The sequence below is a fragment of the Sunxiuqinia indica genome (genome assembly GCF_009847015.1).
Taxonomy (GTDB): domain Bacteria; phylum Bacteroidota; class Bacteroidia; order Bacteroidales; family Prolixibacteraceae; genus Sunxiuqinia; species Sunxiuqinia indica.
The window spans coordinates 1-57671 of the sequence record NZ_WVEM01000017.1 but is presented as its reverse complement, the minus strand read 5'-3'; the positions used below and the strand labels follow the sequence as shown (position 1 = coordinate 57671).

Sequence of the window (57671 nt, the reverse complement as noted above, 5' to 3'; positions counted from 1 at the left end):
TTTTTTAAATCGCGTGAGCCGTTGCTCCATCATTGGAATTTCCCTCGGGACAAGATGCCATAAAACACCATGTAAAAATCCACGACCTACACCTGTTTCAATCGCTTTTGGAGCTAACCACTTACTGTCATCATAACTTAGTTTTTGCCATCCCCATGGGTATAAATCAGCTGCAATCGAATCACAGGGGCCGGCAACAAAAAAATGCCTTACCATTTTATTTGTTACTGGATTGGGCTTGTAGGCTTTATTGTGGGTAACACGCCAATTAGTACCTCCGGTATTTAGTTTTTCACCTAAATATCCTGCTCCTTGCAGAATAAAAGCTGTGCGGTTTGAAAACTGCGATACTGGTCGAAATTCACCTAAATTGAAAACTTCAGCAGCGATAATATTTTCGCCCTTTTTTAGAAATGGAGTGATATTGACTGTTTCATATTTCCAATATTGCAGACTGCTTTTTGCAGGTCCTTTTGCGACTTCTACTTCGTTAACATACAACCGATAACGATTATCTGCCGACACGTAAATAACTGATGAATCACAAACCTCATTTAGATAAAATTTTCTCCTAAAATTGAATACAGAATATTCAAAACCGGAAGCTGTTGGATGAGTGATCCAGGCTGACTGCCACATGTGTCGCTGATTATTCCAATCCGTATTTACCTCCACTGGTCTCTCCTGTGGCTTTCCCGTTAAAGGAAATATGACAATAAGTAGTATGAGTAGTATTCGCGTCTGTTTCACCTTTTATATACGTTATTGTTTTTGCCTTACTTTAATCTTTTTATTGAGGTTTGATTTAATTTTCGAAATGATACAACTCAAGCGGCTGCGATTCAGGAATAAAATCCCATCCTTTATCACCATTTCTCCTTAAGGTTTCCCAACGAAGTATATAAGTGCCATATTCATCTGAAGTGTCTTCAAGAATATTCACGGTAGCCAAATCACTATCCCACCTCAAATTGGTTAAACTGTCCGGGTAGTTTTGTTTGAATTCAATTTGCTTGATCACTTTCAAATTGGCTTCATCAATCACAAATCTCTGTTGTCCAACAGTATCCACGTAGTATTTTTGAGTAAGCTGATCTCCTTCAAGTTTAACCTTCGACAAGCCAACACGTGCAATGATGGAACCCCAGCCGCCAAAATCCCAACGCCAGTCCCAATCAGTCGCCTGGTAAATTTTCCATTTCCCGTTTTCACTTCTTGCGTTGTAAATTTGAATGTTTCCGTTCTCATCATATTTGTGATAGGAAGCAATCACCCGATTTTGGGAGTCAAAACCAATTCTGATATTGCCATTCAACATCCCATTTTGAGCTGGCACGGGATCAACAATATCACAATTAGCCAGCGTAATTGGAATCGCCTGTGTAGAGCCGTCACTTTTTTCCCAGTGAATCAGATCTTTACTCCTCGCATAACTTAAATTGGTGTTCGTGTTGGCATCCGGATTCTCCCGCCAAACCCAAAGCATATGAAAATATCCATCAGGCCCCAACTGTGGTCCTTCTATGTATGCATTTGTTTTACCTTCTCCATTAATGAGTGGCTCCTCAACTAATCGGCTCCACTTTTTACTTTCAGCTTGGTACCGGTTATAAATCTGGCTTCCTTTTCCACTGCTCCCGGTCCGATAATTGAAAATTAAATCGCCATTATGATCTTTGAAAAACCGTGGGTATGTTACTGCATGTTCTTCGTTTCCAATTAAACTTTCTTTTTTAACCAAACTGGTTACGTCATACGGTTTTTCAGCTTGAAAATAAATGAGTGGTACCACATGCATGTTCCCTGAAACGTGCAAACAGCCTTCCTCATCCAGCACCATGGTGATGTAATTGTGCGCATCCCACTCGACTTGAGTATCCAACCTCTTTTTTATCCAGGTATTTTCTCCCAACTTACGTTGGGCAACTGTCATATACTTAGCGCTGTCGTAATAGGCAATAAATTGATGTGGTGGAACCGTTAAAATATCATAATTTGCGGCACAACCTGACCATATTTGGTCAACAACAAGTTTGTCAAATTCCTTCTTTGTTTCAGTCACATTTGATTGACATCCCATTATCAGTCCCATCACAAGGATGATAAAAAGGGAAGCAGCAGTCTTAAAATTCATCGAAATTCTCATGTTTAGTATTAATTGGTTTGAATGATAAATCCAGCTGTTTCAGCTAGCTGTGTGTCGTCTACCTCAAAAATGATTGATCCATTTTCCCATTTCCAATCCGAACAGGGTTCAATTCCATCAACGCTTAATTTTTGTACAGACGATGGTTTACGGGAAAGTTGAATAGAAAAACTACCTGCATCAAAAGGTACAACAGCAAGTTTTGATGAGTTAAAGATGCTTTCATCTGTTTGAGAAATAACAGCCCAGCGTCCCTGCCATTCAATAGATTTAAGAGTTTCAATACTTTCGTCTTTGGAGCCATTCAAAATCAATGTTGTAAGCACTTTCTCCTCTTCTATTAAATCTTCTCGTCCCCAACATTTTATTTCGGGTGGATTTGTTAAATCTCCTACATGGCTATTCAACCATACTGGCTCCCATTGAACATTCTTTCTATACCAGGTGTAAACTGCCAATCTACGATTCAAATATTTTTTAGGAACTGAACTTCCGTCATCTAAGTGCGTACCCAAAACTGCCCCGGGAATACCCAAAATAATTGAGTTTAGAATCACATTATCATCTTTGTGCCAATCATACCCGGACGACCCGCTAACAACTACTTGCTTATTCGAAAGCAGTGAAGCCCAGATACTCCATTGATCATGCCCCTCTTTTACCGCATGCCATAAATCCCCTTGATCATCCAAGGAAACCATTTCGACCACCGAAAGGAAAAGCGGATTGATGCCATAATACATGATTGTCACATCGGGATCGACGCTTTTAGCTGCATTAACGATTAGTTTAAACAGCTCGAAACTATATCTTTCGCCCCTAATCGCCGGATTTCTGGGAACCCCCATATTCGGTGACGGCATTCCGTACCCAAAATCCAATTTGATTATTTTGGGTTTTACATTTTCCATTGTCCAAATAGTACGTTCCCGAAGAAACTTACGAGAACGCTCTGAACTAACATCAATGCAGTAAAACCCGTCACCAAAAGGATCAAAACTCCAGCTGGATTTACAAGGTATTCCATCTTTATTGACGATCAAATCTGCTGAAGTCAATCCGGCTTTTGCCGTATCAGTAATCCAGCCTAAAGTCTCCCACACACCCCGATGCATCTGATTGTCATCGACATACTGAAAATCCTCATAGAAATTTGGGAACCGCTCAAAACTTGGCCTGCCCAAACCTTGTGATTCCTCCCATGGATCATCAACTATGAAAAGTTCGGCTCCAACTTTTTTAGCAAAATCAACCATCGGACGAATAGGATATTCTTTGTTTTTCCAATTTCCCCATGTGTTCCAGATCGATTTTGAATGAACTTCTGAGATTGGCTCTTTCGGTGGAAATGAATTAAAATAATCGCGAAAAGCCAACCAGGAGTTTTCGCCAAAAGTGATGCGCAACGGTTGCTCCCATACTCTTTCCTGTTCTCCGGCTCCCCATAAATCTTCCCTGTAAACATATTTGACATAACCATGTATATTTCTAAGTTGAAGCAACATAGCTGCATTAGGGATTGATCCGGCACCAAAAGCAGTCCAACCGTTGTCATTTCCCATGGCAAAGCCTAAAACAGGTCTTGGGAAAGCTGCTCCATAAAGCGTTCCCATTGATGGCCCATAATTTCCCAAAGCAATCGTGGTTTGACCAAAGTCCCACATCCGGAAGTAACTTTGAGCCGTTCCTTCTTTAGCTCCTGGCACACAGAATCCGGCAGCACTCCAGTCGCCTCGGAAGCCTATTTCATCGGCGTCCAGAAAAGCTTTTCCTTCCTCAGAAACCATGGAAGTACCAAAATACAAATCGATGATATTGGGGATGCTATTGGTCCATTTTAAAGAAAGCTTTTCAATACCGACACCCCAATCTTGCTTGCTCACAATCATTTCTCCGGTGGCAAACTCACCAAAATTCAATGCTAAAATTGTTTGGTCATTCTCAGTTGAAATTCCATTTTCGCTGACTTCGGCTTTAATGTACTGCCTATTTTTCTGTTCATCTTCGATCAAAAACGCAGGCAACACGCTGCCACTCCAAATTTGTTGTCCGGTTGTCTGCAAAACAGTTTTTGCCTGGTCATTTTCTAGATCCCACTGAAAATTGAAATTCCCGGATGCGTGTTTCCAGCTTGTTTTTTCATCAACCATTGAGAAAGAGCCGATGGATGAACATATCAGTATTAATAAAATTGATAGTTTAAGCTTTATCATAAGTTTTTTAGTTTTATAGGGTCTGTTCGTTTCTTAATTTTTCTTGACCTGTACTTTTATTTTACCCCAATGAACCGACCTGTACATCGGCATGTGGGTTTTTGTTTCGTAATGCCCTAAAAATTCAATTTCATGACCATCCGGACAGTCATCAGCAATGCGAACCACCGAGCTAAAAGTGAAACCATCCGGCCAAATACCCGGAAGCATCTCATCCACCAATGTCTCATCTTCGGCTACCAGGTATGGATCTTCAGAAAATAAACGCAAGCGACAACTATCTTTATAAAGCAGAATACGCTCTGATGGGTTAACAACTCCATCTCCATTTCCGATACCGTATGCAGAATCAACTTTGTTTTTTAAATAATCACTTTGCAGGTTTGTGAACGAGACAGGAATGCCATCATCAACCTTAATATTCTCAAATGGAGCAACGTCAAACCAAACCGGTACGACGATATCATCTTCAAACTTAAGGCTATCGTTATGAATCGTTAGATTTAACTTCACCCAAGCTGGTGATCCGTCAGTGGGTGGTATTTTATTGCACTGTATTTCAAAGGGTGGAATCCGTTGAAGCTTTTCACCATTGCAAACAGAAAATGTTACAGAAGGCTGACTGATTAATACAGACGAATCAGAACATGAAACTTCAACTTTAATCTCACCAAAAGGAAGACTATCCCCTTTTCTGTTCAATAATTCAACGAATAACTGTTGCTTTTCACCGGGTATCAGAAAATGTTTGCCATCAGAAAAATGATAATCCGAAACTACAAGGTCTGGTCTGTTGTCTTTTGTTAAAATTCCCACCTCGCAACCGTTTCCAGACAAATCAAACTGCAAACTTCCGGCTTGGTTAGTTCGTATATTCCTGATTTCGGTTTTATCTTCTTTCGGATAGACAATTTGTACTTTATAAAGTGAATCCGGAACATATTTTGGTGTTGTTGTAAGGCTGATTTGTATATCTTTAATTGGAGGGCCTTTAGGTAACCACTGTTTTGAATAAAGACCAAAACCATCCTGATCAACATTTTCCAGGACAATAAAGCCTGGCTCTGATTTATTACTTTTCACTGAATAATCCCAGGTATCAAAGTCCTTTGATAAATCATAGTGCGTCCATCGGTCATTCAGAGCCGGGGGATTTTTAAACTGCTCAACGACAAAATTAATGGTAGATTCGAACACTTTGGTTTCGCCGGGAATATCAACCTGATGATCGCCTTCCAACTTTCGGTACTCATAATTTCCTAGATTCTCCCACAAAGCCCCATTGTGAACCGCGTCATTCAAACCCACCATTGGACAATTAGTCCGATTTATAAAAAGTAACCCCACATCAGCCAAATTGTCGAACGTGTATTTTACGGGATAGTGCGTATGATTTTCGGGAAGCCCAACAAAAAAGCCCGGGCTGCCAACAATATTTACAGCCGCTGAAACCATTTCAGGATACTTGCCGGCAATATAGAAAGACATAAATCCGCCCATGCTAAAGCCAATGATCCCCCTATTGTTTCGATTTTTAACTGTTCTGTAGTTGGAATCGATATGCTGAACAAGCTCGGGAAAGTAATCTGACATTTGGATATCATATTTCACATCATGGTGGTCGCCAATATTATAAGGGCGCTTTTCTTCATCATCCATTTTACCATCCCACATTACCATGATTAACTGATACTTATCAACTAGTTTCTCTATGTTCTCATAATCCAAATGGGCACTTGGATCTTCAAAATGACGACCTCCCCACCCGTGGAAGAAGTAGATTACCGAATACTCGCGATTTGATTTATAGTAATTAGCTGGCAGGTATATCCGATAATGTCTTTCATTGTGAAACACCTCACTATAATGAATTCTGTCCTGGGTTAATGAACCAGGACTTGAACAAGAAACGAACAACCAGACGACCGGCAATAAAAAAAAAACCTCGTTTAGAAATATTTTCATAAGATTACCCACCCAAAAACAAGAAATTAATGCGTAAACTTTCGACCTTTTACCAATTAAGAGAGTCAAAATTTAAAATCGGGACACATTAAATCAATTTTTAGAGTATTTTTTACTCTTATTTATTCATTCGTTTCCCCACAGGTCTTTCATATTCCCTTTGTTCTTTCGCCATTCTTGCCTCCACCTGAAAATTTCGTTCACTCCTATTTCCGGCAGTGGCTGTCTATCTTCTTTGGATACTGCTTGTGGTATTGATGAAGCTTTTTCCTGATACCAGTATGCAACACTCGCCAAATCAAGAGTTAGCCCATTTGCATGTCCATGTTCAATGCTAAATTTCAACGATTTTTCAAAATAAACAGGATCAGCGATATGAAAGCGGTAAACATGAGTTCGGCCTAACCATCCAACTTTTTCATTTACTCTGGCCGCCCCAAAATAGGGATGACTATACTTTTCATTGGGACTCCATGAGGTATTAAAATAATCCTCAGTCCCAGTTCCGTGTAATGTTGGTTTTTTATCACCATCGATATAAAACATGTCATCGCCCTCACCATACCACATTGGAGAAGGATTGATTACGTAGTAATTGACTCCAACAAACTGTCCTTTTCCTTGGATATCGGCAATTAAATAATTTTCATCTTCACAATCGTTTACACCATATTCCCGAGGATAATTCCACTCACTTTCACCATTATCAGGAGCAAGTGTTAACTTTTTGTTGTACCATGCATGAAACCGGCCTAATCCTTCAGGTAGTTTACCGTATTCCTGATAATCTATGTAATAGTAAAAAGCATGTATGGTCTTGCCACTTTGGTTCTCAATTTCAATCCTGGCACCTTTTTCAAAGGGCATTGCAAAATAACTCACCAATGCATTTCCATCTCGGGCAGCAGCGGCTAAAGGTAAAGTAGAAAAGTTGTAGCTTTCATTCCATCCCTGACCAAAAAACGGGCCGATAGGTGACTCAACGCTTGGGTACTCATTTCCGTCCCAATACATGCGAAGGATTATATCATTTCGGGTAATGTCAGGATTTAGTGGTGCGATAGTAATCCAGATATGATTAATAACGCCTGATCCTTTTACATCAAATAATGTAGCCTTCTTCCCATCTTCAATATTTGTCAGACGGTCATCGTTTTTGCCTGAAATATCATAGCTACTCACTCGTTTACTCTTTATACCATCTCTTATTTTCGCAATCCCCATAAGCTCACTCCCAAGATCTTGCGCTGACAACACACTACTAAACAGTAGGAATATAATAAATAGTCTGAATTTCATTGATCTGAATTTATGTATTGTTACTCCATTAATCGGGCATTTGGAAGTCAAGATTCTATTCTATAATCTTTAGACTCCTAATCTCTCAAAAGTTGTTTTTTAATAAGAGTATCTGTTTTAAAAAATGGGACAGGTTATTTTTATTAATTTGAGTAAGCTGATCCCAACTAATATGGGATCAGCTTCTTACAAATAACAATAGAAACCCTACTACTAAAGTTTCTTTTTTATATTTAAGGATATTGCGTTCCGTTAGCCAGATTCGGATTCAGTAGTATTTCACTGTATGGAATTGGAGCATGATAAATACTTTTATTGACGGTTCCCTTCGGTTGCAAATCCAATGGATCTTTAAGTGCTGCCATTTCTTCCACTTTTTCTGTGCGAATCAGATCAAACCAACGAGAATATTCTCCAGCTAGTTCCCACCCACGTTCTTCAATAACTGCATCTCTAAAATCAATCTTTCCTAAACCTGGAGTCAAATCGTCTAACCCGGCGCGAAACCGAATTTGGTTTATAGCATTGTAAGCTGCTGTATTCGGAGAACCATCGGCCATTGTCTGAGCTTCAGCATAAATTAACATCACTTCAGCTAATCTTAAGTGACAGATATCACGACCTGTCATAAATGGATGCATAAAACTTGGCAAGTATCTGATCGCTCCATCACGATACTTTGCCATATACGGATGTTTTGAAGAACTCTGATCAAAGGTAATCGTTGGATTTCCCTCTGCATCTTCAAATTGCGTATGGAATGTTGCATCTTTGCGCGGACCATCAGGGAAACGATTATAAAATCCTAATTCGAAAAACAAATCATCCCAACCATTTTCCTCACTTGGCATTGTTGTGTAACCCACGATGGAAGTTAGCTGCGGATTACCTGCAATTCCTGTATACTGAATAGACCATATAAATTCACTATTCTTTTCATTTTCCATTGTCCAAAGGTCAGCAAAGTTCTCCATCAACGTATATGGACCGTTATCGATCACGTCCTTTGCTTCAGCTGCTGCCAATGCATATTTTGATTCATCTTTTAAAGGCCAGCCTCCCATGGTTAAATATACCAATGAAAGATACGATTTTGCAGTCCAGGAAGTTGGTTTTCCCGGTTCGGTCCATGAAACAGGCAGGTTCGATTTTGCAAATTGCAAATCCTCAACAATTAATTCATAGATTGAAGAAACAGGTGAAAGTTCAATTTCCAAATCAGTTACAGTTGAAGTAACCAAGGGGAGGTCACCATAAACACGAGTTATCCAGAAATAGGCAAACGCCCTTAAAAAACGTGCTTGTGCCACAGATTGAGTGATAAATTCCTCTCTACCTTCGACCTTATCATAATTTTCCAACACATTATTTGCAGCGTAAATAATATCGTATGGATTTCTCCATGCCGATCCGATCAAAGCCGGGTTGATGTTCGTTGGATTAAAAGTGTCAAATTCGCGAAAATCCTGCTTATTTCCACCCGGAAGAGTCGTTAAATCATCAGCTCCCATTAAAGGAACCCACATTCTGGTTGACCCATATCCACCCCAAGGGTCCTGAATCAATGGTCTATATGCGGCAGTAACTGCAGCAGTCAAATCCGACTCGGTTTTGAAAAAAGAATCATTCACCAATGATCCAAGAGGCTGCTCTTCCGAGTCTTGGCATGAAAAGGTTCCTAATACCAAAAACAGGAAGAATAATGATTTGTATCTTTTATAATTGAATTTCATAAGAATCATTTTTTATTTAAACATTCATTCTAATTAAAAACCAACTTTTACACCAAAAGTAAATGTCCGTGTTGAAGGATAAGTACCATTATCGATACCTTGAGCAGTATCAGACCAGGTTGGAGTAGAGGTTAATTCAGGATCAATTCCAGAATAGTTGGTAATCACAAACAGGTTCTGAGCACTTACATATATCCTTGCATTGCCTAATTTATTATAAAGAACACTTTTGGGAAATGTATAACCCAGTGTCACATTATTCAACCGAATAAAGCTTCCGTCTTCAACAAACAAGGATGATTGTGCGTATGTCGTGTTACTTGCGCTAAAACCAGCAACATTTGTATCAGTATTGTTAGGAGTCCATCGATCCAAAATATCGACAGAGGTGGGGTTTGCTACATCAGTACCCATACCAATCATTAACCAACGAGTCTGGTTCCATACATCATTACCTTGTACTCCGTTAACGTATATTGACAAATCAAAGTCGCCATATTGAAGAGAAGTGTTCCATCCCCAAATAAAATCAGGTTGAGCAGAACCAATGTTGGTCATATCTTCACCATCATAGCTCTTATTGTTGTTTTTGTCCCAATACTTGGAATCACCAGAAACTAAGCCATATTCGGCCGCTTGAGCTGCCTCATTTTCTTGCCAAAGCCCATCAAATCGATATCCGCGGAACTGTCCCAAAGGTTCACCAACTTTAAGAATAAATGGAGGAGCCGCGTAGGAATTTGCAGTATAACCACCATCTGTAAAGATCTCTTCATCGTCTCCCAAATCAAGGATTTTATTTCTATTCATACTGAAGTTAAAACTAGTGTTCAGCTTTAGCTTTGATTTATCAACAAGTACTCCTGACAATAAAAATTCAAAACCTTTATTCTCTAAAGAACCCACATTCTGTGTAATTTTTCCACCACCACTATAATCCGGAATATTCACATCCAAAAGTAGGTCAGTGGTCTTTTTATAATAATAATCAACATTCCCAGATAGCTTTCCATTGAACAAACCGAAGTCAAATCCAACATTGGTTTGAGCGGTAGTTTCCCATTTCAAATCAGGATTCGCAGCAACTCCCGGACCAATACCAATTTTTTGATTTGTTGATCCATCATAGGAATAGTTTTGTCCCAGGGCTAACAAGCTCAACGTTTTATATGGTCCTATCGCCTGACTACCGGTGACACCGTAACTCGCTCTGAACTTCAAATTCTGAATCGCTGAAATTTCTTGGATGAAAGGCTCATTAGACATTCTCCAGGCAAAAGCTCCTGAAGGGAAATAACCGAATTTATTATCGCCGTAAAATTTAGAGGAACCATCAGCCCTAAAAGTGGCCGTGAATAAATATTTTTGATCATAGGTATAATTCAACCTGCCAAGAAATGATTCTATTGACCAGTTTTCATAACCCGAGCTTACTTTTGCGGTACTTCCCAGTTGTGTACTATTGTATCCTAATGATATGGTCGGAAAACCTGTAGCCCATGATCCGTTTACCCTTGCAATACTAATTTGTTGTTCATGAATAGCAGAAACATTAAAACTGTGTTTGTCAGCAAAAACTTTGCTGTAATTAATCATATTTGTGTTCTGCAAATTCCATGTAAACCCGTTATTGTACCCGGCTTCTGTATTTGACTTTGGAGTTCCCGGACCGGCTGTCTTTAAAAAAGGATTATTATAGATATACCCTTTTGCTCCACCACCTATAGAAATGGTTAATCCATCTAAAATTTCATAATTTAACTGGAGGTTTGCCAATGTTTTAAATTGCCTGCTGTCATACAGTACTTCTTTGGCCGCAAAAATTGGATTACTGGCAATAGGGCCATAAGAGGGAGACTGAGTGTAATCGTTCTCAGCTTCGTCCCATATCGGAATATTTGGCGCAAATATCAAAGCTGCTCCAGATGCATTTCCCCTACCATTGTGGTTGTAGTTATTTCTAAATTCTTCATAAGTAGAATACATTGTAAAAGCCAGATCAAAGTTATTTCTCAACTGTGAATTAATATTCGTCCGTAAGCCATATCTTTTATAAAAGGAATTCAGAACAATACCTTTTTGATCTGCAACTGTACCAGACAAATAATATTGTGTTTTTTCTGTTCCACCATTAAACGACAACTGATAATTCTGAGTAGCCCCGTTCCTGAACAACTCATTTTGCCAGTCAGTACCTCCATTCGCAGCAACCTCCGCAATATCACCGGGTGTAAATTGTACCCCTTGTCCCAATGCACTGAGTCGTGCATTTACGGTCTCCATATATTCAACAGGCCCGAGCAAATCATAAGTTTTACTAATTTGATCAACACTGTAAAATGCGTCAAATTCGATTTTCGCATCGCCTATTTTAGCTGATTTGGTTGTGATGAGTACAACACCATTTGCACCACGTGATCCATATATTGCAGTAGATGATGCATCTTTCAAGATATTGATTGACTCAATTTCGCTTGGATTTAATGAAACAATGTCTGCTCCAATAAAGCCATCAATTACATACAAAGGACTGTTACTTCCATTGATTGAGTTTGCACCACGGATACGTATTTTCATTCCTGAACCAGGTGCACCATTTGGCTTTTGTACCTGAACACCCGAAGCCTGACCGCTTAATGCATCTTCAACCCTGATTACTGGCTTGCGTTCTAAACTTTCAGCAGAAACAACAGAGACAGAACCCGTTAAGTCACTCTTTTTTGTAACTCCATACCCAATAGCAACTACTTCTTCCAAACCAATAGCATCTTCTTCCAGAACCACATCGATCACTGATTTACCCTCAACATTGATATTCTGGTTTTTCATACCCACAAATGAAAATGTTAAAGTCGCATCCGCAGGAATATTAGCTAGGTTATATACCCCATCAAAATCAGTAATTGTACCATTTGTAGTGCCGTTAACAACAACGGTCACCCCTGGTAACGGTTCTCCGTTCGCGCCAATTACTTTACCTCTTACAGGTCCTTGCTGTGAGCTTTTGTAATTGACCGAATTTACATCCGGAGACAAGAGAATCATCTTGTTTTCAAATATCTTATAAGTTATACCTTGATTTTTAAAAATTTTATCAAGAACAGTTTCAACGTTTTTCCCCGAAACACTGATATTAACTTTCCTCTGAACATCAATCTGCTCATTCTGGTAGAAAAACCGGAAGTCACTCTGCCCTTCAATCTCTTTCAAGACATCGACAACCTCTTTATTATCAAACTCAAAAAAAAATTTTGTTGATTGAGAGTAAACTGTTGCAGAAACTTGCAACAAGCAAGTCAAGATTATCAACATTGTTAGTTTCATCTTCAATAATAGTTTTTGCCATGCCCGAACACCGGGCCGGCTGGCATTTGCATTTTTTTTCATAAATTTGAATGATTTTAAGTTATTTATATGGTGTTACAGCACCGTATTATTTAAATTCAGCTGCCGGTATAATGTTACAGCATTTGCCGGCTTTTGATTGCGTATTTTTCACTCTGCTCTCTGAACCCTCCTTTCCTTATTGCTTATAGATTTTTATCTTCTGATTCTTTATTTCGTAATGAACTGGAAGCGTGTGCTCAAGTATTTCAAGTATTTCCAAAATCGTCTCATCTTTGATTGTTCCGCTGTAGTGATAGGTAAGGATTTCCTTATCAACGACCTCTATATCTACACCATATCTCCTTTCCAGCAAAACAATTAATTCATCGAGACGCATCTTTACAAATTCCAGCTTACTATCTTTCCATGATGTGTATAGCGAGGTATTTACTTTTTTAATTTTGAACGATGCATTTTCCCGGTTCAGAACTAATTGCTCTCCTGGTTTCAAGGTGATCTCCTTTTCAATTTCATATTGCTTATTCCCTGAAATCAGTACTGAGCCCTTTTCCAATGTGGTAGTGACTTCGCTTTCGGTTTCGTATGCTTTCACGTTGAATTCGGTTCCCAACACTTGAACATCATAGTACTCGGTATGGACAATAAAAGCCTTATTGTCCATGTGTTTTACCTTAAACCAAGCTTCTCCCTGCAAGAATACCTCCCTGACTTTACGTCCACCCACTGTGTAACGGATTTCAGATCCGGCATTTAGAAAAACCACGGTACTATCGTCGAGCAGAGTTTTCGAGATTGATCCCATCGGAGCAGAAGTAGTGATTAACGCTCCACCGCTTTCGAAAGGACTTTGGAGAAGTATACTGCCCAAGAAAATTCCGACGACCAGCACCGCAGCCATCCTCAGCGCTACTCTCCAGTCAACAGTTCTAAAGTGCACTTTTCGCACACTATCTTTTTTAACCGTCTGCTGAAATCTGGCCCATTCTTTTTCGGTTTCGGCAAACTCTGAATAACGGCCGATGGAACTTTCCCACAAATCCTTAACTCGGGCATAGTAGCGTGTATTCTCTTCCGAGCTACCAATCCATTGCTGCAACTTCTTCAGCTCATCTTGTTCCAATTCTCCATCAAGATACCCGATAATTTTTGACTTGATCGACTTTTTCGAATTCATAATACTGGTTTTCAAAAGCTATGACACTTAAAAATCAAAAGACCCTACCACTAGGGAATATTTTTTATAAAATATTGAAAATGAAACACAGAATAATTCCTGTATACTCGGCTAGTTCAGTTCGTAGAGTTTTGAGTGCTCTCGATATATATTTTTCGACCATTTTTACAGAAATATCCATCTCAAGCGCAATTTTATTACTTTTCAGATGCTGCTTTCGACTCATCACAAAAACCTGTTGTCATTTAACGGGCAAACTCTGAATAATTTGATCATTTTTTTATTCAAGTTCTAATTCCAACAGGCTGAACAGTTGATCTCCCATACTGATGTATGCACTTTTCTGCAATGCTTGCATTTCAGCAATTAAGATATCCCTTACTGAACTTTTAACACCGATATGTCTTTTTATGATTTAGGGCTCGGTTTTTAACCATCTGAAAAAGATAGGACTTAGGAGAAACATTGATCGTAAGCAAGTCCGCCTTTTCCCAAAGCGTTAAAAAAAAGCGTCCTAAACGATATCCTGAGCAACTTCCAGATCATAAGTAAATTTATTAGCAAACAAAACCGACCTTCCGTGATATTAAAAAAATATCATTTCATAAGCCTTCAAATCCTTACTTTTCAAACCCGTTAGCAAATTACTCTTATCCTCGAACATGAATTAACAATTATATTAGGTACTTCTCATTAAGAAAAATTACAAAAAATGGGCTACGGCTAAATAAGCAAAATAAAGGAGTTTTAGCAAATCAAGTTTTACAGCCCTCATCAGATATAGTCTGCAAATCTGTAAAAGTGACGGGAAAAACGGTCAAACTGACCACCCTCGCCAGTTTAAACTGACCACCCCGTGCCGGAGCAAAGTAACCACCTGCGCCGGACTAAAGTGACCACCCATCAAAAGAGAACGATTTTACTTCTGTCGAAGCCATAATTTCATACTGATTTAAACAAATTAATATGAAAACATGGCTAATAAATTAATCAACATGAGTAAAGTAAGAAAAGTCATTCAGTTGCACCACCAGGGAAAAGCAAAACAATTTATCAGTAGGTACCTGGGCCTGTCACGTAACACCGTCAAGAAGTACATCGCTCTATACAAGGTGTAATTCCCTGGAATAGCAACCATAGCTAGCCACAACACCTGTTTTTTTTGCATACCCGGAAGAGCGGGACCCCCTTATTTTATTAGCCCCGCGGCAGGTTTGACCCCTCCATCGGCAGTTTGACTGCTCCACGGAAGAATTTGAGTGGTCCCTGAGCAGTTTGAACCGTCTACAAAACAAATTGACCCATAAATTTCACGAATTGCCAATCTCAGATGCGCTTTGCCCTGACTTACGCTCCCATTCCTGCGCATGCGGGAGAGCTCATGCAAGCTTGTAAGCTGTGCTAAGGCGAATGCTTACAGCAAACTTCAATATAGTGTCGTTGCAAACGACAAACAGCGAACCCCTCGTTTCCGCTTCACTCAAACAAGGGGCAGGCCGAGTTTTTATTGTATCCTAAGCTTAAAGCTCCTCATCAATATCAAAATTAATTGCATTTGCATATTCTGATAAATCAATTGCAGCTACTGTTCCGATTGATTGTTGTAAATAACGAGTCAGCTGGAGAAAGAATGTAACTAGTGAATTGTATTTAAAACTAAATTCAACAGAATTTAAAGATCTATTCGCATAGTAGTCCCAAAGTTTTTGATTGTTATCGAGCAAGTCTAATGCTTCCGTTGAAGTATCAGTTGATTTATAGTCCACAGTGAAACTTTTATGGTTTACGGCACAACCGATTTCTAATGATTTTAAACCTTTGAGGGACTTAATATGCTTTTCAATTGTTGAATCTTCAGTTGTTGTTTCAAGGGCTAAAATACCACCTAAAATTTGAGTTAAACTTCTAGGTGGATGCTTACGCCCCCTATCTATAATACTAGCAGAAGTTCTTTCAAGCTTTCTTACACTTTCAACTTTATCACCTGCATAAAGAATATATTTTTTGCTTAATTCTGGTTTTACCTCAAAAACAGCATAGACACCTTCTGCTGGTATGTATTTTACACCATTTTGATTAAATACAAACGGTGTATAGGTTTGATCATAAATAACTAGATCTATTTGATCACTTGTCTGACTTTTGGAATCAATTACTATTGCTTTGTCAACACAGTACCTACTTGGTAGGTATTTTCGAAGCCATACAATCCAAATATCTTCAAATGAATCACCTTTTGTTCCTGGATGCTGTATTGACTCGCGATTAGTTTCCATTTGACTAACCATTTGTTTTTGAAGTCCCTTAAATAAAACCTTTAAGTTTATTTCGCTACTCATATTTTTTAAGCTTGTTTTGTTCGAAAAAATAAATGTCCTTTACGAAGGATGTTTTAGTAACGCTTGAGATCATCAATATTGGATTAGGATTGTTAATTTTCAAATCCTTACTAATTTCCTTCATTGCGTTTAAATCGGTTAGGCTTGGACTTGTGCTACCATTTGGGTGAGAATGCCATTCACCTATATAATTGATTTTTCCATTAGTCTCTTCATGTAATTTTGATAGTCTTTCATTTAACGTACCGGGGTGTCTTATAAAAACGGTTTTTCCATTTTTATAACTATCAGGAATTAACACATCAGTAATTATGATATTTTTATCTGATCTGTATCCTATAAAAACACCTCCAAATTCATTTGGGAAGTAATAATGTAATAACTCTTTAATTGTCAAAATAGCTTTTTTAGAAATATGCAATGAACCTTCAGAACTATCGCAATTATAAAATTCAAACTCATCAATATTTATCGATAAGGAGTCTATAAAAGAAGGTTTGATAACAAAAGTTTCATTTTTTTCTCCTTTTAGGAATTTATCATTGACTACTTTAAGCCCCAAATTGAGCAATGCATTAATGTCATTGAAATTCGCTTCAAAAGTTGGATAACCGCAACCAGTTCCCTCATAAAATGAAGGAGGATCATTTTCTATTAAATCAAAGATAGTTTTAGCTTGCTGGGTTAAGTTTTTGCCTGAAATTGAAACAAAAGATTTAGCATGGTTTGTAATTGCAAAACTAAAAACGTGACCTTTGAAATCAATTTTGTCAATAATATAAGTCACTTCTGGATCGGTTGAGCAATCAAAAATTATATCAATATTTTCATTAAAAACACTCTTAACTTTTTCGATATCAAAACTGTTTAATTTGACAGATATTGAATTAATACTAACAAAAGGAGATATGGAGAGTAGGTTCTTTGATAAACTATTAGTTTTATAATAGATCATGTCTCTCAGGTCGTAATTAGCTCTACATAAATTACCACCTTTGATGGTGTCAAAATCCTCCAATACTAAATTTCTTGCCCCACTTCTAACAAGCACTTCGGCTAAAGAACTACCCAGAGCACCACAACCGATAATTAATATTCTTGAGTTTGTAATTTTTTCAACTAACTTTCCTCTTCCGAAAAATCTATCATAATCTAGGTTCTCAGTGCTACCCCAGTTGACTCGTTTATTATTTAATTGACTTACAAATCTTTTTCCTGAGCTGGTCTGCTGCTTTTTAGGTATCTTAGAATATTCAATAGGAATATTATTTTTTTGAATTCTTATTAAGTCCCAGTGTTCTTCATAAGATTCTTTGTTTGGTATCTTATAACCAAGAATGAGAAATAGGCTGTTTTCATAGTAAAAATTCCTGCCAAATTCATTTTTTAGCCCATTTAATAAAAAATCTACAAACTCCGGTTTAAAATAAGCCTCTAACTCATGCCACTGTTCAATTCCTTTTCTTCCAAGGGCTTCTTTATTTAAAGGTTCATCTTCAATGAAGTAAAAGAAACCTTTTTTACAAGTTTTACTTTTGAGTATCTGTATAAATGAATCTGACCACTTGTCATTATCGTGATCATCAAATCCAAGCCGAAAGAGTTTTTTTACAGGAAACTTCTTTTCACCTATCTTTTCGTCAGAAAATATCGAGTACGAAAATACACCATGTTCATGTTTTTTAAAGTTAGTTTTCGTGTTTGTAAAATATAACTTGTCAATACAATTTTGTTCCGCTTGGTGAATTAAGTACGCATAGTTTTCATCCTCTTTTCTCAAAACATAATAATCTCTAATCCACTGTTTCAAGCAAAGCAATTCATAACTAAATTTCCGCTCAAGCTCATCATCTTTGTCTGGATGAAAACAAACTGAACCATCTAAATTTATATGATTCAATCCAATAAGATTTTTATTCTTGAAAATAATCGAAATATTGTCTGAGTTTGGGTGAGTCAAAGGGTAAGATAAAGGGATCTTTATTTCAAACTGTAAAGCCTGATCCAAATAGAGAACTTTAATTTTACCAACATAGTAATTGTCTAACTTATTTAGTTTTTCAACTATATTTATACTACCATCCTTTTCAATCAAGGAATGGAATTTATTAATTATATTATACTCCTTATTCAATTTCTCCAAACTTACTAGTGCTTAATACAGATGCAGTGCTTGCTGATTCAGAACTTTCATCTTCATCATCATAGTCTTCATTTATTGGGAAATAGTCCTTTATTTTATCGGAATCTTCATCTATTTCCTTGATAGTCTTTTTCATGTCTTTTTTTGTTTCCGATTTGGCAGTTTCACTCATAGAGTCGGAAACAATATTACTCGAATTAGCGGGATCAACTAAATCATTTTCAGTAATATTATCAATAATGTGATTCATTACCATTTTTATTTTTGCCCACAATCCAGCCGGTATTTCTTCTGCGTTATCGAAAGCTTCTTTGGTGTATAACTCCATCATAAACGATTTGATTAGTTTACCACCATTTTTATTTTTCCGCTCTGTTTTCCACACTTTCAGTAGCTTGGCAACTTTTCTTTCATGAGTTCTTCCAGATCCGCTCAATAAATCAATATGGGTCTTAATGTTAGTTTTAATTCGAGTTTTATTATTGTCTGTTTCTTTTTTCGATCTATTAGGTGGGTATATATACAAACTTAAATCTGTAGAAGTGTTGTTGTAATCATTATGATTCGGTCTTTCTCTTCCCGGTACAACATCCATATCAAATTCATCACCTTCAATATCAAACTTTAATCCAATGGATACTTTTTGTCTTCTAACATCATCTTTCGTGATATCATCGTCTTCTTCAGTATATTCATTTCTCAAGTATTTATACACATCCTCAAACATATCCTTCAGGTTATCATATCCTTTCTCATCTTCACTTGTCTTCTTTTTAAATGGGATGCAACAATCAATATCAAATTTTGTGTTTATAGCTGTGTTTTTAGCATAGGATCCAGAATCTAAACAATTAGATGCTTTTGAATCAGAAAACTTTTCGTTCAATGCATTTTTAACAGCATTCTTCTTTGCAATAAATTTGTCAAGTTTTTCAACTCTATTAATGTCATGCGTTTCAAGTGACTTTTGTAAATGTCTGTTCCTATCTGTAGCCATAATTTTGATTGTTTGTTTATGTTTCAAATTCTTTATTCGATTTAATTTTAGCATCTACTTATTTGAATTTCGCGGCTATTTTAAGCTTGCACATTATTTCCTCCTGCTATATTACATTTTTTTATTTACTGAGCTTTCGTAATTCAAATTCTGGATTAATTACAATTTCTCTGGAACAGAATACTACGCCCTTTGTGTGAAAATCATGAGCATGTTTCTCGTCGAGACCAATTATCCATTCAAATAAATATGTATCCTTTTTGTGTAGTATTATCTGCTTCTGCATGATTGAATTAGTCTGTGGTTCCAATATATATTTACCAGAGAATAGTTTTTCTTGGATATCAATATTTTCTGTCTCCAATGCACCATTCGACACTGATTTTTTCTTTATTTTTTTCCCGTTAAGATGAGAGTCATTGCTATTTAGATAAATAGCAAAAGAACCTTTGTTACTCCAAATTGCTTCAAAAGATACTACTACTTGTAATTCATTTATTTCTATCAATTTAAAATTTAGAATCCCATCAATTGCTGGCATTTCTTTTTTCTTACGAATCTTTTCAAGGTATCCCCATTTCCATAAAGCCCATATTCCACCAGTAATTAATGCAAAAACCGTAATAAAGTCTGTAATTACACTAATCAGATTAGCAAGACCATTATAGTTACTCATTTGTCAATTACTTTTTACGTTTTTCATATGTCTGATTTTTCCGGCATTGTACATAACATTTGTGCAAATTGCCAAGTACATATTCCTACCCCCAATCACAATATAACCTCCTAATGAAAATCTATATGAAGGGGGCGCTTACTTGTCAGAATTTTAGTAATTTACCTATTGTTCAAATAAATTATTGTTAAAAGTAAAAATATTTACTATTAACGACAAGTTTGCTAGAGGTTATAATGCACGGTAAAATATGGAATTCACTATTGGCCTATTTCTGGGAGTACAGTTAATACAACCAAAGGGTTAGGTAACTTTTTAGAAATCTAATATCCGTAGCTCAAAGCAATAAAGAGTCCCAATAGCTTTAATCTTTGCTTATTTTAATTTCAAAATAAAAAAGATCTTTGGGTTGCACTCCTAATCCTTTCGCCAATTCTAATACTGTGGACAATTGAATATTTCTTTCTCCTTTTTCAATTTTGCTAATATCGCTATAATCTAAATTGCAATTTTGAGCTAATTGCCTAAAACTAAGTTTTTTATCCATTCTAAGATGTTTCAAACGCTCTCCGAAAAGGTATAGAAATTCATTTTTATCATCACCAATCACCATAATAGAAGTAGTTAAATGGCAATTTGAGAATAATGATGAAAAATATTGTGGGGATAATAACCCACAATTAAAAAAATTTATTACATTTGAAAAGATTATATTTTAAAGATGTAATTTTGCGAACCTTCTACAGGCAAAAATATTAGAAGCATTCGCTTAGAGTCTCGAACTGAAAACTGGTAATTTTAAGTACACGAGATGATAAGTAAAAAGGCTCACGACCTAGGCGTGGGCTCTCTTATCTGTGTACAAGGTATACCAGTGCCTCAGTTCGGATAAGTTGAGTCCGCGCCCTTTTTTATGGCCTGTCCTTAACTTACCGGTTTTGGCATAAGGTTATACTACCTACCCCATCACACGAGACTCCAACTAGTTTTTAACCCCAGAAAACGAATGTGCTATGGCTCATTTTAAACGCTTTCTATTTCCCCGACATGCCCCCTAAACAGAAGGGCAGCATCAAGAACTCCCATATGTAGTCCTTCAAGGTTTATTCAACCCTTGAGGGCTTTGGTAAACACACCATCTATTTACGAACAAAAATCTTAAAAGTATGAAACCTATTTTCTGCTTCATGGAATTGCTATGCCCTTTTCGAAAATTAAAAATCAACCAAACGAACAATGAAAAAAACAATTAAAACCTATTTAAGTATATCCCTTGTGGCACTGTTATTCCTTCCTGCCACCTTCTGTGGCTTTTGCGCCGCTGTACCAGTTCAAGTCACTGGGCCGGCAACCTCCACGCCCTTAAAAGTTGGTGATCCCGTTCCCGATATCCTGCTGACGGATATCGTCAACTACCCGAAAGGAACAGCCCGCTTTTCCGACTTTGAAGGCCAATTGCTGATCCTGGATTTCTGGGCCACCTGGTGCCATCCGTGTGTTGAAGCCATCCCCAAGTTTGAAAAGCTGCAACGCCAGTTTGGCGACCAGCTGCAGGTACTGATGGTGACCTCGCAACCCCAGGCGGCTATTGCCCGGTACTTTTCGGACCGGGATATCACGCTGCCGTCGGTGACCGCCGATACCACACTGGCCAAACTGTTTCCTCATAAATATGTCCCCCACGAGGTCTGGATTAAAGACGGGAAAGTATTTGCCATTACCGATGACGCGGAAGTAACCGCCGAAAACATCAGAACCCTGCTCTCGGCCAGCGAGACCTCTCTTACCGAAAAGAAAAGCAATTTTGATTACGACCTGACCAAACCTTTGCTGATTGATGGTAACGGCGGACAGTCAAAAGATTTGCAATACCACTCGGTAATTACCGGCTACCTGGACGGTATCGGTGGCGGAGGAGTATATACCGACAGCCTGGATCGTTACAAGATCAGGGCGTTAAACGGCACCATCCTGCAATTGTACCAGGGAGCAGTGCGATACCTGGGGAACACCACCCTGGCTCACCCCAACCGATGTATTTCAGCGTTCGACAAGCAGGAAGTCCTGCCCCCTCCAAACGTATCGGCCTATTTGCCAACTGCCCGCGACAAGTATTATTGCTACGAGTTAATTATTCCCTCCGCTTTAAAAGCACAGGCCGGTGAGCTCATGCTGGAAGATTTAAACCGTTTCTTTGGTGGCATCCATCACCTGCGCGGAACCATTGAAAAGCGAAAGGTAAAGTGCTGGGTGTTGAAACGACATGGCACACAGGAGAAACTGGCTTCGAAAAGCCCCACCTCTAAAATTACAACCGACGATTCGGGTCGGCTGGTTTATCGGAAGCAGCCTTTTCAGAATTTTTACAAGGCAGTAGCCAGCCTGTACAAGAACGAAGCCTGTCCGGTGATTGACCGAACCGGCATTACCTCCGACATCGACATCAGCTTTCCAACGAACGAGAAGGACATTCTCCGGTTTAAGGAATACCTGATCCAATATGGACTAAATCTGGAGCAGGAGCTCTGCGAAATTGATATGCTGGTGATTAAACAATTCAAATAAACGACTCAAAACTCACACCCTCATGATGCAAAAAAAGTTACGCTATTTATTCATGCTGGCAATCGGTATTGGGATCACAACCCAATCGTTCGCCCAGCTAAAACAAGTAAGGGGAACTGTTTTATCAAGCGATGGAAACGCAATTCCCGGAGTTTTTATAACCACGACCGATTTAAAATATTCGGCCATAACCGATAGTCTGGGTGGCTTTCAATTAGTCCTGCCATCTACTGAATCCTTCCTTCGGGTTTCTCATATTGGGTATTCCCGAAAGACTGTTTATATTCCGGAAAATGAAAGCCCTCTGACGATTTACCTTGAGCAGGAAGTGGTTTCCATTGGCGAAGTAGTTGTTTCAACCGGTTACCAAAGCTTGTCGAAAGATAAAACCCTGGGTTCCTACACCCTTATTGACAATCAACTGGTAAACCGGACTGTAAGTACTGACATCTTAAGCAGGCTGGAAAATATCTCCGGCGGCCTCCTGTTCGACCACCGGTTTAACGGCTCCCCATCCCTTAGCATCCGGGGGCAAAGCACTATTCAATCGGAAGCCAGCCCGCTGATTATTGTCGACAACTTCCCTTACGAAGGGGATATCAACAACATTAACCCCAATGACATTGAGAATATCACGATCCTGAAAGATGCCGCTGCCGCCTCAATCTGGGGTGTGCGGGCCGGCAACGGGGTGATTGTGATTACCACCAAAAAAGGCCGGCTGGAACAGCCCCTTACCATTCAGCTAAACGCCAGTGTAAGCATTGGCCGAAAACCGGATCTATATTACAACAAACAATTTCTGAATGCATCCGATTTTATTGATGTGGAACAAAGCCTGTTTAAACAGGATTATTACACCTGGATGGAGGACTATTCGGCCCACCCGGCTATGTCACCGGTAGTACAACTGTTAATTGCCCAACGAGATGGATTAGTCAGTTCCGAAGAGGCTGAAAAACAACTAAACAATTACCGCAAACAGGATGTACGCAGGGATTTCAGCAAATACCTGTACCAAAACAGTGTTAACAGGCAGTATTCATTTTCCATGAAAGGAGGCAGTAAAACGGTTAGCTATTATTTAAGCAGCGGAGCCGACCAGAACGAGAATAACCTGGTACGTAACGGGCTCGACCGGATTACCCTAAACTCGATGCTGAGCTATCACCCGGCAAGTTCGTTCGAAATTTCTGCCGGTATTATTTATACCCACAGCAAACAGTCTCAGAACAATGGTGGAAGCAGCACGATAACCAGTGGAGGTGGAAAAGGGATTTATCCCTATGCCCGCCTTGCCGATGACAATGGAAAACCACTGGCTATTGTCCGGGATTTTAACACCGACTTTGTTAACCAGGCACCCGCTAACGGTTTGCTGGACTGGTCGTATGTTCCGTTGGAGGATTTGCAGTATAAAGATTACAACATCAACACCGATGATATCCGGATCAACACTGCCCTGAAATACCACTTTACTTCCTGGCTTACAATGGAAGGCGGTACCAGTATGAACATCAAACATACCCGCAATCATCAGCGCCAGGAATTGTATGCAACCCGTAACCTGATCAACCAGTATGCCTACACCGATACTGACGGCACCTTAAACTTCCCCATCCCCCGGGGAGCTATACTGGATAACAATTACCTCACGCTGGCCTCCCATTCTGCCCGGGGACAACTCAACGTTAACAGGAACTGGAACGATATTCACCAGTTAAACGTACTGGCCGGAACAGAAGTCAGGCAAGCGCAGACAACAGGCCTTTCAAACCGGGTATATGGCTATAACGATGACTTATTAACTTCTTCGCGTGTGGATTATACAAGCAGTTACCTGCTTAATCCTTATGGCTACACCGAAACGATTCCCGACGGAGCCTCCCTGACTGACCGGACTGATCGGAATGTGTCGTACTATGGAAATGCGTCGTATAGTTACCAAAGCCGTTATATGCTTACGGCAAGTGCCCGCAAAGACAAATCCAATTTATTTGGTGTAGATGCCAACAACAAGGGTGTTCCGTTATGGTCAGCCGGTTTGGGCTGGCAAGTCAGTTCTGAAGAGTTCTACCCGTTTGGCAACCGGCTTCCGGTGCTGAAGCTACGAGCGACCTATGGTTACAGCGGTAATGTAAACAAATCGCTTACCGCCTATGCCACCGGCTATTACTACACCAATTCGGTTACCGGACTTCCTTATGTGCAAATACTGACTCCTCCGAACCCAAACCTCCGGTGGGAAAAAGTAAAAATGATCAATTTTGGTCTTGATTTCGAAAGCAGAAACCATCTGATCTCCGGTAGTATCGAATACTACAAAAAGAAAGGCATCGATTTAATTGGCAGGGCGCAACTGGATCCAACCATCGGATTCAGTGTCGGTGGGCGCAACGAATTTATTGGTAACAATTCAGCCCTGAAGGGACAGGGACTTGATGTCCGGCTAAACGTCAATAAAACCATCAGCCGCATTAACTGGACCGCCCAACTCCTGTACAGCAAGTCAACCAACAAAATTACCCGGTATGATTATGAAAGTAATACCATCACGGCTTACTTTTCTTCGTCTCCCGTACCTGTTCCGGGGAATCCAAGGCACAGCCTTTACAGCCTGAAATGGGCAGGGCTGGATCCGGAAACCGGCGATCCGCAAATCTACTTCGACGGAGAGATCTCCAAAGACTACAGCTCCATTATGTCGAATTTAACGCTGGAAGATTTAAGCTACAGCGGATCGGCACTGCCAACAAGTTTTGGTTCACTGCGCAATAACTTCCGGCTGGGGAATTTCTCGCTGGGGTTTAATATCAGTTATAAGTTTGGCTATTACTTCCGCAGACCATCCATAAGCTATTCAGCCCTCTTCGATACCTGGATAGGCCACGAAGATTATAGCAAGCGGTGGATAAACCCGGGGGATGAACTGTTCACGCAGGTGCCTTCCATGCCCGCAGCGGGATCAAGCAGCTCACGCGATTTTATGTATACTTTTTCAGACATCCTGATCGAAAAAGGTGACCATATCCGGTTTCAGGACATTAATTTCTCCTACGACTTACAGCAATCACAGTATCATTGGCTTCCTTTCAACAAGTTATCTGTTTATGGATATGTCAATAATATCGGGATCATATGGAGAGCCAACAAACACAAACTGGACCCCGACTACGTTTTCCAGCCCTACCCGGCTTCACAAACTTATTCATTAGGCATTAACATTACACTTTAAGCAATTATGAGACGTTTTACACCACTATTACTATTGTTTCTGCTGGGCATGATTGCCTGCAATGAAGATTTTCTGGACACCAAACGGGATAAAAAACTGGTTGTCCCTTCTACACTGAATGACTTGCAGTCGATGCTTGACTATTTTGATGTTCACAACGCCAATATGGTGGGGATGGGCGAACTCTCCTCAGACGATTATTATATCCTTTACGACCGATGGAATACCCTGCGTTCCGAGTATATGAAAAACGGCTACATCTGGGCCAAAGAGATCTGGGAAGGCTCCACGTCAATCGATTGGAACAACCGCTACCAACAGATCTTTTATGTCAATTATGTATTGGAAGGTTTGGAAAAGATGGATCAAACAGAAAATCCGGTCCAATGGAACACACTGAAAGGAAGTGCCTTATTCTTTAGGGCTCACGCATTTTACCAATTGGCACAGGTATTTTGTGCCCCCTTTGATCAATCAGACTCCAATAACGGGGACGGACTCCCATTGCGCTTAAGTTCTGATCTGAATGTCCGGGTCGGCCGGGCGACGGTCCGGGAAACTTACGACCGGGTTCTGGCCGACCTTCAGAAAGCGCTCAGCTTGCTTCCCGAAAGCTCCCTCTACAAAACCCGACCTGTAAAAGCTGCGGCTTATGCCCTGCTTTCGCGGGTGCATCTGACCATGCAGGATTATGACAACGCGCTTGCTTACGCGGATTCAGCACTAAGGTCAAACTACGAACTGCTTGATTTCAACCAGCTCGACCTGACAGCTTCTTACCCGATGGAGCGTTACAACAGCGAAGTGATCTTTCACAGCAGAATCACCCGGTACTCAACCCTGTCCAGCTCCCGCCTGATTGTGGACTCACTCCTTTTCCGGTCTTATACAGAAGAGGATATCCGCAAGGCGGCCTGGTTCCGGCCTGTTAGTGAAGGGTATACCTTTCGGGGAAGTTATTGCGGATCATTACAAATATTCAACGGACTGGCAATTGATGAGTGTTACCTGACCAAAGCAGAATGCCTGGCACGCAATGGCTCGGTTGAAGAAGCGCTCAGCACGCTGAATGAGTTGCTGGCTACCCGTTATGAAAATGGTGATTTCACCCCGCTTAGTGCCGATAGTCAGGCCGAAGCCCTGGAGCTTATCCTCCGGGAACGAAGGAAGGAACTGCTGCTGCGGGCAATCCGATGGACCGACCTGCGACGGCTCAACCTGAATCCATCCACCACCAAAACACTGTACCGAAACCTAAACGGAACGATTTACCAATTGGAGCCCAATAGTCCCAACTATACGTTACCTATTGCCGATGATGTGATTCAACTTTCCGATATCCCCCAGAACATCCGGGAATAGTGTCGTTAAAAAACCCCGGGCAGTTGTTTTCCCGGGGTTTGAATTAAGCAGCAAAAAGGTGCCCGCCTTCAGGGCATCTTTTTCTATTTAGTCCTTCGAACGAAAATCGATGTGATTGTTCACTTCTGATGCTTTTACCTGACGCACACCACCAATAATTTCTGTTTGACTTTCCGTATACTCGCGTGCACAGTCCGGATCTTCCAGTTTGTCCGGACACAGGTTATCAGGATTGGACACCTGGGTGCTTGTCACACTGCTACCCGATGCATCCATTAAAAACCAATAAGTCGATTGAGATTCGGTATTACTTGTGTTTGTTATCACAAAGGCACTTGCGGTCAATACCATGACCACAGCAACGATAACTAATGCATATTTTTTCATGCCAATTATATTTTAGTTTATAGCCCAGCATATATTATCATTGCAATGCCTCCAAGGAAAAGGATAAACATTTTAGTTATTAGCCCTGAAGTTCCTTTAGTCTGCTTAAACTCTTTCCAGATAAAACACCCCAAAGCGCTGCAACCAATGTTGCCCCTTGTCCTAATCCATATGAAATAGCAAATCCAGCTTCGCTGGAAGCAATAATACTAAATGACATTCCAATACACCATAAAATCCCTCCTGCTATTCCAGTTAGGTGTTCTTTTAAATTTCCAGAGAGATATTGCCTATACGAGACAGGGCTCCCTTCTACCGGGTGCTTCATCAATATCGTATTAAAAATGAAATTGCTGATAAGAACTCCAAAAGCAAATACTACCACAGCAGTGTAAGGAGTTAATAAAACCCTTCTCAGTCTCCTTTTTCCAGATGGAGATTCACGTTGCTTTTAAAGCGGATTTTTCCCGTTAACCACTCGCCCGAAGGAATGATAACTGTACCTCCTCCTTTTTTATTCGCTTCATCAATTGCTTTTGCAATGGCTACCGAAGTCTTATCCTTGTCTCCCTGCACTGCACCAAAATCAGTAATAATATATTCTCTGCAATTAGCGAAATCAGGAACTGTTATTGCCGACATTTCAAAAGGCGCATTGACCTCGATTTTACGTAGAATTATTGACGGTTCGCTTTTTTTACAGGATAAAATTGTAAAAAAGTAAGCGGAAAGATGATAACTAAAGAACTTCTCATAATAATTACACTTACTAAATGGCTTTATTGAGATTTAAGTACCAAACTAGCCTCCGGGAGACGATCACATTTAACTACAATCCTTATATCTCCAGACTTAAACCCGGCTTGAACTGTAGCGAGAGCTTTACCAAAATATGTTGCGATTTTATTTCCTTTTCGAAGAGCATCTACTCGTAAATCGCCATTATCCAAAGCTATTAAACTGGCATTTCCGATAATTTCAACAGATATTAATTGGTCTGCATCAGGTACTGGGATACCTTGTTCGTCTACTAACTGAATGGTGATATGTGACAAATCTTGCCCGTCAGCCAATATCTGTTGCTGATCTGCTGATAACACAATTCTGGATGGTTTACCTGAAGTTTTTAATTCGTAATAAGAAACTTCTTCTTCTCCACTATAACCTTCCGCGTGTAGAGTTCCCGCTTCGTAAGGGATGTTCCAGGTGATGGTATTATTTGTATAATCCGATGTTTTTCTAATCCCTAATGATTTGTCATTGAGAAAAAGTTCAACTTCATCGCAGTTTGTGGTTGTCTGTACGTTTATAACATGCCCCTCATATTGTGGAAAATTCCAGTGGGCAGCTAAGAAAGGCCAACTCCAATGAGGTTTACCTGGATCAATATTTAAAGATTGATCTGCCACTGCGATCCTAACCATGGGCTCGTCATTCCATACTGACCGATGGAAAGCAGCACTGGGCTTTTCATTCATACAAACATCAAAAAGTCCTGTAGGCCATCCGGTGCTAGGCCAATTGGTACTTTCTCCAATATAGTCAATCCCTGCCCATATAAACTGACCAAAAACAAAATCGTTTTGAGCAACATCATACCAGGGATTCAGCGGATAAAAATCTTTATACTTACCATCTCTTCCCCTGTAATAAGGGAATGCTTCGGAAATATACATGATACGATTAAAAAACTCTTCTTTGTCATCTATCAGCCATGGCTCTTGGTAATTATATCCCACAATATCAAGAGATTCTGCAAAGCCCGTTTTATTATAATTTCTATCAAATGTTGGTCTGATTGCCGCTGTAACCAAACGACTCTGATCCAGTCGATGGACATAATCCCTAAGCATAATTGCTCTTTTCGTACCTTCTTTAGATGTAAGATCCTGTTCTCGGGTTTCATTTCCAATACTCCACAAAATAATTGACGGATGATTTCGGTCCCTGAGTACCATTGCTTCCACATCCTTTTTCCACCATTCATCAAAGTACTCAGAATAGTATCCGCTTTTCCATTTATCAAAAGCCTCGTCAATAACTACAAATCCTAAGCTATCACACATATCTAAGAATTCAGGGCTCGGCGGATTATGAGAGCATCGAATTGCATTAACTCCATATTCCTTTAAAATTCGTAGTCGCCTCAAGTAGGATTTATCAGGCACTGCCGTACCAAGAGAACCTGCATCAGGATGAAGGCACATACCTTTTAGTTTAATATTTTCCCCATTCAAAAAGAAACCTTTGTTTGCGTCAAACCGAATACTTCGAACTCCAAACGTAGTTTTATAATTGTCTACGATTTTACTTTTTACCTTTAGAGTCGTTTCCATCGTGTATAAATGAGGTTCCTCGATCGACCAAAATAGAGGCTCATTGAGCAGGATAGATTGCCGTAGTACTTCTTTTTTTGACTCACCCACTTTAATCTTTGACTGATTCTGCGCGACTACGTTTCCCTGCTCATCAAAAATTTGGTTCTGAACCGAGACCTCTGCCAGCTCTTGTCTACTGTTTTCTATGGTTGTCTCGATATCTACCGTTGCTTCATTCTCTGATATATTAGGAGTGGTTATGTACGTCCCCCAAGTAGCTACATGTACAGGATTGGTTACTTTGAGCCAAACATGCCGGTAGATACCAGAGCCTGAATACCATCTTGAGGAAGGAGCATCGCTATGATCAACTCTAACAGCAATCGTATTTGCACCACCATAATTTAAATGATCAGTTAGGTCATACTCAAATGTAGTATAACCGTAAGGATGAAATCCTACATGCTTATCATTGATATAGACATCACTTTGATGATAAACGCCGTCAAGTTGTATTGAAACTATTTTTCCTTCGTATCCCAAAGGAATAGTGAAAGTTTTACGGTACCAACCTATCCCTCCCGGGTAAAACCCCATTGACCGTCCAGAATTTATCCCCGCTGGCTCATTTATGCTCCAGTCATGCGGAAGTTTTACAATACCCCAATTAGAATCATCATATTCAGCTTGCTGATAAACAGTAGAATCACTAAGTGTAAACCTCCAGTCAAAGTCAAAATTTTCTTTTACTCTTAATTCGTTTTGGGAAAATACATGTAGCGACAACATGATCAAGAAACTTGTTAATAAAGCTACATCCTTCAATTTTTTTTTCATGCTTTCTATATTCTATTTATATTTTAAAAGATCTTGATTTATCCATCCTTCAATTACATCGAATTATGGGGATGCAAATCAAATTTTTACACCCCCATAAAAACTACCTTTCCATGGCTTAATAACCAGGATTTTGCTCTAAAACAGCCCCTGTATTTTTCTCTATTTCACCGTAAGGGATCGGCCAAATGTTTTGGTAATCGCCAATATTATATCCTGTCAAGTTATATTTCTTTGTACGTTCTACCATTTTCCCTAACCGATTTAGAGTAAACACCCGCACCTCTTCGCTGTAAAGTTCCCGCATACGCTCATCAAGAATAAAATCGATATCAATATCCCCTGCGGACACAGCAGAGGCATTTGCTCTGGCTCTCACAGCATTGATATCCTCCGCTGCTTTGTCATTTTGGGATGCTCCTAAATAAGCCTCAGCACGCAAAAGATATGTTTCTGCTAGCCTGAAACCATATTCGTCTTTAAACGAACTGCGATCCAAACCATTGCTATTGAGCAATGCATGTTCTCCCAAAGCGGTAGTCTTGAGTGTCCCATCTGCGTTTATCGCATACGCTTCAGCAGGGAAATTGCCTGTCCGGCTAAATTTTTGGATAAACGGGTACCAAAGACGGATCTCGTGGCTCTCTTGTACCCAGCCGTCTTTTACAAACCATTGCCCGAACCCTTTTGCATTAGGATTATCAATCCGAAAATCCTTGATAATGTTGTAGTCTGAATTACGAATATCATTATCATCGTCCCAGAGTTCATTAAAGAACCAGGGATTAGGCTGGACGGCGCCTATGCCTCGACCACCTTTTTCTGCTGTCCAGGTGGTAAAAGCAGCGACTGTTTTGCCGGGTTCGTTCGACTCCACTACAATAGAATAATATCCTGGGATAATTTGCCGCAATGTTTGGCACGAATAAGATGAGCCAGCATTCTGATATTCATATTGCAACACCCATATACTTTCTGTATTACCACTGGTACTTCGGTTTTGATTGTTTGCTCGGAAAAGGTCCCAATACACGTCACCAGGTTCATCTTTCCGTGAGCCAAAACGTTGTGTCATCAAGCCCATTCCTTGGTGGTCAATGACAGACGAGGCCGAACCAATTGCTTTCTGGTATTCACCAAGACTTATATAAACTTCTGCAAGCAAGTGCTGTGCCGCCTGTTTGTTGATATAGCCGTCACCAGTATTTTCAATATTTTTGAGCAAAGAAGATGCTTCTTCTAAATCGACACGACATTGATCATATACTTCGATCCGTGCATTACGCGTAAAATCAAGTTTTGGCGAATTAAGCGGCTCAGTAACAATAGGTACTCCACCGTACATATTAGCCAGGATGCGATAATAAAGGGCCCGAAAAAATAATGTCTCTCCTCGTATTATAGCTTTATCATCGTCACTTACCTCTGTCGCATCCAAAAGGCGAGAAAGTATCATATTTGCATTTCCAATTCCATTATAGCAAGTCGTCCACAATTGCTGAACATAACTTGATTCCGATGTTATCCATCCCTTAAAATTATTATACTTTTGATCGGGAAAGTCGTACCCACCATGTGCATAATCTGAACATGACAGCGTAACTCTAAAGTCTTCTGCTGAACTCCAGAGGAAATAACGATAGTTGTCATATAGAAAATTTAAAGCTTGCCGGTACTGTACAGTTGTTGTGTATGCATTTTCCGGGGCCAGAAAATCAAGTGGTTCTTCCTTTAGCCAGCTCGTTTCGTTGCACGATATCAGCATAATAGCCGACATTATAAAAGTTAATATATATTTTTTCATTTCTTTTCAATTTAAAATTCAAAATTCAAACCGACAGTAAAGTTTTTCATTGTGGGATAGCCGCTAAGACTATTCGACACTCCCTGATTGGCCTCAGGATCCCAGCCTTCCCAATTGGTAAGTGTGAAAAGATTAGTACCAGTTATAAATACCTTTGCGCGACTAAATGTCATTTTTTCTAAAAGTGATTCTGGGAGATAATAAGCAAGCGAGACTTCTTGTAAACGAATAAAGCTACGTTGTTGGTAGGGGTGAAAATTTGAACCCAAAGCCTGATTCCACTGGTAAGGTTGTCGGTACTTTGCATCGGTATTTTCTGGTGTCCAATAATCAAAATCGAAGAAGTTAAATAAAATACCCGTGTTTACACCTAATGACGACATTGGTGACCCATAAAAGTAATTGGATCCCCCTTGCACTGAATTTATAAAAACGTTCAATTCAAAATTCTTATAATTCACCCTGTTATGCCAACTAAAACGATATGAAGGATCGGTATAACCAAGTATCTTCCGGTCGAATTCGGCTGAGTAAATACCGTCGTCATTAATATCTTCGACCTTATAAGTACCGTACGTTGAGCCTTGCGGAAGTATTCCCTGGTTGTACTCATCTACCTGCCACATCCCAATGATATTATAGTCATACACTACACCCAATGGTTCATCAATGAATATTTTTTCTGAGACTAGATCATCTTCACGCCCATCTCCATTATTATCCAATCCAGTTATACTAACCACCCGATTACGGTTTAATGAGAAATTAAAGGTAGAAGTCCACTCCCAATCACTTGTTTTAACGGGAACACCAGTAATACCAACCTCATGTCCATGATTACTTAATTCCCCAATATTTGAAGCTATACTGCTCGAGTTAACCCCATTCATGTAAGGAATATTTATGTCGTAGATCAAGTCTGTTGTTTTTGAATTGTAATATTCATAGGTACCAGATAAACGGTTATTAAACAGACTAAAATCCATCCCAAAGTTCAACGAAGCAGTTGTTTCCCACTTCAGATCAGCATTTGCCATATTGTTAACCGATTGTTTCAACTCAGGAGACCCACCATCGCCATATACGTAACCATCACCAGTTGACATAGATGCAAGAGTTGCATATCGTCCCGCTGTGCGATTACCATTTATACCATATGAAGTTCTGATTTTTAAATTATCTACAATATGTCCTAGTTTATCTTTAAAAAAGTCTTCTTCACTCAATCGCCAGGCCAACGATGCGGATGGGAAAAGTGCGGTCTTATGCATAGCCCCAAAGCCTGAAAACCCATCATGTCTTATTGTTGCTGTTGCTAAATAACGAGAATTATAAGTATAATTCAATCTCCCCATCATATAGAGGCTGGTTTCTTCCCATGCTCCAGATGAGAGTTCGTTCAAATCGCTCTGAGCTGACTCTAAGCTATTATAACCTAACGTCTTGTCATTGAAATTATTGGCTGTCGTATTTGTCCATTCGTAGTCACGATTTTCAACTCCGTAAACAAACGTAGCATCAACCTGGTGAATGTCGAATGTATTTTTGTAATTAACGATATTGTCGAAAGTCCAAGATTGGGCGAAACTATTATTTTTCTGTGCATCTCCCTGTAATCCATTACCATAGGGATCAAAAACATTATGCTTGCTAAACACCAAGTTTTGGGAATAATTTGCACGATAAGTCAATCCTTTCAAGGGTAGATTTACTTCTCCATAGAAGTTACCTGTTAGGTTGTAGCGTTTATCATCATCCGGCATATCGAAGTATAACAGAGGATTAGTTTCTCCTCCCCAATGTTGAATAACCAAATTCCCTTCCGCATCATAAGGAGTAACAAGGGGAGACGTACGCAGAATGCTACCAAAGCTCACATTTGCTCCAGACATATCACTCACAGTAAAAAATGATTGCGTCCCTACTTTAAACCAATCGGTAACTTTCGCATCTATATTTACGCGGAAACTATACCGTTTGTACGTATCATTCTTAACGACATTTTTCTGATCAGTTAACCCAAATGAAAGATAATATGAAGCAAGTTCATTTTTACCACGTAAACTCAAATTATGATTTTGGATATAAGGAAAATCCACTGAGAGAAGGTCTAGCCAATCGATATTGGTACCGTTTGCATATCCTTGCATATCTTCTATCCTCATAAAATCGGAGGTGATGTCATAATCAGGATTCGGGTGCAGATCATCACCACTACGACTTTTATGCATATACGAATCGGTTACTAATTGTATATACCCATCTCTATCCAAAGGCCTCAGGTCCTTGATTAATGCCTGATGTGAAAAAGTTCCATTATATTCTATCACCGGCTTCGACATAACTTCTGCATTTTTTGAAGTAATTAATAGAACTCCATTTGCTGCCTGTGATCCATAAATAGCTGCGCTACTGGCATCTTTTAATACGTCAATTGACTCTATGTCGCTGGGATTGATATCCGAAAGATTCCCACGATAAATAATACCATCTAAGACAATTAAAGGGCTTGTTGTACCAGAGATAGAGTTGCGCCCACGAATTGATATATCAGGAGCTTCTCCAGCCGTTGTGCTCGTGCCAACATTCAGCCCTGGGACTACTCCTTTAATTCCTTGTATAGCATTAACATTGGGAGAATTTTGCATAGCAGTCAAGTCAGCACGCTGAACAGCTCCTGTCAAATCACTTTTTTTCATGGTTCCATAGCCAATAGCCACAACTTCCTCAATGCCGATCGCATCTTCCTCCATTATAACATTAATTGATGTTTTTCCTGCAACAGCAATCTCTTGCGATTTCATTCCCACAAAAGAAAACACCAAAGCTACATCATCAGGAACCTCCCCAATGGTGTAGTTTCCATCAAAATCGGTGACCGTTCCTTGAGTGGTACCTTTTATCAAAACAGTTACTCCCGGAAGCGGTTGACCAGAGGAGTCGGTGACGCGGCCAGAAATGGTGATGTCTTGTTGAACAGCATTTCCTGCTAAATTTGTCGAGATAGCAATTTGCCTTTTATCGATTTTATAGGAGACATTTGTCCCTTCAAAAATCTCGTCAAGTATTTCAGGGATCGATTCATTTTCAACATCAATACTCACCTCTTTTTCAACATCAATAGCTTTGGCATTGTAGATAAAATAAAAATCGGTCTGATTTTCAATTTGTCCAAATACACTCCTTATGGAAGTATTTTTCAGGTTTAGGCTCAGACGGGTTTGCTGAGCTTGTGCATTTGTAGCAAAAATTTGGACTACACTTACCAGTATTGCAAACAAGGTTAGTCTCATTGTTTTTAACAGTTTCGATCTCCACAGAAGCTTAGCCGTGGAAATCCATGAATAATGATTTTTTTTCATAAATTTGTAATGATTTGAGTTTTGTAATTCAAATTATTATGTGCAAAAAGTATAAGGAGCTTAAGCACATAAGAAACAGAGAAGGAGGTGTTTGTAGCATCTCCTTTTTTTTAAGCATCGTTTTATTTCATAAGCGGTTGTTTTAGGTTAACTACAAGTAATTTTAGTAGAGCTTTATGATTGTTCTGTTGCGATCATCTTTACCAATAGTATAGTTGACATGGCATGTGAATTTAATGTAATCCAGAACTTCAACCAGATTCTCGTCTTGGAATGTTGCATTAAACGCAGGGTCATAAATGGCAGAATCTTCAACGATGAAATCTGCGTTAAACTTTCTTTCCAATATCTTAATGACTTCATCCATTGGTGTATCTTTGAAAACTAATAACCCATTTTTCCAAGCGGTATAATCTCCTATAGATGTTTTTTTCACTCTGACATCTTTTATCGCTTTGTTATATTCTGCTATTTCTCCAGGCTCCAGTTTATAACTGAAGGATTTGCTTATTTCATGCTGCAATTCAACTGCTCCTGTTTCAAGGGCAACGGTTATCTTCTGGTCATCCGGGTAAGCGCTGACATTGAACTTAGTTCCCAAAACCTTCACTTTAAAATCATTAATACTAACCGTTAATGGGATTTTTTTATTCTTTTTGATGTCAAAATAGGCTTCTCCTATTAAGGATACATCACGATTGTCCCGAGAGTAGTTGTTGTTGTATGTTAACGTACTTCCTGAGTTTAACACTACAACTGAGCTGTCCGGTAAAATCACTTCAGCGATCTGTTTATACTTGGCAACTACTGATGTGTATTTTAAGTCGGTCTCATTGGCAAATTGATTTTTCAGGAAGAATGCTAACGGTAGTGTACACAGAAACAATAGCAGGACAGCGGCGTATTTTAAAAGAAGATTTGTTTTTAACCGGAGTGTTTTACTTCTCGTATTTAGTCTTGCTTGTAGCTTTTTGTATGAATTTTCGATTTTGTATTCTGGCATATCTTTGGATGATGCCAGAAAGGCCCATGCTGCTTTTGCCTTGTTATATATCTTTTCACTTTCCGGATCCTTCTCGATCTCTGAAAATAATTCTTCTTCACGTCCTGGCTCAATACAGCCTGCGGCAAGATTCATTATGTCCTCAGTATTTTTCATATTTCGTTCCATACACTTATTATTTGCACGAAATTGAATTTACCCTATATGAAATTTCAAAAAAAGTTTGAATAAAAATGCAAGAAACAGCTTATTATTCTCAAAAGCAGAATGTTATGAAATAAAAATATAGGTCACCAATGGGAGGTAATCTTTTAATGTTGATTTAAATATTTTCAGGCTTCTGGTTATATGCCCTTCAACCGCTTTAGTCGTAATATTGAGTTCCTCTGCGATTTCCCTGTTTTTCATTCCTTCGAACCGGCTCAGCATAAATACCTTTTTGCACTGAGGAGGTAAATCTTCCAACGTTCTATCGACGATTTGCTCAATCTCGTTAAAAACCAGGACTGACGTGTCAATTGCATCTAAAGCTCTTAGATTTTGGTTCAATTCATTCGGAGCGGCTAAGCCCGAGGTGAATAGTTTTTGTCTGTAGCGTTGATCCCGAAGCCGGTATAAACAATTGTTCCTTGCAACAGAATATAAGTAAGAACTGACATTCATATCCTCCTTTAAGGTTTGCCGTTTCTCCCAAAACGTTGCAAATGTATCCTGGACAATATTCTCCGCGATATCATCTATACGAACGAACTCGTAAATGAAATAATACAGCCTTGGAAAATATTTATTGTAGAGAACTTTAAAGGCAACATCGTCGCCATTCATAATTTTCTTTACAAGTTGTGCTTCGGGTTCAGTCATTTCAATTAATTCCAGGTGTGACAAAACTAACAAAAAAACAAAACTTAGTCTAATCAATCCATCCGGCAAGGAATCTCATTTTTCGATCAGCTACTTCGCCTTCTTTGTCATTGATACCGGAACGTAATTGATCCGGATAATATAGGGCCAATATGCCTGAGCGGAGTAATAGCAAAATTTGTTATCTCAGCTTCAACTTGAGCATTCCCATATCCTCACTGATCTTCTTTTCCAATACTTTTGCATAAATCTGAGTGGTAGAAATGCTTTTATGTCCCAACACCTGACTAACTGTTTCAATTGGGACACCATTGCTCAAGGTAACTGTGGTTGCAAAAGTGTGACGGACCAAATGAAAAGTCAAGTTCTTTTTTATTCCGCATAAGTCGGCAATTTCTTTTAAATAGCTGTTCAACTTCTGGTTTGAGATTAATGGAAATATCTTCTCCCTGCTGATTGATTTGGGATGTTTCTGACACTTGTTTGCTATTTCCAGTGCTTTTGGTAAAAGCGGAATTCTCAGCTTCGTATCTGTCTTTTGTCGTTTTGAAAAGATCCAATATTGGCCATCGATCCCCAAGTTGATTTCATCAGTCCTCAGGTTAATGGCATCGATATAAGAAAGGCCGGTGTAGCAACTAAAAATAAAAACATCCCTCACAATTTGTAACCGTTCGACTTTGAACTTTTTGTTTTCAATGGCATGTAGTTCTCTTTCCGTTAGAAATCCACGATCAACCTTACGAAAGCTCAATTTATAAGAATCAAACGGGTTCTGAGTTATCCAGCCCAGGCGAAACCCCAGGTTAATCATTTTGCGAAATCGTTCCTGGTGTTTCATCACCCCGTTATTCCCGATTGGCTTCTGATGATCCAACGGTTGGTAATTTCTCAGGAAATATTCAAAATCAGTGATAAACTTGTAGTTGACCTGTACCAGATAAATATCCGAAGCATTGAATTTCTTTTTAAGGAACCGTTCCAGGTACTTTTTTGTAGTCCGGTAATTTTTCATCGTCCCTAGGGAAAGGACACTGGCTTGAGTGGTATTGTGATAATCTACCAGTTCGATCAGTGTATGTTCGTCAGAATCGCCCAGGAAAAGCGCTTTAATATTTTCCGGGGTAATCTTCAATTTGTTGATCTGCAACTCCCGGTAAGCATCTGTTAGTTGCGAACGGACATGCTCCAGATAACTGTTAAATTTTTTGGCTTCCGGACTAAAGCCCTTGGCCATTCCACGAGCTTTATTCCATTCTTCAACTGCGATGGTTTTCTTCAGGGAAATCTCGATCCTGCGGGTCTCCACAGTAATCCGGGCGTAAACCAGCCCCTTGTCTTTGTCCTTTTTGCCGGTCCGGATAATGAACTGGATACCAAAGGTGTGGGTTGTTTTCATATCATTAAATTTTTATCGGTTTAATCCGTTTTAACTGCTTCAGTTGAAAAACAAGGTCAAAAGACTCACCGGAATTTACCAAAACCGGTCAAAAAGCATGCTTTATAATTACAAAATCTACCTTTGCTAACAGCTGAAAAACAAACGATTAATCCCTTCTGGTGAGTTCAATGGTAAAATAAAAAAAGACTCACCGTTTAACTCACCTGAATTGTGATATTTACGGATCACTTTAAATTTCTGTGGAGATTATTTTTCAGGCAAATATCTTAGCTACTCTGTACAGGAAAAAGTTGGTGTCTGTCACTCCTCTCAAGGTTGCTCTAAAAGCTTTCAATTTAACATTGAACGATTCTGCAGAAGCGTTGGTACTCCGATTGTCAAAGAAGTTCAGGATTTCTTTGTAATGCGTGTAGATGGTTGCAGAGATGGTATTGAATACTTTGAATCCTGATTCTGTCACATCGTTGTACCGTCTGGCCAGTTTGGTGTAAGCGCTTGCTTTGTCTTTTGCTTTCGAGAAGATTAGTCTTAATTGATGGGTCAAACAAAAAGCCTTTTGGATGTCCGGGTATTGTGCAAAAAGTATCCGGGCTCTTTGCCTTTGAGATGGGCTCCATTTTTCTGCAGATTTGAACAATAGATATCGGCTACGGGCCAGCAGTTGCTTTTTGGTATCGCCGTTTTCAAACCGTAAAGGGACGTATTCCCGCTTTTCCTAGCGGGCATTGTCCAGGGCATTGGTTTCTTCATTAATGGCATCCCAGCGATGGGCAATACGCATTTCCTGCAGGGCATCGTAAGCCAGTTTCTGGACATGAAACCGATCGACTACTTTTGTTGCACGGGGAAAACATTGTCGGGCAATCTGGTTCATCGATCCGGCCATGTCAAGGGTGATTTCTTCAACCTTGCGGCGCAACTTTTCCGGTATCTTTTTCAAAACAGCAACAACTTCCTGGCTTTTGGTACCTTTGATCATGGCCACTAAAACACCGCGCTTTCCTTTGGCTGCTTTGTTGGTCACAATGGTGTATAACTCTCCGTTCGACAAGGATGTTTCGTCAATACTCAACCTTGAACCAAGGTTCCCTGGAAACAGGATCCAATCATCTGCATGTGCTTTCTGTTCCCAATGGCGATAATCACTTAAATGCTCTTTGTATTGCTGGCCGAACTGGTTGCCATTGATTGAATAAAACTTATCCAGACTATTGCTGCTGATGGGGTAATTGTCCAAATAATCCTTTTAAAAAAGCCGCAAAACCTTTGGTCATGCGGGTACCTTTAGCAATAGTATTCCAATCGCGGCTGATCACCTGACCGGAGGATTCGACCAGCCATCTTCTTCGCCTGATATGCAAAAACATAGCTTTATCACGTAAGGGAAAGTCCTGGATCGTAACAGGAGAATGAAAGCCTTTGGAAATTAGTTTTTTCCCCTCATAGCCTGCCGGTTTCTCATCAGCCTCTTCAAGATAAACATGGACCTGCTTGCCCTGAACTTCAACGTTGGTCAACTCAAAATAATCGAATAATTCTTCTGGTAAGATCAGCTTAATTAAGCCAAAATAGTGGTCGTTCTGTGACGTCATTTGTATCTTCTAAAAAAGACACAAATCTCTAACTTTTTATTATTTCCACAACTTTTTAAAGTGATCCATATTTTCTGATATGAATTGATATGGCTAAAATCAAAAAAGCCTGTAAATCATACAATTTACAGGCTTTTGACTTTCTTTGATTTCCCATTCTGTCGGGATACCAGGATTCGAACCTGGGACCCCCTGCTCCCAAAGCAGGATGATCACCACTGCATTCAATTCTATTACTGATTGTTACATTTTCATTATTTATTTTTGCATGTATTTTGCATGACACGTGCAAAAATAATAACTACCCTGAACATAGGCGAACAATAAAGAAATAAACATATATGTTACAGAATAGCTTTTATGCAACTACTTTGTTAATAAATCTGTTTATATTTGATTTCGTTTTTAACAAAAACACCACTTTTTTTTCAATTCGATTGCTTAATTTCATGGTTCTACATTTTTAATCATAAAAATTTCGAATCATGAAAAAGGTATTTTTTTTATTTTTAGTTCTATTTGTAACAAGCATTTGTTTTACATCATGCGAGAAAGACGATGAATTTGATGAAAAACCAGAAACCCGAAAAGTTCTTATCAACAAGGACGAACTTACTGAGCCAGAAGTATTATAATAACTGGAGAAAATCAATTAAAAGATTGGTGGCCGATGGAATTCACTTTCGGTCCCCAGTTTTTTACCGGATATTATTCACCAACATAATAACCATGCTGGTGACATTTATTATTTATTTTACCTATTCAATTCCAAATGGAACCGACTCGTTCGATGTCGGTATATTCACGATATCAAGTCACGGTTTTACTTCTGCGAGGTTGTTTGTTTATCATGCATCAACCAGGATTGCAACTGCATTATTGGCACTGCTGGCTTTTTTGCACATCAATAAATACTATGCACACGGATTTATTGTTGCTTTCGCACACCAGGTATTCAGAACATGGGGAGCTTTTGACCCAAGCATTGCCAAAGTTGATGAATGGGAGTGGATATTGGTAATACCTGTCGCATTAATCGTGTTAATCATTTTATACCGAATCAGATACTTAATTCAGCATAGATCAGTTTATAAGTCAAATGTAATCAATATGCTTGCTGAAGATATCGACAGCATTGAGAAGAACTTACACCAGAAAAGAAATCATAAAAAATAAGTGGCTCTTGGGGAAGGGACTATTCTACCACTAATTTTTAACGGTTTTTAAAATGGAGAGACTAGAACAATTAACCCTTAGACTGAGGGAGATATCGGAACATTTGGAAAAAGGTAATCAACTCACCGATGAAACCATAGGCGAGTATGAAAAGATAATTGTCGAAATTAAGTCGGAACTTTTAAAGATAATGCACGAAAATGAAGACTTACCGCTACCCAAAAGCCTACTTGCCAACATTGGGCTTACTGGCACTTTCTTTAATTGATTTAAGGTGGTCAAGAAGCTCATTCGCTTCAACAAATTTATTAATGATATTGACCTGACGCTTTAACTTCAAAATATCAAGCTTGATTTCCTGAATCTCAATTTCATTACCATCATTGGACCCATAAGCAGGAATAGGTTCATTAACTTCAGTTTTATTCTCTGCATGTAAAAACATTTTACCACGGCCAAGGATAAGCCAATTTGCGTCAAGATCCGGGAAAGTTGACAATATTTTATACAGCACGTCAAAGCTCGGGCGGGTGTCCCCTTTAATAATTCTGCCGATAGTCGTATTGTTATTAAGCCCAACCTTTTGGGAGAACTGTGCATTATTGCAGTCAAAATAATGCATCACTGCAATAACCCTGTCTTTTATATCATCCTTCATTTCAATGAATTACTAGTTATTAACAATTTTTTGTTAATATTAAATATTGCATTTTGTTTTGTAGATTGCATTTTGTTTATACTTTTGAAAAAGAAAGAACGAATTAAATTGTAAATCTACAAATCATTTAACTAAAGAAAGAAATAAAGGTATGGAAAAAAATGTTGTTATGCAAAAACCAGTAAAAACCCCTATCGCCCCTACCCTTAAAGGCATGAATCTATACGATACGGCTGAATTCCCGTTGTCAAGGGTTACGTCGGTGAGAGCTACAATTCAGCAGCTAAAAACTGAATCTTCTTCTGATTTTACCACTAAAAAGGATAAATCAAATAATATGTTGAAGGTAACCAAGATTGCATAAATGCAGTATTATGACCGAATTAATCAAAATACACGAACATAAAGGGCAAAAAGTTGTCAGCGCAAGAGAACTTCATGCATTTCTTGGAAGCAAACGACAATTTGCCGACTGGATCAAGCAGCGCATTTCGCAATACGGATTCATTGACGGTCAGGACTATACTACGTTTCACAAAATTGTGAATCGTTCAAAAACAACTGAATATGCAATTACAACCGACATGGCTAAAGAGTTGTGCATGGTTGAGAATAACGACAGAGGCCGACTAGCCCGCCGATACTTTATTGAAAAGGAAAATGAATACCGCCAACTGGTTAAGCAATTTCAAATTCCGAACACCTTTGCCGAAGCTCTTAAACTGGCTGCAGCGCAACAAGAAGAAATTGAGCTAAAAAACAAGATGATTGCCGAGCAAAAACCTAAAGTACTGTTTGCTGATTCGGTGAGCGTATCGGCAAAAACAATACTGATTGCTGATTTAGCCAAAATAATCAACCAAAACGGAATCGACATCGGGCAAAACAGGCTTTTTAAGTGGATGCGCGAAAACGGCTACCTCCTTTCAAAAGGAGATTACTACAACAGGCCGGCACAACGATATATTGAAATGGGACTGTTTAAGCTCGACGAGTTTGTAAAGACAACAGCAGACCGGACCATTACCTCATTCACGACCAGGGTGACGGGCAAAGGACAGCAATACTTCATTAACAAATTCCTGAACTCTAAACAGCAAGCTTCATGATTACACCACTTGAACCGGAAGTAGCCGAAACAGGAAGGTATTCGGTAACCGAAACATGTAAGATTTTAGGCATTCACCGCAAAACATTGCAACGACATACCGACGAAATGGCGATCAAATGCGGAATCAGAAGATCAAACGGCCGCAAGTTTTACAAAGGCGACGAGATAAAAAGATACTGGAAAGCACAACTATAAACAGCCTTCTTGTCCTGGCTGCAAATAACGGGCATGCGTTCTACCGAGTTGAATGGTTTTCTCGATTGATACCATTCTATCATTCTATTTGAATTTCTAAATACCTCCCCCATTGCTTTGGCGGTGGGGGAAATGCCGGAATAGCTCAATTGGTAGAGCAGCGCATTTGTACTGCGCGGGTCGGGGGTTCGATTCCTCTTTCCGGCTCAATAAAAACTAGAACCCGAACTAGAATATACGGGAAAAGGTAAAGCGGTCACTTAGAACCGAATTTCATTGCTCAATAGATGGGAAACCGGAAAAGCACCTTGAGACTAGAAAACTAGGATAAAAAGTAACGAATTAATCCAACGGACTGAAATAACAGGTAGTCGCTGATTACTCACGGTGGTTGGATTAATGATATAGACTAAAAGGCTGTCCGGCTCTACCGTAGCATTTGATTGCAGACAGCCACAACCTTAAATGAGAAAAGGGGAAGTGAAAAGTAATTGAGTTTGATTTTCAATTAGCTTAAGATAGTTGAAACTGATAATGAGATTACCCTTCCATCTGATCAATGGAATAGCTTCCCCGATGATATTAAAACATTGTTCTAGATTGTACTAAGTTGATTTTTCGGCCACCATACCGACAACTTAGATTCCCTGATTGAATGCCGCACTTCGGTGCGGTTATGGGGCAGTACCTCAGAGGCGAGAGGGGTGAAGCATGGGTTGGAAGTCCCTAGTGAACTCTAAAAACAGTGCAAAGCCAGTCGTTGGTTCGAATCCAACCTGCTCCACTTTGTTCGATGAAGTTATTTTGAAACTGTTTGGACGCGGGTTCGATCCCCGCCACCTCCACACGTGCCAATTAAAAGTTGGTGGTTGCCAAAAACACTTAAAACTGGCTGAGGGGGTGCTTGGTTTTGACAGGCAGCAATTAGGAATAACAGAGAACAAATCAGCCATAACAGGCAAAACAATTCAAATGTTTGATTACGAAGCTAAAGTAGCAGCGTAATTGAAGCCCCGATTAAGTTCGGGGTACATACCGGACATCCAACGGGGATGAAAGCATAAGGACCATTGTGCTTATTGAGGTTCGAATCCTCTTTCCGGCTCAATCACCAAAGGGTGATGGTTAGGTTAGTTGATTTTTGGTTTTAAAGACCGTCCAGAGGGGCGGTCTTTTTTTACAGACAATTTCTAAACACTAAATGATATGAATACAAATGAATTAACACCAGAAAACATGTGGGGATTAATACTGGTTGCCCTGTTTGTTGTCGCTATGATTATCGCCATCCGGAAAGACCGGAAAGATCATTCTGAAATGTCGGCTCTTACCCGTTACAATCAAACTAAAAAAGCGGAGCGAATTTCAAAAATTAAAAAACTAACCGATCAAAATAAAATAGAATACACTTCTTTCAAATACGAAGTTTATTACGATCCGGCACACCCTAAAGGCGATCAAACAGTCATATTTCCTAACTAATAAATCGATACAAAAATGGAGACACAGCAAATTATTTTAGGAGCAGTTCTTATTGCACTAATTATACTTAGCGCGAATCTGTTCACAACAAACCTGTTCCTGAAAAAAAGAGTCAGGGAATTGAATCAGGAGAAAAATAAGCAGAGAAAACAGCTTAAATCGATGAACATGGAGCTTACACAAGCTAACCTGGACTGCGAATTTGAAGCTATCAAGGTAACACTAGCCCAACAACAGCTTGATGAAGTAGAAGCAAATTATGCTGTTTCAAAGCAATTAAATGCAACACTTATGAAGCTTAACGATGAACTTAACAGGAAAATATCACGAGCCGATCAGCCACGGGCAGAAGATGGAACATTCACTAAACAAAATACCACATCATGAGTAAAATTGATCTTATTCAAACCTCCCGCAACATGGCGCGCGAAGACAAGAAAGTTCTTAAACGAAAGCGCATAAAAGCTCCAAGTAATAATGAAATGCCCTACTCTATCGAGGTTAAGAAAGAACGGGCCAAATACCAGTTCTCAACGCCCGAGAAATACCTGCTAAAATTTAAAAAACTAACCGGATCTATGTTGTCCGAAAACCTGAAACTAAGTCATCCTGAATTATGTATGAAGACTACTTCAGAATCTCCTCCGACACCTACGCCTTAGTCGATTACTTTAAATACACCGCTAAAGTATTTCACAAGGGGCATTTTTTCAGGATTTACAAATTCAAACGCGACCTTACTATTCAAGATATTATAAACATTTCAACAGATATTAAAAATGACACGAAAAATAACGATTAATCAACTCGTATTGCGGAATTTCAAAAAGGCAAAGAATTTCACGCTGGCTCCAAGCCCGGCTATTACAAACATCTCTGGTGATAATCGCACAGGAAAAACAACCCTTGCGGCTGCTTTTACCTGGTTGCTGTGGGGCAAAGACTTGCAGGACCGGAAGGACTACGAGATTAAAACCCTTGATGAAAACAACAATCCTATTCACAAGTTAGAACACGAAGTTTCCTGCTTGCTCGATGTCGATGGAATTGAAATCAGCCTGAAACGAATCTACAAAGAAAAGTGGACCAAGAAGCGAGGAGAGAAAAATGAAGAACTTACCGGCCATGTTACTGATCTTTGGTGGAATGATGTTCCCATGAAACTGGCCGACTTCACCGCAAAAGTAAAAGAGGTGTTCGGTGAGGAATCAGGCTTTAAAACCCTAACCAATCCATTGTTTTTTAATTCTTTGCATTGGGAAGAACGTAGGGGAATACTGATTGACATTGTTGGTGAAATTTCAAACACTGACTTATTGGCTCAGAACTCCAAATTTCAGGACTTGATCGACAAGCTAACTGGTAAGTCACTTAAAGAGTACGAAGCGCAAATCAAGGAGCAGAAGCGCAAAATCAAGCAGGAATTAGAGTTAATCCCTGTTCGCTTGGATGAAATCGACCGAAACACACCGGAAGAACCAGACTATGCAGCCATCGAGCAAAAGATTAAGGATACTGAATCGAGAATTTCAGAGCTTGATTCACTGATCAATTCCAAAACTGGAAGCCTCACTCACTTTAATACCGTGTTTGCCAATTGGCAACAATCTATTTCTGATTTAAAAACACAGCTCTGGGAGATTGAAAAAAAGGCTACCGAGCATAACCAAAAAGGAGAAAACGAACGAAACGAAAGTGTTTACGCCCTGAAAAAGCAAATCCGCGAACTGAATCAGGCCATTGAAACAGATCAGTCAACACTAAAACACGAAGATTCAAAAGCCGAGCAGATCATTATTAAGCAAGATCAGCTAAGGATTCAGTATGGAGAGGAAAGCAAAAAAGAGCTGGTTCTTGATGAAAATGAATTTTCCTGCCCTACCTGTAAGCGTGAGTACGAGCCGGGAGATATTCAGAAGCAAGTATCTGAAATGCAAGCCAACTTCAACACCAATAAGGCCAATAAGTTAGAGCAGATCAATAAACAGGGCTTAGCTTATAAAAATGAACTGGAAACCATCAGGCAAACCAAAGATCGGTTGCTGAAGAAGATCAGCGAATATCAAGAACAAGTCAAACCAATCGAAGCACAATTAAAAGAGCTTGAAAATACTCCAACAGGAGTTAAAGATGTTCAATCCATTCTGTCAGAAAACAGCCTTTACACTGAACTGAAAGCCCGGAAGGAATCAATCGAAAACGATCCTCCGCAGAAGCCGGAAGATGGGCAGACCACAGAACTGCAAGCCGAGAAGAAAACGTTAGTTGCAAGTCTTGATCAATTTAAATCACAACTTGACATCCGGGATCAGATCAAAAAAGCTCAGGAACGTAAGGCTGAACTGGAAAAACAGGAAACAAAATTAGCCAACGAACTATCACAATGGGAGCGCGATGAATACCTGTCCGAGCAATTCACACGGGCTAAAGTCAATGCACTCGAAAGCCGGGTGAATGATCTTTTCCCATCGGTGAAGTTCAAAATGTTTGAAGATCAGATTAACGGTGGACTAAAAGAAACCTGTCTGACTTTAATCGATGGGGTTCCTTTTCCTGCTGCCAACAATGCAGCGCAAATACAGTCAGGCATTGAAATTATCAACGTGCTGAATCAACACTACGGAATTACCCTGCCAATTTTTGTAGACAACTCTGAAAGTGTGACTACGCTACCCAATACCGGGGCGCAGCTGATAAAGCTTATTGTAAGTGAAAAACATAAAGTATTAACCGTAGAATAATAAAAAGATTATGACACAGAATTCAAACACCCCGGCCACAACTGACAAAGAACGTGGATCAATCGTTTATCAAGTAGCTGGACAGGATGTAAAGCTGTCTTATGCAATCGTTCGTAACTTCCTAACAAAAGGAAGTGGCAACGTATCCGATCAGGATTTGACCCAATTCATCAGCGTTTGCAAATACAACCAGCTTAACCCGTTTTTGAACGAAGCCTATTTGGTGAAGTTTGGAGATAAGCCGGCACAGATGATTGTCAGCAAAGAGGCATTGATGAAAAGAGCCGACTCATGTGATAATTACAAAGGCATTCAGGCCGGAATCATCATTGTTCGTGATGGAGAAGTACAGGAAGTGGAGGGATGCTTTAAGATGCCGGAAGACAAGCTTGTCGGTGGATGGGCTAAAGTTTACCGGGCTGACCGTGAATATCCTGTTATTGCTCGTGTTTCGCTAGACGAATACGATAAAAAGCAATCGACTTGGAACGAAAAGAAAAGCACCATGATTTCTAAGGTTGCCAAAGTACAGGCTTTAAGAGAAGCGTTCCCGACTCAGCTTGGAGCGATGTATACTCCAGAAGAATCAAACATTGAAGATGTAGACTACGAGGATCTATCAAAAAAAACAATCAAGGATAAAGCGAACAAAAAAACGATTGATTTTGAAGAGGAAGAACCCGAAACACCGGTCAATGAACAACTGGAATCGTTTAGCCTTCTCAAAGTAGCTTCATTAGGTCAAGCTCGAACCATACTAATGGATGATTTTGGTGTGAAATTCACAGAGTTGACTACTGATGAAAAGATTTATGCCGCTGCCATTGCCAACAAGCTTGAACTGGTTATTGAGAAAAATGAAAATAAACCAAGTTTCTAAATGCAGTTAACAGTTCTTGGAAGTAGCTCAAAAGGAAATGGCTACATCTTAAGTAATGACACCGAAAGCCTGGTTATCGAATGCGGAGCCAGGTTTTCGGATGTTCAAAAGGCACTTGACTTTAATATTTCATCCATCAAAGGGGCTGTAGTCAGTCATGAGCATGGCGATCATTCAAGATACATTGAACAATACCTGAGAATGGGAATTCCGGTTTATACTTCACAAGGAACAATTGACGGAATCAAGTTTAAGCAAATCAGGCGGCCTAAAGTAATCAGTCACGGTCGGAAATTCATGGTCGGAAACTTTAAAGTTATGCCGTTCGATGTCCAGCACGATTGTCGGGAACCACTTGGGTTTTTGGTCTTTCATCCTGAAATGGGGAAGCTTATTTTCTTAACCGACACCTTCTATTCCGACTACGTGTTCAAGCAGCTTAATCACATTCTTTGTGAGGTGAACTACTCCGATGAAATATTAAACGAAAACATCAAAGGCGGCAAGGTTCACCCATCGCAGCGAAAACGATTAACAACCTCACACATGAGCCTGAAAACAGCTAAGCAATTATTATCGGCAAACGACCTGTCAAGCGTAAATAATATTGTTTTGCTTCACCTATCCGACCGTAATTCAAACGCCGGGCAGTTCAAACAGGAAATAACAGCCCACACCGGAAAGCCGGTTTACGTGGCACAGAAAGGACTAATCATTAATATCAATAAAGAAGGAGCTTAAAATGGCAGATAAGCAAATTGAGATAACGGAGATCTGCAATAAGATCTACCGGAAAAATGACGAGATAGAATTGATTGCAAGTTCGCTGGAAGAAGCGGCAAACAAGAAAGCAACAGCCATTTCAAAATACGACAAGGCAATTACGATTACAGTCTTGAAACTCAGAAACGGGCTGATTAAAGAATTCACCGATGAAGAAACCGGTGAGATTATTGAAATCGCATCAATGCCAGCTTCGTCGCTCGAAAAGATTGCCCGAGGCATTGTCTACAAAGAGTGTTTTGAAAAAGAGGAAAAGGAAGCCTTATACAAGGCCAAAATAAGCATTCTGGATGCTAAGAAGTCTCAATTAAACGGCCTCCAATCAACTATGAAAGTATTACAATGATCATGAAAAAAGGAACCTTTAAAACTTTCATCACCAAAAACACGGAAGAATTCGCATCCATTCACGACGGGCAAATATACACCTCACAAAAACCAATGCTCATTTTTGCCAATACAGCGACAATGGAAGCAGCTGAGCATTTTTACAGCAAACAATTGCTTAAATCGGTCAAACTGGTTGATGTTGAATTTATCCTGAAAGAGAATGAGCAATGAAGAACAAAGTCGTTTTTCATCCTGACCCCCGATCCCTGAAAATAAAAGCCCTTGAATGTGCTGTACGTGATATCAAGTCGGCACCCGACCGGGAAGAAGCTAATTCAAGATACCTCAAATGGAAGGTATTTCATAACGAGCCTAAATTCAAACAGGCTGTCAATCTCAAAAAACAATCACTTAAAAATTAATTCTATGCAATGGTTTGAAGTAAAAGTAAAGTACGTCAAAGTCGATCAGGACGGACGCGAACGAAAAGTTAGTGAATGGTATTTAATTGATGCCGTATCGTTTACCGATGCCGAAAAAAGAATGATTGAGCAAATGCAGCAGCTTGTTCGTGGTGGTGAATTCCAGATCGACAACATCAAGAAATCGAACATCATTGAGATTTTCCCGCATGACGATGGTGAATTCTGGTTTAAAGCAAAGGTAAGCTTGGTAACCATCGACGAAAAAGCAGGGAAAGAGAAGAAAATAAACAACTACTTCCTGGTAGCTGCCGACGACCTCAAACAAGCCCAACAACGCCTCGAAAAAGGACTGTCTTATGTCTTAGTACCAATTATGGAAACAGCACTGGCTTTAAGTCCTATTGTTGATGTATTCCCCTACTTCAAGGATGAAGAAATCGCAGAGGTGGATTTTGAAGAAAAACAATAATTATCCCTGTACTGGTGTACTTGTCCGGTTCGATTCCGGGCAGGGAACAAATTAAAATGAACCCGAAATAAAGGTCGAGTAATGAGTATGAATGCAGCTGATCGATCAGCCTCTTTTGTAAGTCCTGAGCCAATAGTCTAATCCACGTGATGGTAACCGCAACAGTGGCCGAAATAAAGCAGAAAGCCCCCTCTTGTTCATTTTCAAATTGAAATCCTAAAGCTAAAAATCATGAAACAATTCATTAAATGCCCTGAATGTAATCAACCAATCTTGGCTGCCTTTCGCAAACCGTCTAACGAATTTGCATCATTATTTGTCTATAAATGCAAAACGTGTGGAGTGAGTGGATTTGAACCAGCTGATGAAATGACACTAATTCCTGCCCTATCAATTAAACAACCGTGGGCTTGGCTAATAGCAAACGGATACAAAGATCTTGAAAACCGGAACACACTAAAGAATTTCAGAGGCGATGTTTTGATTCATGCGGGGAAAAATTGGGATAAAAATTGGTGGAATTGGTCAAGCAAATACACAAAAGACCACCTTGTTGCAATTCCAATGCCAGTTCATGAAAAGATGCAATCTGGTGGAATTATTGGAATTGCAACTTTTACTAACTCTATAACCAAATCAGATTCTCCGTGGTTTTCCGGACCAAACGCTTTTGTTATCGAAAATGCAAAGCCTCTACCATTCACTCCATGCAAAGGTAAACTTGGCTTTTTTACACCTGAAATTATTGAGCCATGAAAATAACCGAATCAATATTTATAAGAGGAAACATAATCAATACAGAATATGGTATTCTTCCTGTTCATGCAATAGTATGGAATGACATTCAAGTAAAAGGTAATGGTAACAGAACGCTTTGGGCGAAACAAGTAGAGCCAGTTAAACTTACTGAAGAATGGTTGATTAAGTTTGGGTTTAAGAAAAAACCATGTGGATATGGGTCTTCAAAATATGTATATGGAATTTTTGAAGTACACAATTATGGAGGAAATAGATTTAAAAACATCGAACTTATAACGATTGATAAATCAAATGATGAAGATGAAATTGTTAATACTTTATTGCCAGTAGATATCCTATACGTCCATCAACTTCAAAATCTGTACCTAGCAATAACAGGAGAGAAATTAAAACAGGTTTAGCCATGAAAACACCAACCTGTTCAACCCACAACATCGAAAAGAGGCGAAAATATAATTCGCCTCTTTTTGCTTGCCCCCTGTGCGAAAATGAGAAGAGAGAACAGCAATCAGCTAAACGCATTGCTCGTAATAAGGCATTACTGGCACAATCACCTATCAAAACATCCAAATCGGCTAAAAACGGCTTAAAATCGAAATCCAAGAACTTTAACATCTACACTACAACTGCATGGAAATGGTTTAGCCGCTACGTGCTTTTGTTTTATGCCGACAGAGATAATGTTACGATCTGTGCTACTTCCGGGCAACGAATGACCATTACAACCAAGAATTGTCAGTGTGGCCATTATATCAAAACACGCGACATGACTAAAACCAACTATGCCACGGCATTTGATTTTAGAAATGTTGGTCCTCAGTCATTGCAGGATAACCGATACGGAGGTGGCCGGATGGATTTAATGCGCGACTGGCTGGTAAAACAACACGGAGAGGAAGCCATTCAGGAGCTTGAAATTAAGAAGCACCAAATCTGCAGGCTCGACAAAACAACGCTCGACCAGGTAGCGGAAGAATACAAAGCAAAATTCAAACAGCTTCTTCAGGAAAGAGGCATTAAAGATCCTTGGAAAAAATGACCGACCTCGATAAAACAAAACAGCACTTCTTAGACATTGGGATTCCTTTTAGCTCCTGCAATACGTTAATCGGATCTACAATCTCTGTTTATCCAGACAATCAGCGAGAGGTGCAATTTGAGTACGATAAACATGGTAAATTTTTAAGAGTAATATGAAAAAGAAACACATACCCTTCAGCAACGGATCAGAAGCGTTATCATGGTTGGATGCCAACTGTGATTCATGTAAGCGATCCGGGTGCCAACATCAGTATAAAGTTCACTTATCGTTTGCTACCGGGTACTTAGTACCGGCAACAGTTGATTTTATAGGTACCTCTAAGCGAAACCAACAAGGTGACGAAATATTTGTGAGACTAAATTCCCCCTGTCAACACTTCTCCGAAAGAAGGATAAGCACAAAAAAAAGAAAGAAGAAAACTGATAAATCGCAATCGAAACTGTTTTGATTCTCTGCAACAATTCCAAATGCCCGTACACCTTACGCAAACGGTGTACGCGATACATGAACCTACTGAAACTACCGGAGCAAAACGACAGCTTAAAGAACCACCAGGTAGAACGATTTGAGCCTAAAAAAGACAAGTGTGAAAAATTTGAAAAACTGAAATAATATGGCAGAAGGATGGATAAAGTTACATCGAGCCGTTCAAGATCATTGGACATGGCAAGATGATAAATATTTTAAATGGTGGCTTATCGTCCTGTTAAACGTAAACCACAAGTCGGTAGAATTTCCTGTTGGCGATGATATTTTCACCTGTAATCCCGGACAATCTTTTCGATCAATTGATAAGTGGACCGCATTATTTTCATGCTCAAAACCGACCACAATTAAGTTTTTCAAGATGCTCGAAAAAGACAAAATGATTACCCGTAAAAATATGGGGAAAGGAAACCGAAGGAAACACCTGTTAACAGTGCTAAACTGGAAGGAATATCAACAAGAGGAAACCGAAAACTTTACCGAAAGTAAACCGAAAGCTTTACCGAAAGTAAACCCTAACAAGAATGATAAGAATGAAAAGAATGAAGAAGAAGTAATATTATCATGGCGAAACTCCTTTGAAATTTATCTCGATGAAATGAATTCAGAATACGATAAATTGATCAATGATCATGACTTCCTTGAAAAACAAGAACGCTACCATCCAAACATCGATATTCTTCTAAGTTTAGAAAAAGCAAAAGAAAATTTTTGGGGGACCGAGGCCGGATGGAATTCAAAGAAAAAGAAAAAATCAAAATCAATTAATTGGAAATTGACATTTACAAATGCCATTGAATTAAATAAAGTTTGGAGAAAGAATGAAAAAACTCAAACAACTACTGCGCCAAAAAGAGATTACAGCGTCCGTACCTAACTTCAAGGGCTTTGACGAAGACAAGCTGAAGCGGATTTTCATGAACCATGCACACGCTTTTGTAAAAACAACCAATCCCGACCTGAAATTCATCGTTGACAAAGACAACAAAGAAATCATTTCATCGCTTTGGGATTACTTTTTGGGAAAGGAAGGAACGCTTGACCCCGTTAAAGGAATCTGGATGATGGGAATACCTGGAACCGGTAAAAGTGGATTGCTTTACATCTTTGCAGCCTTTCTGAGAGAGTTTCGCGTGGGGTTTAAGGTTCATACCGCTAACGACATTGCCCTTCACTTTGAGCAAACCGGAGAGCTTGACCTTTACACCTCGAACCAAAACGGGTATTCGGGTTGCCCGGTTAATATGGCGATTGATGAAATTGGTCACGAACCACAACCATCTGTACACTTCGGAACCAAGCGCAATGTGATTCAGTACATTTTGCATACCCGATACGGATATTGGCAACAAACAGGACTAAAAACCTACTGCACGACCAACATCGATATGAACGAGGTCGAACAGTACTACGGCGATGCAATCAGAAGCCGGATACCTCACATGTTCAATGTTATTGCGGTTGGAGGAAAGAACAGAAGAAAATAACCCGAAAATCATGAGTTACAAAAAACAGCAAAGCAAAAGGATTAGAAATCAGATTAAAAAAATGAAGTCATTTAGTTACATAAGAAAATTAAATGAAAACATTCGAGAGAGTGAAGAATCATTTATTCCGTTTAACTGCGGACATTGCGGTCAAATATTCAATGAAAAGATTGACACGGAAGGTCACCGGTGCTTGCTGATAAGAAATGATTTGGAGCGAACGTAATGCAGCCCTAACCGAATAATAATATGAATAGTAAAAATACGGATAAAATGAACGAAATTAAACAAAAAACGATTTACGATCTTGACTTACATGAAAGCACCATAGTTAAAACTAATGGAACTGGCTACCCATATGAGTTCGAGGTAATAAGAGTAGCAGGAGGGTGGTTTTATATTGATAGCAACCCAAGGGTTGTACAGCCACGCTCGTTTTTTGTGGCATTTAACAACGAATTTCAAAAAGTGAAAAATGTTACAATTGACGACATAATGTAAGTATTTTTATTATTTATATTATGTGGTGTAGCATCGTTTTAATGTGCCACAACGTTGAGTGTAAATTATCGTGCGACAAATACGCACAAATATTTATACGAGTACTAACTTAACAATTAAAGAGCGATGGATTTAAAAGACTTAAAAATTACAACTGATTCAAAATGTAGTGAACTTAATTGGGTGTTAAATGAAAAGGACGGAGAGCCGAACTTCTCAGGAGAAATATTTAGAATACTGGTGGAAAAACACAATGCTTTAATTGAAGCGTTGGAAAAAGGCTCAATCGAAGCACCAGCGGCATTACCTTTACAAAATGTTAGCATTTCGTTTTTGAGCGAGGGGTTAAAAAATAAGATTTTGAAAAGGATTGGATTACTTGCAGAAAAGCAAGGTAGTATAAGTGGATTGTACAGTATTTATGACGGTAATGCTTCTGTTAAGAATTTATTAAAAGAGATAGCTGATGATTATGGTAGACAGGTTGATTTTTTAAAAAGTGTGTTGGCTAATGAATGCTAACGAATGGTTGTAAGAACAGTACGGGAAATACCCGATAAATTATAAACGTAGTACAAATTAAAAATTAAAAAAGCGATGGACAAAAACACAGTATTATTGAGCGTTGAGGATTATAACGCACTTAGAGATTTTAAAAAAGAAATAACCGATGGCAATGTGTTGGTTGAATACTATTCTTTTGGTTTTGGTGTAAGTAGCAGAACAAGATACTATACAAATGATGAAGTGGCAAAAGAACTTCATAAGAAAAACGATAACTTAAAAAATAAGATTAAAGACCTTGAAAATAGGATTAAAGACCTTGAAAACCCAAAACCAAAAGAAACTACCATTGATGAAATTAAGAAAATGAGTGTATGGCAATTCTTAAAATGGAAGCGTGGGTAGGCTTTAATTTTTAATTGCTTCAAATATGCACTACCGTTGATGCGAGCCACTAATGTAGTATTGTTTTTACAACGTGTTAGCGGTATGTGCCTTGTTTTTTTGAGTGTTGGAGTTTAGCAATAGCCTTTTTAGGCATTACCGCTAACGATTTGTGTATGAAAAGTACGGGAATTACCCGCAAAATTATAAACGAGTACTAATTAAAAATTACAATCATGAATGCGAGCGAGGCAAGAAAATTAGCTATCCAAAACCAAATGGATAAAAAACAAGCATTGGAACTTATTGAATCAACAAGCAAAACAGGCGGAACATCATTGATGTTTTATAATTTGAAGCAAGAAGCTGTTACTGAATTAATGCGCGAGGGCTTTAAGTTTACACTACACACCGACCCCATTAATGGATGTGAAAACATAATTTGCAGTTGGTAATTTTTAATTGCTTCAATTACGCAGCGAAGTTGATACGAGATACACAGTAGTATTTTTTATACCGATATGGCTAAGAAACGTAGCCACTAATCACGTTTCAATTAACCGCTAACGGTTTTAATAAAAAATCGTTATAATGTTTTTTATACAGTGTTGTACACTGTTATTGAAAGCATTGAACCTAACAAATAAGATATGACAATAGAAACAGCAAAGAACTTAAAACAGGGCAACGAGGTGTTTTATGCAGGTGCATTTTACGAGTTTGCAGAAATAAAGGAATTTCCTCACGGAATAATGATTGGAATATTTGACGAACCACCATCAAAGCATATTGACTACTTGAACCCTGAAAGTGTAAGCGAAGTTTATCCTTGCTATGCTTGCCAAGGTGGTGGATGCCCTGTTTGTGGTAGTTACGGACGTATCGTTCAATAATTGAACACAACGGTTCGTACAAGTTGTCGTTGCGTTACGAACTTACACGTACTTTTAATTGAAAAACAAATAAAATTAATTATAGCGATGGATAAAAGAAAATTTAGTACCGCACTTAGAAGGGCTAAAAAAGCCGAGAGCCAATTACATGGGCAATGCGAGATAATGGCTTCTATGTTACAGGAATTTTTTGATGATGAAATAACGGTTCTTTTTCAAGAAAGCGATGGATTTGTGGTGCTTCATTCAGATAAAAACTGGGACAGTGCAAATACTCCTATTAAGGAAGTTATTTCCGCAATTGAAAAAGATAAAGATGCATTCAGATAGCGATGGCAATTAATTTTATTCTTCGTAAACCGATGAAGTTTATTAATGGCACGGATAGCAATGCAGTTTGTACATTGTTACCGTGCCAAAGGGTACGTTTTGCGCTGCGTATCTTTTCTTTTAAACACAAAATTTTCAGCGCAAAATGCACGGTAATGGTTCGCGAGTATGGAACGGAAAACGGAGAAAATGAGCTTGCTCAAATTTTCGGGAGTTTGGAGTCTCCATTGGATTTCCATCCTGATTAAATGTGCAGGTGTAGTTTTATGGGCTA

Annotated in this window: 55 protein-coding genes, 2 tRNA genes and 1 pseudogene (1 of these 58 running past the window's edge); 32 read left to right on the top strand and 26 right to left on the bottom strand. The window is 39.3% G+C overall.

Going from position 1 to position 57671, the window contains the following annotated elements; genetic code table 11:
- From GR929_RS19450 to GR929_RS22205, 9 genes are all read right to left on the bottom strand, one after another.
- Positions 1–750, bottom strand: partial view of an alpha-L-rhamnosidase-related protein gene (locus tag GR929_RS19450; RefSeq protein WP_159523021.1) — the 5' portion only. Its footprint begins 1638 nt before the window's first position; the window shows 750 of its 2388 coding nt (coding positions 1–750); its start codon is at positions 748–750; its stop codon lies off the left edge, out of view.
- 55 nt (positions 751–805) lie between these two features.
- On the bottom strand, positions 806–2134 hold the full coding sequence (locus GR929_RS19445; protein WP_159523019.1) for a BNR repeat-containing protein: 1329 nt from the start codon (positions 2132–2134) through the stop codon (positions 806–808).
- A 20-nt stretch (positions 2135–2154) separates the two neighbouring features.
- Positions 2155–4359: an alpha-amylase family protein gene (locus GR929_RS19440; RefSeq protein WP_159523017.1), complete on the bottom strand. Its 2205-nt coding sequence runs from the start codon at positions 4357–4359 to the stop codon at positions 2155–2157.
- Between the two features lie 33 nt (positions 4360–4392).
- On the bottom strand, positions 4393–6216 hold the full coding sequence (locus tag GR929_RS19435) for an alpha/beta hydrolase (RefSeq protein ID WP_159523015.1): 1824 nt from the start codon (positions 6214–6216) through the stop codon (positions 4393–4395).
- Positions 6217–6450: 234 nt separating this feature from the next.
- Positions 6451–7623, bottom strand: coding sequence for a glycoside hydrolase family 172 protein (locus tag GR929_RS19430; RefSeq protein ID WP_159523013.1), 1173 nt, complete (start codon positions 7621–7623; stop codon positions 6451–6453).
- Positions 7624–7856: 233 nt separating this feature from the next.
- Positions 7857–9356: a RagB/SusD family nutrient uptake outer membrane protein gene (locus GR929_RS19425; protein ID WP_159523011.1), complete on the bottom strand. Its 1500-nt coding sequence runs from the start codon at positions 9354–9356 to the stop codon at positions 7857–7859.
- Positions 9357–9389: 33 nt separating this feature from the next.
- Positions 9390–12743: a TonB-dependent receptor gene (locus tag GR929_RS19420; protein ID WP_159523009.1), complete on the bottom strand. Its 3354-nt coding sequence runs from the start codon at positions 12741–12743 to the stop codon at positions 9390–9392.
- Between the two features lie 136 nt (positions 12744–12879).
- A complete protein-coding gene (locus GR929_RS19415) occupies positions 12880–13878 on the bottom strand; it encodes a FecR family protein (protein ID WP_159523007.1) in 999 nt (332 codons plus the stop codon).
- A gap of 64 nt (positions 13879–13942) precedes the next feature.
- The gene (locus GR929_RS22205) at positions 13943–14107 is read right to left on the bottom strand and encodes a sigma-70 family RNA polymerase sigma factor (protein WP_394366238.1); all 165 of its coding nucleotides are present in this window, start codon (positions 14105–14107) and stop codon (positions 13943–13945) included.
- 766 nt (positions 14108–14873) lie between these two features.
- On the opposite strand from GR929_RS22205, the gene GR929_RS22055 reads away from it, so the two are divergent.
- Positions 14874–14996, top strand: a complete 123-nt coding sequence (locus GR929_RS22055) for a hypothetical protein (protein WP_262886064.1) — start codon at positions 14874–14876, stop codon at positions 14994–14996.
- A gap of 402 nt (positions 14997–15398) precedes the next feature.
- Here the strand turns inward: GR929_RS22055 and GR929_RS19405 are convergent, their stop codons facing one another.
- From GR929_RS19405 to GR929_RS19385, 5 genes are all read right to left on the bottom strand, one after another.
- Complete coding sequence (locus GR929_RS19405) at positions 15399–16217, bottom strand: DUF6602 domain-containing protein (protein WP_159523003.1); 819 nt, start codon at positions 16215–16217, stop codon at positions 15399–15401.
- Positions 16210–18312 (bottom strand): ThiF family adenylyltransferase, encoded by a 2103-nt coding sequence (locus tag GR929_RS19400; protein ID WP_159523001.1) that lies wholly within the window; start codon positions 18310–18312, stop codon positions 16210–16212. The genes GR929_RS19405 and GR929_RS19400 overlap by 8 nt, the downstream gene beginning before the upstream one ends.
- Positions 18313–18343: 31 nt before the next feature.
- A complete protein-coding gene (locus tag GR929_RS19395) occupies positions 18344–19357 on the bottom strand; it encodes an SMODS domain-containing nucleotidyltransferase (RefSeq protein ID WP_159522999.1) in 1014 nt (337 codons plus the stop codon).
- A 121-nt stretch (positions 19358–19478) separates the two neighbouring features.
- On the bottom strand, positions 19479–20033 hold the full coding sequence (locus GR929_RS19390) for a hypothetical protein (RefSeq protein ID WP_159522997.1): 555 nt from the start codon (positions 20031–20033) through the stop codon (positions 19479–19481).
- A 364-nt stretch (positions 20034–20397) separates the two neighbouring features.
- A complete protein-coding gene (locus GR929_RS19385; RefSeq protein ID WP_159522995.1) occupies positions 20398–20646 on the bottom strand; it encodes a helix-turn-helix domain-containing protein in 249 nt (82 codons plus the stop codon).
- Positions 20647–21269: 623 nt separating this feature from the next.
- Between GR929_RS19385 and GR929_RS19380 the strand changes: the two genes are divergently transcribed.
- Genes GR929_RS19380 through GR929_RS19370 form a run of 3 tightly spaced genes read left to right on the top strand, consistent with a single transcriptional unit; the run spans position 21270 to position 27195 of the window.
- The gene (locus GR929_RS19380) at positions 21270–22598 is read left to right on the top strand and encodes a TlpA family protein disulfide reductase (RefSeq protein WP_159522993.1); all 1329 of its coding nucleotides are present in this window, start codon (positions 21270–21272) and stop codon (positions 22596–22598) included.
- A gap of 22 nt (positions 22599–22620) precedes the next feature.
- The gene (locus GR929_RS19375) at positions 22621–25833 is read left to right on the top strand and encodes a SusC/RagA family TonB-linked outer membrane protein (protein WP_159522991.1); all 3213 of its coding nucleotides are present in this window, start codon (positions 22621–22623) and stop codon (positions 25831–25833) included.
- A gap of 6 nt (positions 25834–25839) precedes the next feature.
- A complete protein-coding gene (locus GR929_RS19370; protein WP_159522989.1) occupies positions 25840–27195 on the top strand; it encodes a RagB/SusD family nutrient uptake outer membrane protein in 1356 nt (451 codons plus the stop codon).
- Between the two features lie 87 nt (positions 27196–27282).
- On the opposite strand, the gene GR929_RS19365 is transcribed toward GR929_RS19370, so the two are convergent.
- From GR929_RS19365 to GR929_RS19315, 11 genes and pseudogenes are all read right to left on the bottom strand, one after another.
- Positions 27283–27582 (bottom strand): hypothetical protein, encoded by a 300-nt coding sequence (locus tag GR929_RS19365; RefSeq protein ID WP_159522987.1) that lies wholly within the window; start codon positions 27580–27582, stop codon positions 27283–27285.
- Between the two features lie 79 nt (positions 27583–27661).
- Complete coding sequence (locus GR929_RS19360; protein WP_235934492.1) at positions 27662–27967, bottom strand: hypothetical protein; 306 nt, start codon at positions 27965–27967, stop codon at positions 27662–27664.
- Positions 27968–27996: 29 nt separating this feature from the next.
- Positions 27997–28224: a glycosyl hydrolase family 28-related protein gene (locus GR929_RS19355; protein ID WP_159522983.1), complete on the bottom strand. Its 228-nt coding sequence runs from the start codon at positions 28222–28224 to the stop codon at positions 27997–27999.
- A gap of 137 nt (positions 28225–28361) precedes the next feature.
- A complete protein-coding gene (locus GR929_RS19350; protein WP_159522981.1) occupies positions 28362–30737 on the bottom strand; it encodes a glycoside hydrolase family 2 TIM barrel-domain containing protein in 2376 nt (791 codons plus the stop codon).
- Positions 30738–30855: 118 nt separating this feature from the next.
- Positions 30856–32541: a RagB/SusD family nutrient uptake outer membrane protein gene (locus GR929_RS19345; RefSeq protein ID WP_159522979.1), complete on the bottom strand. Its 1686-nt coding sequence runs from the start codon at positions 32539–32541 to the stop codon at positions 30856–30858.
- Positions 32542–32552: 11 nt separating this feature from the next.
- A complete protein-coding gene (locus tag GR929_RS19340) occupies positions 32553–35834 on the bottom strand; it encodes a TonB-dependent receptor (RefSeq protein ID WP_235934489.1) in 3282 nt (1093 codons plus the stop codon).
- A 232-nt stretch (positions 35835–36066) separates the two neighbouring features.
- On the bottom strand, positions 36067–37074 hold the full coding sequence (locus GR929_RS19335; protein WP_159522975.1) for a FecR family protein: 1008 nt from the start codon (positions 37072–37074) through the stop codon (positions 36067–36069).
- 102 nt (positions 37075–37176) lie between these two features.
- Positions 37177–37767, bottom strand: coding sequence for an RNA polymerase sigma-70 factor (locus tag GR929_RS19330; protein WP_159522973.1), 591 nt, complete (start codon positions 37765–37767; stop codon positions 37177–37179).
- Between the two features lie 181 nt (positions 37768–37948).
- A complete protein-coding gene (locus GR929_RS19325; protein WP_159522971.1) occupies positions 37949–39166 on the bottom strand; it encodes a site-specific integrase in 1218 nt (405 codons plus the stop codon).
- Positions 39167–39422: 256 nt separating this feature from the next.
- A pseudogene (locus GR929_RS19320) lies at positions 39423–40406 on the bottom strand (ISAon1 family transposase).
- Complete coding sequence (locus GR929_RS19315; protein ID WP_159522969.1) at positions 40378–40761, bottom strand: ISAon1 family transposase N-terminal region protein; 384 nt, start codon at positions 40759–40761, stop codon at positions 40378–40380. Before GR929_RS19315 ends, GR929_RS19320 begins: the two are co-directional and overlap by 29 nt.
- A gap of 567 nt (positions 40762–41328) precedes the next feature.
- On the opposite strand from GR929_RS19315, the gene GR929_RS19305 reads away from it, so the two are divergent.
- The gene (locus tag GR929_RS19305; protein ID WP_235934486.1) at positions 41329–41937 is read left to right on the top strand and encodes a hypothetical protein; all 609 of its coding nucleotides are present in this window, start codon (positions 41329–41331) and stop codon (positions 41935–41937) included.
- A 226-nt stretch (positions 41938–42163) separates the two neighbouring features.
- On the opposite strand, the gene GR929_RS19300 is transcribed toward GR929_RS19305, so the two are convergent.
- Positions 42164–42595, bottom strand: a complete 432-nt coding sequence (locus GR929_RS19300; RefSeq protein WP_159522963.1) for a helix-turn-helix domain-containing protein — start codon at positions 42593–42595, stop codon at positions 42164–42166.
- Positions 42596–42764: 169 nt separating this feature from the next.
- On the opposite strand from GR929_RS19300, the gene GR929_RS19295 reads away from it, so the two are divergent.
- The 27 genes from GR929_RS19295 (at position 42765) to GR929_RS19165 (ending at position 57397) form a co-directional block, all read left to right on the top strand.
- On the top strand, positions 42765–42959 hold the full coding sequence (locus GR929_RS19295; protein ID WP_159522961.1) for a hypothetical protein: 195 nt from the start codon (positions 42765–42767) through the stop codon (positions 42957–42959).
- Between the two features lie 10 nt (positions 42960–42969).
- Complete coding sequence (locus GR929_RS19290; protein WP_159522959.1) at positions 42970–43704, top strand: phage antirepressor KilAC domain-containing protein; 735 nt, start codon at positions 42970–42972, stop codon at positions 43702–43704.
- Positions 43701–43901: a helix-turn-helix domain-containing protein gene (locus GR929_RS19285; protein ID WP_159522957.1), complete on the top strand. Its 201-nt coding sequence runs from the start codon at positions 43701–43703 to the stop codon at positions 43899–43901. Before GR929_RS19290 ends, GR929_RS19285 begins: the two co-directional genes overlap by 4 nt.
- Positions 43902–44035: 134 nt before the next feature.
- Positions 44036–44108, top strand: a tRNA-Thr gene (locus GR929_RS19280).
- A 471-nt stretch (positions 44109–44579) separates the two neighbouring features.
- Positions 44580–44685 (top strand) — tRNA-OTHER (locus GR929_RS19275).
- 2 nt (positions 44686–44687) lie between these two features.
- Positions 44688–44906 (top strand): hypothetical protein, encoded by a 219-nt coding sequence (locus GR929_RS19270; RefSeq protein ID WP_159522955.1) that lies wholly within the window; start codon positions 44688–44690, stop codon positions 44904–44906.
- 201 nt (positions 44907–45107) lie between these two features.
- Entirely contained in the window at positions 45108–45383 is a 276-nt protein-coding gene (locus GR929_RS19265; protein WP_159522953.1) for a hypothetical protein, read from the top strand.
- 15 nt (positions 45384–45398) lie between these two features.
- Positions 45399–45770: a hypothetical protein gene (locus GR929_RS19260; protein WP_159522951.1), complete on the top strand. Its 372-nt coding sequence runs from the start codon at positions 45399–45401 to the stop codon at positions 45768–45770.
- Positions 45767–46045, top strand: coding sequence for a hypothetical protein (locus tag GR929_RS19255; protein ID WP_159522949.1), 279 nt, complete (start codon positions 45767–45769; stop codon positions 46043–46045). The genes GR929_RS19260 and GR929_RS19255 overlap by 4 nt, the downstream gene beginning before the upstream one ends.
- Positions 46046–46162: 117 nt before the next feature.
- Positions 46163–48124 carry an AAA family ATPase gene (locus GR929_RS19250; protein WP_159522947.1) on the top strand — a complete coding sequence of 654 codons (1962 nt, stop codon included), beginning with the start codon at positions 46163–46165 and terminating at the stop codon, positions 48122–48124.
- Positions 48125–48134: 10 nt separating this feature from the next.
- Positions 48135–49004 carry a phage recombination protein Bet gene (bet, locus tag GR929_RS19245; protein WP_159522945.1) on the top strand — a complete coding sequence of 290 codons (870 nt, stop codon included), beginning with the start codon at positions 48135–48137 and terminating at the stop codon, positions 49002–49004.
- Entirely contained in the window at positions 49005–49745 is a 741-nt protein-coding gene (locus GR929_RS19240) for an MBL fold metallo-hydrolase (RefSeq protein ID WP_159522943.1), read from the top strand. It begins immediately after the preceding gene.
- A gap of 1 nt (position 49746) precedes the next feature.
- Positions 49747–50133, top strand: coding sequence for a hypothetical protein (locus GR929_RS19235; protein ID WP_159522941.1), 387 nt, complete (start codon positions 49747–49749; stop codon positions 50131–50133).
- Positions 50134–50135: 2 nt separating this feature from the next.
- On the top strand, positions 50136–50348 hold the full coding sequence (locus GR929_RS19230) for a hypothetical protein (RefSeq protein WP_159522939.1): 213 nt from the start codon (positions 50136–50138) through the stop codon (positions 50346–50348).
- Positions 50345–50539 carry a hypothetical protein gene (locus GR929_RS19225; protein ID WP_159522937.1) on the top strand — a complete coding sequence of 65 codons (195 nt, stop codon included), beginning with the start codon at positions 50345–50347 and terminating at the stop codon, positions 50537–50539. Before GR929_RS19230 ends, GR929_RS19225 begins: the two co-directional genes overlap by 4 nt.
- Before the next feature lie 4 nt (positions 50540–50543).
- On the top strand, positions 50544–51011 hold the full coding sequence (locus tag GR929_RS19220; protein WP_159522935.1) for a DUF4494 domain-containing protein: 468 nt from the start codon (positions 50544–50546) through the stop codon (positions 51009–51011).
- 231 nt (positions 51012–51242) lie between these two features.
- Positions 51243–51767: an ASCH domain-containing protein gene (locus tag GR929_RS19215; protein ID WP_159522933.1), complete on the top strand. Its 525-nt coding sequence runs from the start codon at positions 51243–51245 to the stop codon at positions 51765–51767.
- Positions 51764–52171 (top strand): hypothetical protein, encoded by a 408-nt coding sequence (locus tag GR929_RS19210; protein ID WP_159522931.1) that lies wholly within the window; start codon positions 51764–51766, stop codon positions 52169–52171. Before GR929_RS19215 ends, GR929_RS19210 begins: the two co-directional genes overlap by 4 nt.
- Before the next feature lie 2 nt (positions 52172–52173).
- The gene (locus GR929_RS19205; RefSeq protein ID WP_159522929.1) at positions 52174–52809 is read left to right on the top strand and encodes a recombination protein NinG; all 636 of its coding nucleotides are present in this window, start codon (positions 52174–52176) and stop codon (positions 52807–52809) included.
- Between the two features lie 616 nt (positions 52810–53425).
- The gene (locus tag GR929_RS19200; protein ID WP_159522927.1) at positions 53426–54175 is read left to right on the top strand and encodes a hypothetical protein; all 750 of its coding nucleotides are present in this window, start codon (positions 53426–53428) and stop codon (positions 54173–54175) included.
- Positions 54120–54785 carry a hypothetical protein gene (locus tag GR929_RS19195; RefSeq protein ID WP_159522925.1) on the top strand — a complete coding sequence of 222 codons (666 nt, stop codon included), beginning with the start codon at positions 54120–54122 and terminating at the stop codon, positions 54783–54785. Before GR929_RS19200 ends, GR929_RS19195 begins: the two co-directional genes overlap by 56 nt.
- Before the next feature lie 273 nt (positions 54786–55058).
- The gene (locus tag GR929_RS19190) at positions 55059–55286 is read left to right on the top strand and encodes a hypothetical protein (protein ID WP_159522923.1); all 228 of its coding nucleotides are present in this window, start codon (positions 55059–55061) and stop codon (positions 55284–55286) included.
- 126 nt (positions 55287–55412) lie between these two features.
- Positions 55413–55808, top strand: a complete 396-nt coding sequence (locus GR929_RS19185) for a hypothetical protein (protein WP_159522921.1) — start codon at positions 55413–55415, stop codon at positions 55806–55808.
- Positions 55809–55883: 75 nt separating this feature from the next.
- Positions 55884–56195: a hypothetical protein gene (locus GR929_RS19180; RefSeq protein WP_159522919.1), complete on the top strand. Its 312-nt coding sequence runs from the start codon at positions 55884–55886 to the stop codon at positions 56193–56195.
- A 215-nt stretch (positions 56196–56410) separates the two neighbouring features.
- Positions 56411–56629 carry a hypothetical protein gene (locus tag GR929_RS19175; RefSeq protein ID WP_159522917.1) on the top strand — a complete coding sequence of 73 codons (219 nt, stop codon included), beginning with the start codon at positions 56411–56413 and terminating at the stop codon, positions 56627–56629.
- Between the two features lie 195 nt (positions 56630–56824).
- The gene (locus GR929_RS19170) at positions 56825–57067 is read left to right on the top strand and encodes a hypothetical protein (RefSeq protein ID WP_159522915.1); all 243 of its coding nucleotides are present in this window, start codon (positions 56825–56827) and stop codon (positions 57065–57067) included.
- Positions 57068–57154: 87 nt separating this feature from the next.
- Positions 57155–57397: a hypothetical protein gene (locus GR929_RS19165; RefSeq protein ID WP_159522913.1), complete on the top strand. Its 243-nt coding sequence runs from the start codon at positions 57155–57157 to the stop codon at positions 57395–57397.
- The last annotated feature ends 274 nt before the right edge of the window (positions 57398–57671 follow it).

What these genes read in the sequence shown, in the direction of transcription:
- GR929_RS19445 (WP_159523019.1), bottom strand. Translation starts at nt 2,134, where the DNA reads ATGAATTTTAAGACTGCTGCTTCCCTTTTTATCATCCTTGTGATGGGA.
- GR929_RS19440 (WP_159523017.1), bottom strand. Translation starts at nt 4,359, where the DNA reads ATGATAAAGCTTAAACTATCAATTTTATTAATACTGATATGTTCATCC.
- GR929_RS19430 (WP_159523013.1), bottom strand. Translation starts at nt 7,623, where the DNA reads ATGAAATTCAGACTATTTATTATATTCCTACTGTTTAGTAGTGTGTTG.
- GR929_RS19425 (WP_159523011.1), bottom strand. Translation starts at nt 9,356, where the DNA reads ATGAAATTCAATTATAAAAGATACAAATCATTATTCTTCCTGTTTTTG.
- GR929_RS19420 (WP_159523009.1), bottom strand. Translation starts at nt 12,743, where the DNA reads ATGAAAAAAAATGCAAATGCCAGCCGGCCCGGTGTTCGGGCATGGCAA.
- GR929_RS19415 (WP_159523007.1), bottom strand. Translation starts at nt 13,878, where the DNA reads ATGAATTCGAAAAAGTCGATCAAGTCAAAAATTATCGGGTATCTTGAT.
- GR929_RS22055 (WP_262886064.1), top strand. Translation starts at nt 14,874, where the DNA reads ATGAGTAAAGTAAGAAAAGTCATTCAGTTGCACCACCAGGGAAAAGCA.
- GR929_RS19405 (WP_159523003.1), bottom strand. Translation starts at nt 16,217, where the DNA reads ATGAGTAGCGAAATAAACTTAAAGGTTTTATTTAAGGGACTTCAAAAA.
- GR929_RS19395 (WP_159522999.1), bottom strand. Translation starts at nt 19,357, where the DNA reads ATGGCTACAGATAGGAACAGACATTTACAAAAGTCACTTGAAACGCAT.
- GR929_RS19390 (WP_159522997.1), bottom strand. Translation starts at nt 20,033, where the DNA reads ATGAGTAACTATAATGGTCTTGCTAATCTGATTAGTGTAATTACAGAC.
- GR929_RS19385 (WP_159522995.1), bottom strand. Translation starts at nt 20,646, where the DNA reads ATGGTGATTGGTGATGATAAAAATGAATTTCTATACCTTTTCGGAGAG.
- GR929_RS19380 (WP_159522993.1), top strand. Translation starts at nt 21,270, where the DNA reads ATGAAAAAAACAATTAAAACCTATTTAAGTATATCCCTTGTGGCACTG.
- GR929_RS19375 (WP_159522991.1), top strand. Translation starts at nt 22,621, where the DNA reads ATGATGCAAAAAAAGTTACGCTATTTATTCATGCTGGCAATCGGTATT.
- GR929_RS19370 (WP_159522989.1), top strand. Translation starts at nt 25,840, where the DNA reads ATGAGACGTTTTACACCACTATTACTATTGTTTCTGCTGGGCATGATT.
- GR929_RS19365 (WP_159522987.1), bottom strand. Translation starts at nt 27,582, where the DNA reads ATGAAAAAATATGCATTAGTTATCGTTGCTGTGGTCATGGTATTGACC.
- GR929_RS19355 (WP_159522983.1), bottom strand. Translation starts at nt 28,224, where the DNA reads ATGTCGGCAATAACAGTTCCTGATTTCGCTAATTGCAGAGAATATATT.
- GR929_RS19350 (WP_159522981.1), bottom strand. Translation starts at nt 30,737, where the DNA reads ATGAAAAAAAAATTGAAGGATGTAGCTTTATTAACAAGTTTCTTGATC.
- GR929_RS19345 (WP_159522979.1), bottom strand. Translation starts at nt 32,541, where the DNA reads ATGAAAAAATATATATTAACTTTTATAATGTCGGCTATTATGCTGATA.
- GR929_RS19340 (WP_235934489.1), bottom strand. Translation starts at nt 35,834, where the DNA reads ATGAGACTAACCTTGTTTGCAATACTGGTAAGTGTAGTCCAAATTTTT.
- GR929_RS19335 (WP_159522975.1), bottom strand. Translation starts at nt 37,074, where the DNA reads ATGGAACGAAATATGAAAAATACTGAGGACATAATGAATCTTGCCGCA.
- GR929_RS19330 (WP_159522973.1), bottom strand. Translation starts at nt 37,767, where the DNA reads ATGACTGAACCCGAAGCACAACTTGTAAAGAAAATTATGAATGGCGAC.
- GR929_RS19325 (WP_159522971.1), bottom strand. Translation starts at nt 39,166, where the DNA reads ATGAAAACAACCCACACCTTTGGTATCCAGTTCATTATCCGGACCGGC.
- GR929_RS19315 (WP_159522969.1), bottom strand. Translation starts at nt 40,761, where the DNA reads ATGACGTCACAGAACGACCACTATTTTGGCTTAATTAAGCTGATCTTA.
- GR929_RS19305 (WP_235934486.1), top strand. Translation starts at nt 41,329, where the DNA reads ATGAAAAACCAGAAACCCGAAAAGTTCTTATCAACAAGGACGAACTTA.
- GR929_RS19300 (WP_159522963.1), bottom strand. Translation starts at nt 42,595, where the DNA reads ATGAAGGATGATATAAAAGACAGGGTTATTGCAGTGATGCATTATTTT.
- GR929_RS19295 (WP_159522961.1), top strand. Translation starts at nt 42,765, where the DNA reads ATGCAAAAACCAGTAAAAACCCCTATCGCCCCTACCCTTAAAGGCATG.
- GR929_RS19290 (WP_159522959.1), top strand. Translation starts at nt 42,970, where the DNA reads ATGACCGAATTAATCAAAATACACGAACATAAAGGGCAAAAAGTTGTC.
- GR929_RS19285 (WP_159522957.1), top strand. Translation starts at nt 43,701, where the DNA reads ATGATTACACCACTTGAACCGGAAGTAGCCGAAACAGGAAGGTATTCG.
- GR929_RS19265 (WP_159522953.1), top strand. Translation starts at nt 45,108, where the DNA reads ATGAATACAAATGAATTAACACCAGAAAACATGTGGGGATTAATACTG.
- GR929_RS19260 (WP_159522951.1), top strand. Translation starts at nt 45,399, where the DNA reads ATGGAGACACAGCAAATTATTTTAGGAGCAGTTCTTATTGCACTAATT.
- GR929_RS19255 (WP_159522949.1), top strand. Translation starts at nt 45,767, where the DNA reads ATGAGTAAAATTGATCTTATTCAAACCTCCCGCAACATGGCGCGCGAA.
- GR929_RS19250 (WP_159522947.1), top strand. Translation starts at nt 46,163, where the DNA reads ATGACACGAAAAATAACGATTAATCAACTCGTATTGCGGAATTTCAAA.
- bet (WP_159522945.1), top strand. Translation starts at nt 48,135, where the DNA reads ATGACACAGAATTCAAACACCCCGGCCACAACTGACAAAGAACGTGGA.
- GR929_RS19240 (WP_159522943.1), top strand. Translation starts at nt 49,005, where the DNA reads ATGCAGTTAACAGTTCTTGGAAGTAGCTCAAAAGGAAATGGCTACATC.
- GR929_RS19235 (WP_159522941.1), top strand. Translation starts at nt 49,747, where the DNA reads ATGGCAGATAAGCAAATTGAGATAACGGAGATCTGCAATAAGATCTAC.
- GR929_RS19230 (WP_159522939.1), top strand. Translation starts at nt 50,136, where the DNA reads ATGAAAAAAGGAACCTTTAAAACTTTCATCACCAAAAACACGGAAGAA.
- GR929_RS19225 (WP_159522937.1), top strand. Translation starts at nt 50,345, where the DNA reads ATGAAGAACAAAGTCGTTTTTCATCCTGACCCCCGATCCCTGAAAATA.
- GR929_RS19220 (WP_159522935.1), top strand. Translation starts at nt 50,544, where the DNA reads ATGCAATGGTTTGAAGTAAAAGTAAAGTACGTCAAAGTCGATCAGGAC.
- GR929_RS19215 (WP_159522933.1), top strand. Translation starts at nt 51,243, where the DNA reads ATGAAACAATTCATTAAATGCCCTGAATGTAATCAACCAATCTTGGCT.
- GR929_RS19210 (WP_159522931.1), top strand. Translation starts at nt 51,764, where the DNA reads ATGAAAATAACCGAATCAATATTTATAAGAGGAAACATAATCAATACA.
- GR929_RS19205 (WP_159522929.1), top strand. Translation starts at nt 52,174, where the DNA reads ATGAAAACACCAACCTGTTCAACCCACAACATCGAAAAGAGGCGAAAA.
- GR929_RS19200 (WP_159522927.1), top strand. Translation starts at nt 53,426, where the DNA reads ATGGCAGAAGGATGGATAAAGTTACATCGAGCCGTTCAAGATCATTGG.
- GR929_RS19195 (WP_159522925.1), top strand. Translation starts at nt 54,120, where the DNA reads ATGAAAAAACTCAAACAACTACTGCGCCAAAAAGAGATTACAGCGTCC.
- GR929_RS19190 (WP_159522923.1), top strand. Translation starts at nt 55,059, where the DNA reads ATGAACGAAATTAAACAAAAAACGATTTACGATCTTGACTTACATGAA.
- GR929_RS19185 (WP_159522921.1), top strand. Translation starts at nt 55,413, where the DNA reads ATGGATTTAAAAGACTTAAAAATTACAACTGATTCAAAATGTAGTGAA.
- GR929_RS19180 (WP_159522919.1), top strand. Translation starts at nt 55,884, where the DNA reads ATGGACAAAAACACAGTATTATTGAGCGTTGAGGATTATAACGCACTT.
- GR929_RS19175 (WP_159522917.1), top strand. Translation starts at nt 56,411, where the DNA reads ATGAATGCGAGCGAGGCAAGAAAATTAGCTATCCAAAACCAAATGGAT.
- GR929_RS19170 (WP_159522915.1), top strand. Translation starts at nt 56,825, where the DNA reads ATGACAATAGAAACAGCAAAGAACTTAAAACAGGGCAACGAGGTGTTT.
- GR929_RS19165 (WP_159522913.1), top strand. Translation starts at nt 57,155, where the DNA reads ATGGATAAAAGAAAATTTAGTACCGCACTTAGAAGGGCTAAAAAAGCC.